Below are 57,671 nucleotides of genomic sequence, written 5' to 3'. Positions count from 1 at the left end.
CGACATGGCGATCACGTCGCGGCTCATCAGCGACAGCTCCATGCCGTCCTGCCCCTGCGTCACGCCGTCGCACATCGCCGGCACGCCGCCGGCCACCTGGCCCACGGCGCCGACCGCTTTCAGCGCCTGCTTCAGCCGCTGCGGGTAGTGTTCGTACGGCTGGTGGGCCGACAGCATGTCGTTATAGGCGGTGATGATGGCGATATCGCTGCGCACCATGTTTTTCAGCGACGCCTTGTCATCAGGCTGACAGGCGGCGAAGCCGTGGGCCAGGTTGCCGCAGGCGAGCTGCGCGCGGTGGACGGTTTGGGCGCGGGCCGCCTCGATACGCGCCAGATAGGCGGCGCGGCTGGCCTGGGAACGGTCGATGATGCGCTGTGTGACACGGGACAAGGTTGGATTAATCATGCCTTCCTCACATTGCTGTTGTTATAGTCGCCGCCTGTGGCGGTGCCCCCGGGGGTGATTTGCAGCCCTGGTGTGCAAGGCCGGGGGCGATTCAGGATTTAAAACATCGTGAATGCAATCATGCCGATGGCGCCGCCGACGCTGCCCAGAATGGTTTCCATCACCGTCCAGGTTTTCAGCGTTTGCAGTTCGTTGGCGCCGGTGAATTTGCCGAACAGCCAGAAACCGGCATCGTTGACGTGGCTCAGCACGATGGAGCCGCCGGCGATGCAGATGGCCAGCGCGGCCAACTGCCCGCCGTTCAGCCCGAGCTGGCTGGTGACCGGCAGCACCAGACCGACGGTGGTCAGGCAGGCGACGGTGGCCGAGCCCTGGATCACCCGCACCATGGCGGACAGCGCAAAAGCGGCCACGGCGATCGGCAGGCCGGCGCCGATCATGGCGTCACCCAGCGCCGGCCCTACACCGGAATCCACCAGGATCTGCTTGAACACCCCGCCGGCGCCGGTCATCAGTAGGATGATCCCGGCCGGCTGCACCGCGGCGGAGCAGATGGCCAGGGTCTGTTCGTTGCTCATGCCGCGCGGTTTCGCCAGACCGTAAATCACGATCAGGCAGGCCAGCAGAATGGCGGTGAACGGGTGGCCGATAAACTCCAGCCACTGCTGCAGCTGCGAGCCGGGAGTGACCAGCCGCGCGCCGATAGTCTTCATGCCGACCAGTACCAGCGGGCACAGCACCAGCGCCAGGCTGAAGCCGAACGACGGCAGATTGCCCTTGGTCAGCGTCGGCTCATTCTCTTCCGGCGGCATCGGCCAGTTGACGAAGCGGCTGATAAAGCTGCCGTACAGCGGGCCGGCGATCAGCATGCCGATCACTGCCGCCACCAGGCCGATGGCGATCATCCAGCCGAAATCGGCCTTCATCTGCGATGCCAGCAGCATCGGCACCGGCCCCGGCAGCAGGAAGGAGGCGGCAGCGGCCACACCGGCGAACAGCGGGATGGCCAGCTTGACGATATTGCCGTCGGTGCGGCGCGCCACGGCGAACACGATGCCGATCAGCAGCACCACCGCCACGTCGAAGAACAGCGGCAGCGCGCAGATCAGGCCGGCGATGCCGAGCGCGTAGTGCGCCTTGCTTTGTCCGAATCGTTTCAGCAATTGCGCCGCAATTTGATCGAGCGCGCCGACCTCATGCAGGATCTTGCCGAACATCGCCCCGAGCGCTACCACGATCGCCAGGAAGCCCAGCGTGTCGCCCATGCCTTTTTGCATGGTGTCGGCGATGTGTTCCAGCGGCATGCCGGAGAAAATGCCGGCGGCGATGGACACCAGCATCAGCGCGACGAAGGCGTGCATGCGCGCCTTCATCACCAGGAATAACAGCAGTAAAACCGAGCCGACTGCGGTACCGACCAGCGTTACGGTACTCACGCGCACACGTCCTGCGGCAGGAAGCTCTGGATATGGCGTACGGTATCGGCGATCACCGCGTCCAGCGGCTGATTGATGTCGATCGCCATCACGTCGTTCTCGTCGGCGCCCGGTTGCTCCAGCGCGGCGAACTGGGTGACCAGCATCTGCGGCTTGAAGAAGTGGCCGTTGCGCGCCGCCAGGCGGGATTCGATCACCGGGAACTCACCGTGCAGATAGATGAATGACAGGTTGCCGTTGCCGGCGCGCAGGCGGTCGCGATACTGCTTTTTCAACGCCGAACAGACGATGATCGACACGTTGTTGGTGCGCTGCATGGCGAAGGCGGCGTCGTTGAGCGCGGCCAGCCACGGCGCGCGATCGTCGTCGTTCAACGCCTCGCCGGCGGCCATCTTCAGGATGTTGCTGCGCGGGTGCAGGAAGTCGCCGTCGAGGAAGCCGGCGGAGAGTTGGCGGGCCGCGGCGGCGGCGACGGCGGACTTGCCGCTGCCGGAAACGCCCATAACGACGTAAATGCGATTTTGATTGTTGGTCATGGTTTGGCTCCAAAACACCGGGTGACGTTACCTTCGTTCAGTCTGATTGTTACCGGTAACATGTTATCGGTAACATTGTCGAAGGAAGTTTGAGCGGTTGCAATGGGCTTTCGCCGTGAGGATCGTTAACTGTGATCGGCTTCAAGCTTTTTGCCTGTGCGCTAAACAGGATGCCGACAGCCTGTTACATGCTGACAACAGAGCATAGCAGGGGAGCAGGGGCGCGCTGGGGCGCCCCTCGGATGGGCTGGATCAGCGCACGCCGCCGTAGGCCAGGCTGATCTCTTTCGCCGCGTGGATCACCAGCGCGCCCAGCTCGATCACGCGATCGTCGGTGATGCGCGACACCGGGCCGGAGATGGAAATGGCGGCGAAGGCTTCGCGGTGCTCGTCGAAGATGCAGGCCGCCACGCAGCGCAGGCCGAGCGCGTGCTCTTCGTCGTCAAAGGAGAAGCCCTGTTTGCGGATCTGCGCCAGCCCCTCTTTCAGGTTGTGTGGCGTCAGGGTATGCGGCGTGTAGGTGTGCATGCCTTTCTTGTGCAGCAGTTTGGTCACCTGATCGTCCGGCAGGGTGGCGAGGAACGCTTTGCCGGCGCCGGAGGCGTGCATCGGCAGTTTGCCGCCGATCGGCGCCGACATGCGCATCAGCGCCGTGCACTGCACCTGATCGATGATGATCGCCTGGTACTCGCTGGTATCCAGCACCGCCAGGTTGACGGTTTCGCCGGACTCCTCCATCAGGCGGCGCAGAGTCGGATGCACCATCGCCAGCAGGTTGCGGCTTTGCAGGAAGCTGCTGCCGACCACAAAGGCGTGCGAGCCGATGGTCCACAGGCCGAGATCGCCGACCTGGCGCACGAATCCCTGCTGCTGCATGGTGGTGAGCAGGCGATGAGTGGTGGAATTCGGCAGGCCGGCCTGCTGGGCCAGATCGGTCAGCGCCACGTTGCCCTGGGCTTCCGAAATGTATTCCAACAGTTTCAGGCCACGGGTCAACGATTGTACCTGACCGGTCGCCGCACTGGCGGCGGGGGCTGCTGCGCGGGGCTTCTTGCCGCGCTTGGCGGGAGCAGGGGTGGCCATGGGTGAGATTCCTTTTTCCGTATGATGGAATTCATTTTCGTTTTTTGTCGATGAATTGCAAGCCGCCGTCAGCTCATCGGAGGTGTTGACGCACAACCTGAAAAACTCTCAATTGTCGCCTGGCCCTTTGTCCTTACAAGCTGTGCTAGGATGACTCGTTGGTTTTTGCGGCAGTTGAGCAATGGGCTGGATGGCAATGGAAGGGGTTACAGTGACGAATCGAGTAGAACAACTGCGCCGCCAGTTAGCGCAGCGCATTTTAGTGTTGGACGGCGGCATGGGCACCATGATCCAGAGCTATCGCCTGGACGAGCGCGATTTTCGCGGTGAGCGTTTCGCCGACTGGCGCAGCGATCTGAAAGGCAATAACGATCTGCTGGTGCTGACCAAGCCGGAAGTGATCACCGCCATTCATTACGCCTATCTTGAGGCGGGCGCCGATATCCTTGAGACCAATACCTTCAACTCCACCTCCATCGCCATGGCCGACTACCACATGGAGTCGCTGTCCGCCGAGATTAACTATCAGGCCGCCTGTCTGGCGCGCGCCTGCGCCGACGAATGGACGGCGCGCACGCCGGAAAAACCGCGCTACGTCGCCGGGGTGTTGGGGCCGACCAACCGCACTGCGTCCATCTCGCCGAACGTCAACGATCCGGCGTTCCGCAACATCTCGTTCGATGAACTGGTGGCGGCTTACCGCGAATCGACTCGCGCGCTGGTGGAAGGCGGCGTCGATCTGATCATGATCGAAACCATCTTCGACACCCTGAACGCCAAGGCCGCCGCTTTTGCGGTGGAAACCGAATTCGAAGCGCTGGGGGTGGAACTGCCGATCATGATTTCCGGCACCATCACCGACGCCTCCGGCCGCACCCTGTCCGGCCAGACCACCGAAGCGTTTTACAATTCGCTGCGCCACGTCAAGCCGCTGACCTTCGGCCTGAACTGCGCCCTGGGCCCGGACGAGCTGCGCCAGTACGTCGCCGAGCTGGCGCGCATCTCGGAGACCTACGTCACCGCGCACCCGAACGCCGGTTTGCCGAATGCCTTCGGCGAATACGATCTGGATGCGGCCGAGATGGCGCGCCAGGTCGGGGAGTGGGCGCAGGCCGGCTTTCTCAATATCATCGGCGGATGCTGCGGCACCACGCCGGAACATATCGCCGCGATGGCCAAGGCGGTCGAGGGCGTGCCGCCGCGCCGGCTGCCGGAGCTCCCGGTCGCCTGCCGCCTGGCCGGTCTGGAGCCGCTGACCATCGACGCCAACACCCTGTTCGTCAACGTCGGCGAGCGCACCAACGTCACCGGTTCGGCGCGCTTCAAGCGCCTGATCAAAGAAGAGAAATACAACGAGGCGCTCGACGTGGCGCGTCAGCAGGTCGAGAGCGGCGCGCAGATCATCGACATCAACATGGACGAGGGGATGCTCGACGCCGAAGCGGCGATGGTGCGCTTCCTCAACCTGATCGCCGGCGAGCCGGATATCGCTCGGGTGCCGATCATGATCGACTCCTCCAAGTGGTCCGTTATCGAGAAAGGCCTGAAGTGCATTCAGGGCAAGGGCATCGTCAACTCGATCTCGATGAAGGAGGGCGAAGAAGCCTTTATCCATCACGCCAAACTGGTGCGCCGCTACGGCGCCGCGGTGGTGGTGATGGCGTTCGACGAAGTGGGCCAGGCGGACACCCGCGAGCGCAAGTTCGAGATCTGCCGCCGCGCCTATAAAATTTTGACCGAACGCGTTGGCTTCCCGCCGGAAGACATCATTTTCGACCCGAACATCTTCGCCGTCGCCACCGGCATCGAAGAGCACAACAACTACGCCGTCGACTTTATCGAAGCCTGCGCCGACATCAAAACCCACCTGCCGCACGCGATGATCTCCGGCGGGGTGTCCAACGTGTCGTTCTCGTTCCGCGGCAACGATCCGGTGCGTGAAGCGATCCATGCGGTGTTCCTGTATCACGCCATTCGCAACGGCATGGACATGGGCATCGTCAACGCCGGGCAGTTGGCGATTTACGACGATCTGCCTACTGAGCTGCGCGAGGCGGTAGAAGACGTGATCCTCAACCGCCGCGAGGACGGCACCGAACGCCTGCTGGAGCTGGCGGAAAAGTACCGCGGCAGCAAAGACGGCGAAGCGGCGGTGCAGCAGGCGGAGTGGCGCGGCTGGCCGGTGGAGAAGCGGCTGGAATACTCGCTGGTGAAGGGTATCACCGAGTTTATCGAGCTGGACACCGAAGAAGCGCGGCAGCAGGCCGAACGCCCAATCGAAGTGATCGAAGGGCCGCTGATGGCCGGGATGAACGTGGTCGGCGATCTGTTTGGCGAGGGCAAGATGTTCCTGCCGCAGGTGGTGAAATCCGCCCGCGTGATGAAGCAGGCGGTGGCCTACCTGGAACCGTACATCGAGGCCAGCAAGCAGCAAGGCACCTCCGCGGGGAAAATCCTGTTGGCGACGGTGAAGGGCGACGTGCACGACATCGGCAAGAATATCGTCGGCGTGGTGCTGCAGTGCAACAATTATGAAATCGTCGATCTTGGCGTGATGGTACCGACGGAGAAAATCCTGCGCACCGCGCGCGAGGAGAACGTCGACATCATCGGCCTGTCGGGGCTGATCACGCCGTCGCTCGACGAGATGGTCAACGTGGCCAAAGAGATGGAGCGCCAGGGCTTTACGCTGCCGCTGCTGATCGGCGGCGCCACCACCTCCAAGGCGCACACCGCGGTGAAAATCGAGCAGAACTACAGCGGCCCGACCACCTACGTGCAGAACGCCTCGCGCACCGTGGGCGTGGTGTCGGCACTGCTGTCCGCCACCCAGCGCGACGAGTTTGTGGCGCGCACCCGCAAAGAATATGAAACGGTGCGCATTCAGCACGCGCGCAAAAAACCGCGCACGCCGCCGGTCGATTTGCAGAAGGCGCGCGCCAACGCCATGGCGCTGGACTGGGCCGATTATCAGCCGCCGGCGCCGCGGCAGCTCGGCGTGTTTCCGGTGGCGGCCGGCATCGAGACGCTGCGCCACTACATCGACTGGACGCCGTTCTTCATGACCTGGTCGCTGGCGGGCAAATACCCGCGCATCCTGGAGGATGAGGTGGTGGGGGAAGAGGCCAAGCGCCTGTTCCACGACGCCAATCAGATGCTGGATCGGCTGGCCGCCGAGCGCAGCCTCAACCCGCGTGGCGTTTACGGCCTGTTCCCGGCCAACCGCGTCGGCGACGACGTGGAAGTGTACCGCGACGAACGGCGCGGCGAGGTGCTGGCGGTGAGCCGCCATCTGCGTCAGCAGACGGAAAAAACCGACTTCCCGAACTACTGCCTGGCGGACTTCGTGGCGCCGAAAAGCAGCGGCAAGGCCGACTACTTCGGCGCCTTCGCGGTGACCGGCGGGCTGGAGGAAGACGCGCTGGCGGCGGCGTACGACGCGCAGCACGACGATTACAACAAAATCATGGTCAAGGCGTTGGCGGATCGTTTGGCGGAGGCCTTCGCCGAATACCTGCATGAGCAGGTGCGCAAGTTGCACTGGGGCTATGCCGCCGACGAGAGCCTGAGCAACGAGGAACTGATCCGCGAGAACTATCAGGGCATCCGGCCGGCGCCGGGCTACCCGGCCTGCCCGGAGCACACCGAAAAAGCGACCATCTGGCAGCTGCTGGACGTCAACCGCCACACCGGCATGGAACTGACGGAGTCCTTCGCTATGTGGCCGGGAGCGGCGGTATCCGGCTGGTACTTCAGCCATCCTGAGAGCAAGTACTTCGCGGTGGCGCAGATCCAGCGCGATCAGGTGGAAGACTACGCGGCGCGTAAAGGGATGAGCGTGAGCGAGGTCGAGCGCTGGCTGGCGCCAAACCTCGGCTACGACGCCGACTGACTTTCCTCTTCAAGGGCGCAGCGATGCGCCCTTGTCATTTACAGCGCTTCCACGTCGATGTGCAGCGCGTCGTACCGCCAATATTCCAGGTCGCAATCGATCACTCTGTCGTGCTGATCGCGATTCACCCGCGTAATGAACAGCGCCGGGCTGCCGTAGGTCACCTTCAGCATGGCGGCGGCCTGCTGCGGCAGCAGGGTGGGCAGCATGTCGAAACGCACCCGCCCGTAGTGAATGCCGTAGCGCGCGGCGTACAGCGCGGTCAGCGACTGGGTCAGATCTTCGTCCAGAATGCCGGGGAAATAGGCCGGATTGAGGTAGTGCTCGCAGTACAGCACCGCACGTCCGTCGATGTAGCGCAGCCGGCGAATGCGATAGGCCTCGGCGCCGGGGGGCAGCGCCAGGCGGCCGGCCAGCTGCGCGTCGAGCGTGACGACCGCGCTGTCGATCGCTTCGGTATGGGCGGCGCGCCCCTGCTGCTGCGCCATGGCGTGAAAATGGCTGCGCTGCAGCGGGTTGTAGATCAAACGTGGAGGCGAGATGAACCAGCCGCGCCGCACCTGGCGGTAGATGACGCCCTGCGCCTCCAACTGGCCGAGCGCCTCCTGCAAGGTAATGCGGGTGGTGGCGAACTGTTCGCTCAGGGCGCGTTCGGAGGGCAGCTTGCCGCCCACGGCGAACTCGCCGGCGGTAATGCGGGCGCTCAGCGTTTGGCAGATGGTGGCGACGGTCGTCGGTGCTTCACTCATACAGCGGGTGTCCCGTTTCAGTGCGTTTGGCCTTCCTTAAGGTAGACCAGCGTCGCGTTTTCGCCGTTGCAACGGGTGATAAAACTGTCGCTTTTTTAAGCTGACATATAATTATCACATTCGTCCGTTAGATTGGTTTGGTCCTTGCTGGACTAGTCCAGCCATCCCCACACTACCACCTGGAGCATCAGTTATGAAACGTTTGTGCGCTTCTGTGTTAACCAGTACCATCGTGTTATCCAGCCAGATGAGCTGGGCCGCGGATACCGATCTGGCGGCGCTGGAGCAGGCCGCGAAGAAAGAAGGCGAAGTCAACAGCGTCGGCATGCCGGACAGCTGGGCCAACTGGAAAGGCACCTGGCAAGATCTGTTGAGCAAGTACGGCCTGAAGCATGTCGATACCGACATGAGCTCCGCGCAGGAGATCGCCAAATTCGATGCGGAAAAGAACAACGCTACGGCGGACATCGGTGACGTCGGCGCGGCCTTTGGCCCGGTGGCGGTGCAGAAGGGCGTAACGCAGCCCTACAAACCCTCTACCTGGGATCAGGTGCCGGACTGGGCGAAAGACAAAGACGGGCACTGGGCGCTGGCTTACACCGGCACCATCGCCTTTATCATCAATAAACAGCAGGTGAAAGACATCCCGCACAGCTGGGCCGATCTGCTCAAGGGCAGCTATCAGGTCACCATCGGCGACGTCGGCACCGCGTCGCAGGCGGCCAGCGGCGTGCTGGCCGCCACCTACGCCATGGGCGGCAACGAGAAAAACCTCAAGCCGGGCCTGGAATTCTTCGGCAAGCTGGCCAAGGCCGGCCGCCTGAGCCTGAGTAACCCGGTGATCGCATCGCTGGAGAAAGGGGAAGTGCAGGTTGGCGTGGTGTGGGACTTCAACGGCCTGAACTACCGCGATCAGATCGACAAAACCCGTTTTGAAGTGCTGATCCCGTCGGACGGCTCGATCACCTCCGGCTACACCACCATCATCAATAAATACGCCAAGCACCCGAACGCCGCCAAGCTGGCGCGCGAATACATCTTCTCCGACGCCGGCCAGATCAACCTGGCGCGCGGCTATGCCCGCCCGATCCGCGCCGAACATCTGACGCTGCCGGACGACGTCAAGGCCAAGCTGCTGCCGGCCGAGCAGTACAAGAATGCGCACCCGATCGCCGATCCGGCGGCCTGGGAACAGAGCGCCAAAGCGCTGCCGCGCCTGTGGCAGGAAAACGTCATTATGTTTATGCAGCAGTGAGTTAACGCACCATGAAAACGATCCTCGTGCTGCTGGACGGCCTCAACTACCGGGTGGCGCATGACGCCATGGGGTATCTGCAGGCCGAATGTGCGGCGGGACGCGGGCGGTTGTACCTGCTGGAGAGCGAGTTGCCCTCGCTCTCCCGGCCGCTGTATGAATGCATCCTCACCGGCGTCACGCCGGTGGAGAGCGGCGTGGTGCACAACCACGTCTCGCGCCTTTCTCATCAACAAAGCGTGTTTCATTACGCGCGCGCCGCCGGGCTGACCACCGCCGCCGCCGCGTATCATTGGTTCAGCGAATTGTATAACCGCACGCCGTTCGACGCCGCGCGCGACCGCCACACCGACGCTCCCGAGCTGCCGATTCAGCACGGCCATTTCTATTACGACGACGGCTATCCCGACAGCCACCTGTTCGACGACGCCGAAAGCCTGCGCCAGCGTCATCAGCCGGATTTCCTGCTGATCCACCCGATGAACATCGACGACGCCGGGCACCGCTTCGGCCTCTCTTCGCCGCAGTACCGCAACGCGGCGCGGCGCGCCGACGGCTCGCTGTCGCGCTACCTGCCCGAGTGGCTGGCGGCCGGTTATCAGGTGCTGGTCACCGCCGACCACGGCATGAACGACGATCGCAGCCACGGCGGGGTGTTGCCGGAAGAGCGCCAGGTGCCGCTGTTCGTGTTCGGCGCGGGCTTCAGCCTGGACGACGCCGATCCGCAGCAAACCGAGCTGTGCGGCACGATCTGCGATCTGCTGCAGGCGGCGCATGACAAGCCGCGCTGCCGGGCGCTGCTGGCGCAGGATGCGCGATGAACAGCAAAACCAAATGGATCGCCGCACTGTGCCTGCTGCCGTTTATCGTGCTGTTCGGCGCGTTTCAGATCGCCCCGCTGGTGTGGATCGCGGTTCACAGCTTTTTCAGCGAGAGCAGCGGCTGGGGATGGGGCAACTATGTCGATATCCTCACGTCGCCGTTCTACCTGCAGGCCTTTCAGTTCTCGCTGGAGATCTCGCTGTGGTCGAGCGTCTACGGCTTGCTGATTGCATTAGTGGGCAGTTACTCACTTCGCCAGCTCGGCCAGACCCGCTTTCATGACTTCGTGATGTCGTTCACCAACATGACCAGCAACTTCGCCGGGGTGCCGCTGGCGTTCGCCTTCGTCATTCTGTTGGGGTTGAACGGCTGCCTGACGCTGCTGCTGCGCAAATACGGTTTGATGGAGAGCTTCAACCTCTATTCGAAGAGCGGCCTGATCGTGCTGTATACCTACTTCCAGATCCCGTTGGGCGTGCTGTTGCTGTATCCGGCGTTCGATGCGCTGCGCGCCGATTGGCGTGAGTCGGCGGCGCTGCTCGGCGCCGGCCCCTGGCGCTACTGGCGGCATATCGGCCTGCCGGTGCTGGCGCCGGCGCTGATGGGCACCTTCGTCATCCTGCTGGCCAACGCGCTGGGCGCCTACGCCACGGTGTACGCGCTGACCACCGGCAACTTCAACGTGATCCCGATCCGCATCTCGGCGTTGGTGGCGGGGGACATCTCCCTCGATCCGAACCTGGCCAGCGCGCTGGCGATGCTGCTGGTGGTGATGATGGCGTTTATCACGGTAATCCACCAATGGATGCTGCGCAGGAGCTACCTCAATGCGCGCTCATAATCGGATGGAGAATGCGCATGTCGCGTGCTGAACGCCTCTATCACCGCACGGTGACCGGCCTGCTGCTGCTGATCCTGCTGCTGCCGCTGGCGGCGACGCTGATTTATGCGCTGGCCACCCAGTGGGGCGCCACCATTTTACCGGACGGTTTTACCCTGAAGTGGCTGACGGCGCTGTGGAGCGACCCGCGCTTTTTGCAGGCGCTGTGGCACTCGCTGCTGATCTGCTTCGGCACGCTGCTGCTGTCGGTGGTGGTGATCCTGCCGGCGATGTTTGTGATCGCTTACTACTTTCCCAAACTGGACGCGGTGATGAACGTGCTGATCCTGCTGCCGTTCGCCGTGCCGCCGGTGGTGTCGGCGGTGGGGCTGATGCAGCTGTTCGCCGCCGATCCGCTGCCGCTGCTCGGCACCCCCTGGATTTTGGTGGGCTGCTATTTCACCATCGCGCTGCCGTTTATCTACCGCGCCATCAGCAACAACATGCAGGCGATCAACCTGCGCGATCTGATGGACGCCGCGCACCTGCTCGGCGCCAGTACCTGGCAGGCGGCGCTGTGGGTGGTGCTGCCGAACCTGCGCAAGGGCGGAACGATCGCCGTGCTGCTGTCGTTCTCGTTCCTGATCGGCGAGTTCGTGTTCGCCAACCTGCTGGTGGGCAGCCAGTATGAAACGCTGCAGGTCTACCTGTTTAATATGCGCAACGGCAGCGGGCATTTCACCAGCGCGCTGGTCATCTCCTATTTCGCCGTGGTGCTGCTCGTCACCTGGCTGGCGAACTTGCTGAATAAAAACAAGGGCTAACCCGATGGCTTATCTCAACGTCACCCGCCTGAACAAACACTATGGCCAGACCCAGGTGTTTCAGGATATCGATTTCACCGCCGAAGAGGGGGAGTTCGTCACCCTGCTGGGGCCGAGCGGCTGCGGCAAATCGACGCTGCTGCGCTGCCTGGCCGGCCTGACACCGGTCGACAGCGGGCAAATTTTATTGCAGGGCCAGGATCTGGTACCGCTGGCGCCGCAAAAGCGCGGCATCGGCATGGTGTTCCAAAGTTATGCGCTGTTCCCCAATATGACGGTGGAAGGCAACGTGGCCTTCGGCCTGAAAATGCAGAAGCTGGCGGCCGGGCAGATCGGCCAGCGGGTGCAGGAGGTACTGGCGCTGGTGGAGCTGAGCGATCTGGCAAAGCGCTATCCGCATCAGCTGTCGGGCGGCCAGTGTCAGCGCGTGGCGCTGGCACGATCGCTGGTCACTCGCCCGCGTCTGCTGCTGCTCGACGAACCGCTGTCGGCGCTGGACGCGCGTATCCGCAAACACCTGCGCGAGCAGATCCGGCGCATTCAACGCGAGCTGAACCTGACGGCGATCTTCGTCACCCACGATCAGGAAGAGGCGTTGACCCTATCGGATCGCATCGTGCTGATGAACAAGGGGCAGATCGTGCAGAGCGGCGACGCGGAAACCTTGTATACCCAGCCGGCGGACGCCTTCGCCGCCGGATTTATCGGCAACTATAACCTGTTGACCGCCGAACAGGCCGCCCAACTGACCGGGCGCAGCTATGTCGGCAAGGTGGCGATCCGCCCCGAGTCTATCGGCCTGTTGCCGGCCGGACAGGGGATCGGTGGGGTGATCCTGGGTCACAGTTTGCTCGGGAATGTGGTACGGTATCGGATTCAGGTTTGCGAGATAGAATTGCTGGTTGACGTGCTCAACCGTTCGGTGGCCGACCTGCGGCCCGACGGCGCGGAAATTGGGCTACACTTGGAACCTGTTGTATTGCGGGAAGTTGCATGACTTCGCAGCGCGGCGCCGGGGCCTTCCCGCCGCCGCATTAACCCTTCTCTTCTGCGGTCTGCCGCCCGCCCGCTGTCCTGCCAGACCCACGCCCGGCAGGCGGGACCGCGCGCTGTACCCGTCATCCTTTGGCTCGCCTCTCTGCGTCGCGTGACAAGCATCGGGTATCAGCCTCCTTTGGCCGGGCGTTAATGGAGCGTATCTTCCGTGCTGACCCTTCTTCACCTGCTTTCGTCCGTGGCGCTGTTGGTGTGGGGTACCCACATCGTGCGCACCGGGATCATGCGGGTTTACGGCGCCAATCTGCGGCGCGTGTTGAGCGACAGCGTTGAGAAAAAACCGCTGGCGTTCGTTTCCGGCATCGGCGTGACCGCGCTGGTGCAAAGCAGCAACGCCACCGCGCTGCTGGTGACCTCTTTCGTCGCGCAGGGGCTGGTGGGGCTGGCGCCTGCGCTGGTGATCATGCTGGGCGCCGACGTCGGCACCGCGCTGATGGCGCGCGTGCTGACCTTCGATCTTTCCTGGCTGTCGCCGCTGCTGATCCTGGTCGGCGTCTTCCTGTTCCTCAGCCGCAAGCAAATGCGGATCGGCCAGATCGGACGCGTCCTGATCGGCCTTGGGCTGATCGTGCTGGCGCTGGAGCTGATCGTCGCCGCCGCCACGCCGATCACCCAGGCGGCCGGGGTGAAAGTGCTGTTCTCGTCGCTGACCGGCGACGTGATGCTGGACGCCCTGACCGGCGCGCTGTTCGCCATCGTCAGCTACTCCAGCCTGGCGGCGGTGCTGCTGACCGCCACCCTGACCGCCACCGGCGTGATTTCTCTGAAGGTGGCGCTCTGTCTGGTGATCGGCGCCAACCTCGGCAGCGGCCTGCTGGCGATGATCAACGCCAGCGGGCAGAACGCCGCCGGGCGGCGCGTAGCGCTCGGCAGCCTGCTGTTCAAGCTGGTGGGCTGCATACTGGTGCTGCCGTTCGTCTCCTATCTGGCGGATTTGATGGCTCAGCTGCCGGGCGGCAGCGAAGAGCTGGTGATCTATTTCCACGTGTTCTACAACCTGATCCGCTGCCTGGTGATGATCCCACTGGCCGGGCCGATGGCGACGCTGTGCGAGCGGCTGATCGTCGACGAAGCGGCCGACGATCCGCGCATGCGGCCGCGCCATCTGGACGCCAGCGCGCTGGACACGCCGACGCTGGCGCTGGCCAATGCGGCGCGCGAAACGCTGCGCATGGGCGACGTGGTGGAACACATGATGATCCTGCAACGTGAAGTGCTGCACGGTAAGCAGGGGGTCGATAAAGAGGTGCGGCGCCTCGACGATGACGTCGACGTGCTGTACACCGCCATCAAGCTGTATCTGGCGCAGATCCAGAAGGAAGATCTGGGCGAGGAAGACTCGCGCCGCTGGGCGGAGATCATCGAAATGGCGCTCAACCTGGAACAGGCGGGCGACATCATCGAGCGCATGGCCGGCGACGTGGGCGCCAAGTCGCACGCCGCGCGCCGCGCCTTCTCGGCGGAAGGGTTGGCGGAGCTGGACGGGCTGCACGAACGGCTGATCGGCAACCTGCGCCTGGGGCTGTCGGTGTTCCTGTCCGGCGACGTCACCAGCGCCAAACGCCTGCGCCGTTCCAAGCACCGCTTCCGCATTCTGGATCGCCGCTACGCGCACGCGCACGTCGATCGTTTGCACCAGCAAAACGTGCAGAGCATCGAGACCAGTTCGTTGCATTTGGGATTGTTGGGGGACATGAAGCGCCTGAACTCGCTGTTCTGCGCGGTGGCTTACAACGTGTTGGATCAGGATGCCAAGGACGACGATCGCGACTGGGAAGACACCCCGAGCACGCTGTAAAAAAACGCCCCCGGTTTTAACCGGGGGCGTTGTGCAGGAAAGGCGCGTTATTTGCCGCTGAACACGCCGGCTTTGGCATCCGCCTGTTTTGTTGAGGCATGGCCGCTGACGAACGGCACGTTGCCGTCAACGCCCTGTTTCGCCGCACCGGCGGCCAGGCCGCCAACCGTGGCCGCCGCATCGACGCGGCCGCCGCCCTGATAGCGTTGGCCGTTGACGTCCTGCTGGCTGACCTGGCTACCGCCCAGTTCCACCTTGCCTTGCTGGCTGCGGATCTCGCCGCCGGTCAGTTGGGTTTGGCCGCCGACCTGCAGCGCCACGCCGTTCTTACCGGTGATCGCCGATTGCTCGCCGACCGCGTTGTTGTTCACCACGTCGGCATTGACCTTGAGGTGCCCCTGGCGACCGGCCGGCCCGGTGATGCTGTCTTTCACCGCGCCGCCGACGGTGCGTGCGCCGCGATCCCACAGCGGGCCTTGCGGTTTTTCGCCGGTCGGCGTTGCCGGCAGCGTGACTTTGCCGTCGGCCTTGCTGAAGCTGACCGCGCCGGTGGTGTCCTGCTGCGGATCGAGGCGACGCGCCACGCTGTTGTACTTGTCGGTGGTGGCGTCGGCCACTTTGTTCACTCCGGCCTCCAGTTTCTCTTTCACCTTACCGGCGTAACGCGGTGTGCCGACCTTCGACAGCTTGGAGGTGATGCTGCTGCCCGGATCGTTGCTGTGGCTCAGGCCGGCATCCACATCGACCTTCACACCGTTCTCAACGTCTTTGCGGCTTTCAACGTGCAGATTGCCGCCCACCTTGCCTTGTACGCTGTCGGCATCGACACGCGCGCCGGCGAGACGGGTGTCTTTGCCGCTGTTGATCGCCACGTCGCCCGCGGTGATGCCGGTGTTGGCGTGGGTGGTTTTATCCTGCTGTTCCACGCCGACCTTCAGACCGGCACCCAGCGTGTGGGTATCTTTGCCAGTGTTCGGGTCGACCTTGCCGCCGGCGTCCTTGTTGAAGGTTTGGCCGCCTTTGGCGTTGGCTTTGATGCCCAGGCTCCAGTTGTCCTTATGCTGCTCGTTTTTGGCGGACTCCAGCAGGATGCCGCCGTTTTTCGCCTCGAGCGCGGCGCTGCCGCCGCTGACTTTGGCCCCCTGCAGATGCAGTGCGTTATCGCCTTTGCCGTTGGCGGACAGGGTGACCTTGCCGTCTGAGGCGATAGTGGCGCCCTGACGCTCGGTCGTGGACTCATTCACCTTGGCGATGTCGAAGGCGCCGCCGGCGGAGAGGTTGCCGCCGGTTTTTTCCTTGCTGTCGCTGCTGCCGGCGCCCAGATCGATATTGCCGGACAGCTTGCTTTCCTTACGCGTTTGGGTCGATTCCGCCGCCTGCAGTGCGACCTTGTTACCCGCGCTCAGGCTGACGTCGCCCTGGCTCTTGACGTTGGTGCCCTGCAGCGTCAGATCGCGGCCCGCCTTCAGCTCAACGCCCTGTTGGCCACTGACGTTGCCGACCTGCGCGGTGCTGCTGCTGCTTTCGCCGTTGTGGGTGCCGCCGCCGAACCCGGCGCCGAAGTTTTTACTGTCGGCGGTGAAACCGCCCTTGGCGGAGGCTTTGACATTAAAGCCGCTGTGGCTTTCGCTCTGCTTGTCGCTGGCCTGATCAAGGCGGATATCGCCGCCGGCGTTGACGGCGGTTTTACCGCTGCCGCCGTTCAGCGCGGTGCCCTGATAGACCGCGTCTTTTTTCACGTTGACGTTGATGCCGTTGGCCGCGTCGATCGAGCCGGTCACCGCCTGGCTGGCGCTGCTGTTGCTGCGCTGGGTGCCGCCTTCGCCCTTGGCGTCCACGGTCAGATCGCTGCCGGTGGAGGTGTAGACGCGCACGCCGGCGCTGCCGCGGGTATCGCGGCTCTGCTCTTCCTGACGATTTGTCGCAGCTTCGCTGCGGTGGCTGTCCGCCGTCAGCGTGACCGCGCCTTTGTTGGCTTGATATTGCGTGCCCTGATCGCGCACTTTGCCTTTGGCGTTGATGTCGATGCTGCCGGCTTTCACCGAGCTGACGACCGCCTGCGAGCTGCTGCTGCGTTTTTCGCTGCTGCCGCCCTGTGCGCCGATATCCAGGCCGACGTTAGGCGCGCCGATGCCGCCGATGTCGTTGATGACGCCGGTGGCGTCCAGCTTGGCCGCCTTGCCGACCGCACGCTCGACCGGACGGGTCACGGCGCTGTAATCGACGTTGGCACCGATGTTCACGCCGACGTCGGTTTTGGTGGTGTTGCTGCTGGTGGTGTCGGCAGCGGCCAGGTGATCGACGTCCGCGGCGTTTTCTTGATAGGTGCCGCCGACGCTGTGCTGCGCACCTTGCTGGGTCAGCTTGTCACGGGCGTTGACAGTCAGGTTGCCTTTGACGTCGCTGCCGGAGGTGACGGCCTTGCTGCTCTGCGCCTGTGTTTTGCTGTTCTCGTAGCCGGCCTCCACACCGCTGCCGAGCTTGTCGATGCCGCCGGTGTAGTAGAAACCACCGCCGACCTTGGTCTGCTCGGTATTCGAGGTGGTTTTGTCGTCCGCCGCCAGGAACGAAACCTTATTGCCGCTGACGCTGGCGTCGCCTTTGTCGGCGACCAATTTGGATCCGCTGAAGGTCACGTCCTTATCCGCGTCGAGTTTCACGCTGCCGCCGCTGAGGGTGGCGCCGCGGTTCTCGGTGCGGGTGGTTTTCTCGCTGTCGCGGGTGTGTTCGATGCGTAAACCGGCGCGGTATTGCTTGTCGCCGGCTTCTTTGGCGTAGCCGTTGACGGTGAGCGCGGTTTTCTGCTCGTCGATGTTCTGCTGCTGCTCGGCGGCCTTGACGTTGATATTGCCGGTCTGCGACGTGACGCTCAGCTCGCCGCCGCTGGCGACCTGGCTGCCGATCACGTCGGTGTCCTTACGGCTGACCAGCTTCAGGTTGGTGTCGGACTTCAGCTCGCTGGCGGTGCTGCTCTGATAACTGTTATCGGCCTTGTGCGAACTGCTGGTGATGTTGAAGGCGGTGCCGGTACGCGCGTCGATTTTGTCCACGGTGGTGCTCAGCGCGTTGTCGATGCGCAGGCCGCCGTGGGTGGCGGTGACTTCGCCGCCTTTCTGGCCGCGCGCCTTGCTGCCGGTAATGGTGACGCCTTGCTGACCGTTCAGGCGCAGGGTGCCGCCGCTGGTCAATTCGGAAGCGTGGCTGACTTCGCGGCGATTGCTGTTGTTCTTGTTGTCGCCGCCGCCGATGCCGCCCCAGGAGGTTTTGTCATCGCGCACCGCTTTGGCGTTGGCGGTTTTCTGCACCCCGACCTGGATTTGGTTATCTGCGTCGATCGTCAGATCGCGCTGGGCGTGGACCTTGGCACCCTGAGTCGAGACATTGCGGCCAGCTTTCACCGTCAGTTCGCCCTGGCTGCGCAGTTCACTGGCCTTCAGGCTTTCGCTTTCGTCGCTGCTGCTCCAACTGCCGGTGCGCAGGCTGGAGGTGTGGTTGCGCTGATAGCCGCGTTCGCTGGACTTATCTTTCTCCACCAGCCCGGCGAGGTGCACATCGCGAGCCGCTTTGACGCTCAACGCCCGGTCGGCGCTGACGCTGGCGCCCAACAGGTTCACGTCTTCCCGAGTACTGACGAGTTTGGCGTTGCCGCTGGCGGCGACGGTGCTGCCCGCCTGCTGCAGTTGCTCGCGTTCGCGGGTGACGTCGTATTGCCAGGAATAGAACCAGCGGTCGTCGGTGTGACCTTGAGTTTGCTTCAACTGCTGGCCGTCGAGCGTCAGCTTGCCGCCCTGCAGGGTGATGTCTTCGCCGCGAATATCGGTGGCGGTGAGGTGCGCGTGGTTATCCGCCACCAGGCTGATGTTCTTGCCTTTCAGCTCGGTGCGGGTCAGCTTCTGGCTGCTGCTGCGATCGTTGACGTAGATGCCGCCACGGTAATTTTGATAGTTATCGCCGCCGTTTTTGTTGCTGCTGGCATCTTCAATGCGGCTTTCGCTGTGAATATCGTAGGCTTTCACCTTGAGTTCGTCGCCGGCAGCCAGCGTGCCGGCCAGCTTCACGCCGCTGCCTTGCGCGGTGTTGATGATGTTGATGCGCCCGGCCTGCATGCTGCCGAGGTAGTAGCTGTCCAGCGCGGTCGTCGGCTGTTCGCTGGCCAGCACCTTGCCGTCGCGCGCCACGCGGTTAAGGCCGCTGATGGCGTTGATCGCCGCCGGCGTCACTTTGCCGTTGCGGTGGGTGAAGTCTTGTACGATGACGTTGCCGCGGCTGTCTATCTTCGGTGCGATCAGATCCAGCACGCCGCTGGCGTTCAGGGTGCCGTTGAGGCTCAGGGTATTGCGGTTGCCCAGGGTGCTGTAGCCCTGCAACAGGCCGTTTTCCACCAGCGGGTTGCCGACCACCAGCGAGGAGCGGCTGGTGTTGATGAACCCGCAGCCCTGGCAGCTGATGCCGTTCGGGTTGGCCAGCACGTAGTCGGCCGCCATGCCGAAGATCTCTTGCTGGCCGTGCAGCAGCGACGGGTTGCGGCCGATCACTTCATTAAGGATCACACTGGCTTCGCGTCCGCCCAGATTCGGGTTGGCACCCAGTTGCCCGGCCAGCTGCGACAGCCCCGCCTCGCGGGAGTTGTTCAGCACCGCGCCGGGTTGGTTGACGTTGAAGTCCTGGTATTGGTTATGCGACAGTCCGCTGCCGTTCGGCGCGACGATGTCGACCACCTGGGCGCCGGTGGCGGCGGTGGAAACGCCGGGGCCGTTGGCGCCGTTGGCCGCGACGATCTCTCCGGCGTAGGCGCCGGTGGAAGCGGCGAGAATTATCGCCAGCGCGGCGGCCAGTTTGCCTGCCGCCGAAAGTCTGAAGTTATTATTTTTCATCCATGTATCTCCGTATATTGCCGTGGGGTCCTGCAAAACTGCTGATTAAAAGGTGTAAGAAAAGCGCGCCAGCACCTGAACGGGATCCTCGGGCGTGGCGTGGTTCGACAAGATCCAGCCGCGGCTGACCTCCAGATCGACCAGCGCCTGGCGGTAGCGTAACGTGGCGCCGCTGCTCAGCCCGGCGCTGCTGCGCCAGCCCGAGTTATCCTGACGCGGCAAAATGCGGCCGACGTCGGCGCCAAGGCGCGGCGTCAGCGTGGCGGCGCCTAAATTGAAGCTGCGCGACAGCGTATTCTGCAGATACCAGCCGTTGTCGCCGGACTGGGTACTGCGGCTGAAGCCGCGTACGGCGCTGCGATCGGTGAGGCTCAGCCACTCCACGCCGGGCAGCGGGTCGCGGCTGTACTGGCCATAGAACAGGTTGTTGAGCTGATAGGTGGCGTCACCCAGCTTGAGACGCTGGCTGAGGTTGGCGAACAGCTTGCCTTTGGTGAACTGGCTGTCGAGGTGCACCGAGCTCGGGTGGCGATCGGCGCCCAGCCATGGCAGGCCCTGTTCGACGCTGAGGTTGGCGCTGAACACCCCGTTGGGCAGAATCTGCAGGTGGCTGGCGCTCAGCTCGGCCAGGGTCAGCGTGGGGCTGCTGACCTCGAGGCGCACGCTTTCGAAGTAGTTATCGATGCGCTTGTAGGTCAGCTGTCCGCTCAGGCTGTCTATCTGATCGTGATCGCGGTAAAACACGTAGTCGCTGCGCAGACCGTACTGTTGGGTCTGGCCGTGCAGTTTGACCACGTTGTGCGGCAGCTGCTGGTGGTTCTCATAGGACGAGAAGCTGGCGAACCCGCTGAAGGTGAACGCGCCGTACGGCAGCGAATAGAGCAGGGTATAGGCGCGATTATAGCGGTGAGCCGGGTTTTCCAGCGTGCTGTTGGCGTTCAGGCTGACGAAGTCCGACAGGCCGAACGGGCTGTCCAGCGTGGCGGTGGCACGTGCCAGCCACTGGCCGGTGCTTTTTTGGCCGTAATTATCCGTGCCGGCGGTAATCAGCCAGGGCTTGGCATGCTGGTTGCGCAAACGAATAACCGAACCGCCAACCTGATGGCCGGGCAATATATCCAGCTTGGTGGTATTCGATTGCAAACGGTTGGCCTGATCCAATCCCTGGTCGAGTTCGGTTAATTTCAACGGCTTGCCTTCCAGCCCCGGAAATAATAAACGACTGTTGACCCAGCGATCGCCGCCTTCTATTTTCTCGATAAATCCTTCGGTGACGCTTAACCCCAATTCTCCTTGTGAATTAGGGCGAACAATTTGCACGCGCGCGGTGATATAGCCCTTTTGCACATAAAGACGCGTTAATTCACGGGTCAGGCGATTGATATCGTTGCTGCTGATGCACTGTTCCGGCAACGCGCTCAGGGCGGATAAATCGCTCGGCGAGAGCAGGGTGACGCCCTGCAGATAAACGCCGGCGATCGGCAGGCACTGCGCGGACTGCGGCAGGGCGGGCGCGGCCGGCTCCGGCTCCGCCAGCAGGCGTTGCTGCTTCAGCTGCTGGTAACGGCGTTGCTCAATCAACTGGTTGACTTCACGCGTGCTGTCTTGCAGCGCGCGGCGCGACTCGCCCATCGACATATCCCGCATCATGTGGGCATCCGGCAGGGTTTCGGCGGAAAGGGCCGTGCTGACCAACAGCGTCAAGGCGGTGATTTTTTTTATCATTGTAATCCATTATGAGAGGCCGCCGGGGCAGCCAGCCCAATCCATGAGGTTAACCACGGGCGGCCGAGGGCCGGCCCGAAATAATGAGCGACATGCACATTGCGAGGTATCTTGATTTGCCGCAGCAAATAAGACGGTGGGTATATATCTAAATAATAATTAGGCTGCTTCTTTTATGGCGGGCAACCCTGGTGACTTAATTAATTAAAAAAAGTAGAACGTCTCTTCCTCTTGCCAACATTATCGGCATGGATAGGAAGAATCTGAATTTTTATTTTTCACGGATGATAGGGGATGAGGGAAATTATGACAATCCGACCAGTGGGAAATACGAAATTTCGCAGGGAAGAAACGGGACGCAATTGTTTGCGTCCCGACAGGCGGTTTATTTTTTCTTGATAGGGCGGCCGGACCAATACCCTGCCAGCAGCGAACCGGAGAGGTTGTGCCAGACCGAGAACAGCGCGCCCGGCAGCGCGGCCAGCGGCGAGAAATAGATTTTGCCCAACGTGGCTGCCAGCCCGGAGTTCTGCATCCCGACTTCGATCGCCAGCGTGCGGCAGGTGGACTCGTCGAAGCCGAACAGTTTGCCGCCCCAGTAGCCGCTCAGCAGGCCGATGCCGTTGTGCAGGATCACCGCGACGATCACCACCAGACCGACCGAGGCGATATGGCTTTGGCTGCCCGCCACCACCGCGCTGATGATGGCCAGAATGCACACCATCGACAGCGCCGGCAGCAGCGGCTCGATGCGCTTTACCGTTTTGGTCAGGGTATGGTGGACGATCAGGCCCAGGCCGATCGGGATCACCACGATCTGCAGAATGCTCAACAGCATGCCCATGATATCGACGCTGATCTCGGCGTCGACGTACAGGCGGGTCAGCAGCGGCGTGGCGAACACCCCCACCAGCGTTGAGACCGCCGAGATGGTCACCGACAGCGCCACGTCGCCCTTGGCCAGATAGATCATCACGTTGGAGGCGGTGCCGCTGGCCACGCTGCCCACCAGCACCATGCCGGCGGACAGATCCGGCGGCATGCGAAACAGCATCGCCAGGATCCAGGCCGCCAGCGGCATGATCAGATAGTGCAGGAAGATGCCGGCCGCCACCGGGCCGGGGCGCGCCAGCACGCGTTTGAAGTCGTCCAGTCGCAGCGTGACGCCCATGGCGAACATGATCAGCATCAGCAGCGGGCTGACGTAGGGGCCGATGCCGGTAAAGGTGGTCGGCGTGTAATAGGCGGCGACGGACAGCAGTATCGCCCACAGGGGGAATAAACGCGTGAGTAGAGCCAACATGCAGGTTTTCCTTAGCCAGATTGAGAACGATGGGTGTGGTTGTGTTTTTTGCGGGTTCAACAGGCTGAACCCCTGCAGGTTTTGAACGGATTTTTTAGACGCAGGGGCGCAGCATGCTGCGCCCGCAATCAGGGATAATGACTTATTCGAACAGGTTGTGATGCAGGGTACGCACCACCTGTTCGGCTTCTTCGCCCGGCACCAGGAAGCACAGGTTATAGCTGCTGGCACCGTAGCAGATCAGGCGGATATTGAACGGATCGAGCACGCCGAACACCTCTTTGCCCACGCCGCAGGCGCGCGACAGCTGGTTACCGATGATCGCCACCAGCGCCAGGTTTTCTTCCACTTCCACCCGGCACAGCGACGACAGTTCGGTCAGCAGTGAGGTGGTCAGCAGGCTGCCGCCGACGGAGGTGGCGCCGGTGGTATCCATGGTCAGCGCGATGCTGACTTCCGAAGTGGTGATAAGATCGACGGAGACATTATGGCGCGCCAGGATGTTGAACACCTCGGCCAGGAAACCGCGCGCGTGCAACATGTTCAGGCTGTGCAGCGTCAGCAGCGTTTGCTTGCGGCGCAGCGCCAGTGCGCGGAACAGCGGCGGATTCTCGGTGGTGTTGCACACCAGCGTGCCGCCGGCCGCCGGATCCTTGCTGGAGCCGACGAACACCGGAATGTCGCTGCGCACCGCCGGCAGCAGGGTGGCCGGATGCAGCACTTTGGCGCCGAAGGTGGCCATTTCCGCCGCCTCTTCGAAACCGATTTTGTCGATGCGCTTGGCCGCCGGCACCACCCGCGGATCGGTGGTGTAGATGCCCGGCACGTCGGTCCAGATATCTACCCGGCCAGCGCCGAGCGCCTCGCCGAGCAGCGCGGCGGTATAGTCGCTGCCGCCGCGGCCGAGCGTGGTAGTGCGGCCTTTCGGCTCGCTGCCGATAAAGCCCTGGGTGACCACCAGCGCTTCCTGCAGGCGCGGCTGCAACTGCGTCCGGGCCAGTTCGCTGAGCGCGGCGCTGTCCGGCACGGCGCGGCCAAAGTGATCGTCGGTGCGCATCACTTTACGCACGTCGAACCATTCGGCCTGCACGTTGCGGGCGCGCAGGATTTCCACGAACAGCAGGGTGGACATCAGCTCCCCATGGCTGACCAGCTCGTCGGTCAACGCCGTCGAGGTGGCCAGCGACGCGGCCTCCGACAGCATGGCGATGTTTTCCAGCAGGCGGTCTATCTCGTCGCGGATCACCGCAGGCGCCGCGAGGCGATCGAGGATGGCGTACTGGATGCGACGAATTTCATCAAGCTGGTAGTTGCGCTTGTCGGCCTCGCAGCCTTCGGCCAGGGCGACCAACAGGTTGGTGACGCCCGCCGAGGCGGACAACACCACCAGGCGGACCTGCGGGTTGGCCAGCACGACGTCGGCGCTGCGGTTCATGGCTTCAAAGTCGGCGACGCTGGTGCCGCCGAACTTGGCTACCACGGTGGAATTCTGGGGTACTGCTTGGTTCATGTAGAAACCTCGTGTCAGGGATGCCCGTTTGGGGCACTGTAATTCCATAGCCTTGGCACAAGGGGAGAGCGGTAAACAGGGGGCAGGCGTAGAGGTCAGGCTACGATACACCCAGAAGCGCCCCACCTTGTCGATCGCCCTGTGGCGATCCCCTGGTGACAACCCAGGGGATTCAGCCCCTGTAGTCGATACGATAATGGCCGGCCATTATCGTACCTCGGCGTCGCTCCCCCTCGGGTGCCGTCAACGGAGAAACGGCTCCTCTGACACTCTACCTGGGCGACGCGCCTCTTCTGGCTTGCGCACCGGGTGCGCAAGTAGGCTGTTAGGAATAGCCGGTTATCGCCATTCTGTCAACGTACAGACGGTGAGGGATTTTCATCTTGTACCAGCGCGATAAGCGTACAGGGCATCGTGGGCGTGGAACCGGCGCCAATCGGTTGCAGAGAACCGTCTTCCTTTTGGCTGAATAGCGGGATAACGCCCTGATGTTTCTCCAAATACTCCAGCCAACCGAAATTTTCGTTCAATTTGGTCGCTTTGATGGTGGCCCCCCTGGCAAGCAGGCTGCTCAGGCGGCCGTAGGTGGCTTCCTGATTAAATAAAATTTCATGCCGGCGGAAACGCGAACTTTCCGCGCTGGCGCCGCGCCCTTTCAGCGGCGCCCCCGAACGGATGGCAAACACGTGATCCTCGCCGAAGAGATGGCCGAAGTGGTAGACCGCCAGCGCGTTCTGGTGGCGATTGGGCGACAGCGCCAACACCTGGGCGATATTGCTCAGATCGAGGTAGTTCTCGGCGTGTTCGGAGTAGGCGTGGCCATAATAGGCCGGAATGCCGTCCATACGCGCCTGACGGTAGTATTCCCAACTGCTGTCGGTGACGATCACCGGCACGTTCAGCTTGATCAGCGCCTGCGCCAGCATGCGCGCCACGCTGTTGGCGCCGACGATCAGTACGCCGCGCGGCTTTTGCTGCTGCACCCGCAGCCAGCGCGCCATCATGCCGCTGGTCAGGCTTTGCAACACCACGGTACCGATGATGATGGCGAACACCACGGTCACCAGCCGGTCGGCGCCCTGATAGCCGCTGCGCTGCAGCGTCAGCGCGAACAGCGAGCTGACCGCCGCGGCCACGATGCCGCGCGGGGCGATCCAGCACAGCAGCAGCCGATCGCGCCAATGCAGGGAAGAGCGCCAGGTCGAGACCGCGATGCACAGCGGCCGGGCGATGAACTGCACCGCCAGCAGCAGCAGCAGCAGCGGCCAGCCCATGTTCCACAGCGCCTGGATGTCGAGCCGCGCCGCCAGAATGATGAACAGCGCCGAGATCAGGATCGCCGACAGTTCTTCTTTGAACGCCAGAATATCGCTGGTATCGACGTCGCGCATGTTGGCCAGCCAGATGCCCATCACCGTGACGGTCAACAGGCCGGATTCGTCGGCGATGGCGTTGGAAACGCCGAAGGCGGTCAGCATGATCGCCAGCACCGCCAGGTTCTGCAGGTAGCGTGGCAGCCAGACGCGGCGCAGCGCCAGGCCGAGCAGGTAGCCGAACAGCGCGCCGGCGATAAGGCCGACGGCGGCAGTCACGCCCAGCGTCCAAAACAGGTGGGTATAGGACTCCGCATTCTGCTTCAGTACGATGAACTCGAACACCAGCAGGGTGAAGATGGCGCCAACCGGATCGATGACGATCCCTTCCCAACGCAACACCTGGTTAATGTTGGCGTTCGGTCGCACCACGCGCATCAGCGGAGCGATCACCGTCGGCCCGGTCACCACCGTCACCGCGCCGATCAGCGCCGCCAGCTCCGGCGGGAAATCCAGCAACCACCAGCTGGCGAGGCTGATGACCAGAAAGGTGACCAGCATGCCGACGGTGACCAGATTACGCACCACGCCGCCGAGGCCGCGTATCTCCTCGAAGCGCAGCGTCAGCGCCCCCTCGAACAGGATGATCGCCACCGACAGCGACACCAGTGGAAACAGCAGATCGCCGAACAGCAGATCCGGCTGCACCAGATGCACCGTCGGGCCGAGCACGATGCCGAACAGCAGCAACGGCAAAATGGCCGGCAGACGCAGCAGCCAGGCCAGCCACTGCGCCAGCAGCGACGCCAGGCCGATAAGCACCAACATAAGCGGGGCGGATAATTCCATAAGCGAGATCCCTTTCAAATGACGAAATAAGTAACGATGACACAGCCTGATGACAATTCGGCAACCCCGATAACAGGCCGTTAGCCAAAAGTATAGAGTGAAAGCTGAAACGAGGCGGCAATGCGTTGACAGTTAGCGCCTATCGCAAGAAAAGCGATCATAATCACAGTCGAACAGGCTACAATCGGACAAACGCGTCATTTTTATTCTCAAGCCTAAGAGTGTTGCTATGAAAAATATCAATCCTAGTCAAACCGCTGCTTGGCAAGCCCTGCAGCAACATTATGCACAGATGAAAGACGTACGGATCGCCGACCTGTTCGCCGAGGACAGCGATCGTTTCTCCAGGTTCTCCGCGACCTTCAACGATCAAATGTTGGTGGACTATTCCAAGAATCGCATCACGCAGGAAACCCTGGAGAAGCTGCAGGCGCTGGCGAAAGAAACCGATCTGCAAGGCGCCATCAAATCGATGTTCGCCGGTGAGAAGATCAACCGCACCGAAGATCGCGCGGTGCTGCATATTGCCCTGCGCAATCGCAGCAACAGCCCGATCCTGGTCGACGGCAAAGACGTGATGCCGGAAGTGAACGCGGTGCTGGCCAAGATCAAACAGTTCTGCGCGCGCGTCATCGGCGGCGAGTGGAAAGGCTACACCGGCAAGCCGATTACCGACGTGGTGAACATCGGCATCGGCGGTTCGGATCTCGGCCCTTACATGGTGACCGAAGCGCTGCGCCCGTATAAAAACCACCTGAACATGCACTTCGTCTCCAACGTTGACGGTACCCACATCGCCGAAACGCTGCAGCCGCTGAATCCGGAAACTACGCTGTTCCTGGTGGCTTCCAAAACCTTCACTACTCAGGAAACCATGACCAACGCCCACAGCGCGCGCGACTGGTTCCTGAGCAGCGCCGCCGATCAACAGCACGTGGCCAAGCACTTCGCTGCGTTGTCCACCAACGGCAAAGCGGTGGCCGAGTTCGGCATCGATACCGACAACATGTTCGAGTTCTGGGACTGGGTAGGGGGCCGTTACTCCCTGTGGTCGGCGATCGGTCTGTCGATTGCGCTGTCCATCGGTTACGACAACTTCGAGCAGCTGCTGAGCGGCGCGCACGCCATGGACAAGCACTTCGCCGAAACGCCGGCGGAGAAAAACCTGCCGGTGCTGTTGGCGCTGATCGGTATCTGGTACAACAACTTCTTCGGCGCCGAAACCGAAGCCATTCTGCCGTACGATCAGTACATGCACCGTTTTGCCGCTTACTTCCAGCAGGGCAACATGGAATCCAACGGCAAGTACGTCGACCGCAACGGCAATCCGGTGGATTACCAGACCGGCCCTATCATCTGGGGCGAGCCGGGCACCAACGGCCAGCATGCGTTCTACCAGTTGATCCACCAGGGCACCAAGCTGGTGCCGTGCGATTTCATCGCGCCGGCCATCAGCCATAACCCGCTGGGCGATCACCACGCCAAACTGCTGTCCAACTTCTTCGCGCAGACCGAAGCCCTGGCGTTCGGCAAGTCGCTGGAAGTGGTGGAGGCGGAGTTCGCGGCGCAGGGTAAAACCCCTGAGCAGGTTAAACACGTGGCGCCGTTCAAAGTGTTTGAAGGCAACCGTCCGACCAACTCGATCCTGCTGCGTGAAATCACCCCGTTCAGCCTGGGTAGCCTGATCGCGCTGTACGAGCACAAGATCTTTACTCAGGGCGCGATCCTGAACATCTTCACCTTCGATCAGTGGGGCGTGGAGCTGGGCAAACAGCTGGCTAACCGCATCCTGCCGGAGCTGGCGGGCAGCGAGAAAATCAGCAGTCACGACAGCTCGACCAATGCGCTGATCAACCGCTTCAAGGAATGGCGCTAAGCGCCTGAGCTGAAGCCAATAAAAAACCCGCCGCGGCGGGTTTTTTTACGTCTGCGAAAGTTACAGATTGATTGGCACTTCGAAGCTGACGCCCGCGCCCACGTCATCGGCGGTGCTGTGATCGTTGTCGGTGTACCACAGGCTGGTATCGAATTTAACCTGAGAATCGAAGCTGTAACCCCAGCCGAGCTGAATGCCTTTCAGCGTATCGGAACGCGGGAACGCCCGGTTGATAGTTTGGTTGTTCGGGTTCACTTTGGCGTACACCAGTCGGGTACTCCAACGTTGGCCATCGTCCAGCACCATTTCCACGCGACCGGACAGCATTTGGCCGTCTCCGCCCATCGCATGACCCAGCGGATAACCTTGCTGGTAGTAACCGCCCTTGTAGACGTAGTGGTAATACATCACATTATTGTCGTGGCCATCGGAGCGTGTATCCGACCCTTCGATATACCAGTTGATGGTCGTTGGACCCCACTCTGGGTGCCCTTCCAGGCCCAACAGATAGGCATTATGCGAAGGCAGCATACCGGCTTCATCTTCGCCGGTGATTTGGCCATACAGGCTGACCGGCAGACCGATGAGCGGCTGCAGCTTGAGTTTGAAGTCAAATCCGCCCAGTTGGTTGCCCGGATCGTTTTTCGGATCGCCGGTGTTATCGTTGCCAGTTACGCCATCCCAGAAGGAACTCCAGGAGTGAGGGCGGCCTTCACCACCCCACATCATGACGCGTGAAGCGCCCAACTCCAGAAAGTCGGTAGGCATCATAGTGAAACGGCCGCCAAACAATTTGGTATGTGGGACAGAACTGTACTGCGACAGCTGGCCGGCGGACAATTGATATTGCCAGCGGCCGATCCACGACAGCCACGGGGTTTCAAACGGTGATTGGTCGGCGCGCTGCAGCATAAAGCCGGCCACCGGGCGCGCGGCGTCGGAGCGGATCAGGCTGCCGTCGTAGCCCGGTCCCCACCACTGGGAAACCTCGCCGAAGGAGAGCCACTGATTCCAGATTTTCACCGCGCCGTAGGAGCCGTTCATATTGAATTTGGAACCGTCGCTGACGCGCTGATCGCCTTCCACCGAGCCCTGCAGACGCACGTCCCAGAACTCGCCGTTGGCGCCGGCGCCGATGGTCAGGCGATCGTCGGCGTACTCGTTTTGGCCGAAGCCCTGCGGGGTGCCGGGTTTATCGGTCGACGCGTAACCGCTGACGCGGATGTTGGCTTTCAGGGCATCGACACGACGTTGTACGCGGTCAATGACGTTTTTCTCGGTGTTGGTCACCGGCTTGGCCTGCGCGATAACGGAACTGATCTCTTCTTGACTCAGCGGCCAGGTGGACAGGCTGACGTTGATAACGCCGCGGTCAGACAACCAGGCGAGATCGTTACGCAGATCGTTGTCAGGGGCTACCAGGCCGGCGGCGTGGCCGGACAATGCACAGGTAAACAGGCCCGCAGCGACCAGTCCGTTAAGTTTAGCGCGCATAAAGAATTCCCTTGTTAATTCGAGGTTATTGGTTTTATGTAAAGATCTCTGTGACCCATGATAGTTGACATTTCGATTTGCTACAAATCTATAAGCCAGAAACATCTTATTATAACTTTATGAATTAAATGGGGTTTAAAGTGCTTTCGCGCGGGGCATAATTTTTAAGACAATGCCTATATTGGCACGGTTGAATCATATAAGCGGTATTCAGAGAGAGGTTTTATGGCAAAAACGTCGCGTTCGATAATGATAGCGAAAGGACTGCAGCGAGTGCTGAACGTGGGCTTGTTGCTGCTGGCGGCAATTCTGGTGGTGTTTCTGGTCAAGGAAACCATCCATCTGGCGAAGGTGTTATTTATCAACAGCGAAGAGTCGTCTTCTTACCTGTTGATTGAAGGTATCGTGATTTATTTCCTGTACTTTGAATTTATCGCCTTGATCGTCAAGTATTTTGAGTCGGGTTATCATTTCCCGTTGCGCTATTTTATTTACATTGGCATTACCGCGATTATTCGTTTGATTATCGTGGACCACAAAAACCCCATCGATACCTTGATCTACGCCGCGGCGATATTGGTGCTGGTGGTGACGCTCTATCTGGCCAATACCGACCGGCTGAAACGGGAGTAGCGATAAAAATGGCGGCCAAAGGCCGCCAAAGACACAGGATTACCGCTATCGCGGAAAGACATCAAACGCACTGCAGTGGCACAAATTACCCCTTCACGCCGCCGGCCGTCAGGCCGCCCACCAGCCAACGCTGCGCCAGCAGGAACACGGCGGTAATCGGTATCGCCGACAGCACCGCGGCGGCGGCGAAGTCGCCCCACAGATAGTTCTGCGGGTTGAGATATTGCTGCATCCCCACCGCCAGCGTGTAGCTGTTCACATCGCGCAGCAGCAGCGACGCGACCGGCACTTCGGTGATGGCGGCGATAAACGACAGAATGAACACCACCGCCAGAATCGGTACCGACAGCGGCAGCAGCACCAGACGGAATGCCTGCCACGGCGTGGCGCCGTCCAGCGCTGCCGCTTCTTCCAGCGAGTTGTCGATGGTTTCGAAATAGCCCTTGATGGTCCAGACGTGCAGCGCGATGCCGCCCATGTAGGCGAAGATCACGCCGCCGTGGGTGTTCAGGCCGATAAACGGAATGTACTGGCCCAGGCGATCGAACAGGGCGTACAGCGCCACCAGCGACAACACTGCCGGGAACATCTGGAAGATCAGCATGCTTTTCAGCAACGTGCTCTTGCCGCGAAAGCGCATACGGGCGAAGGCGTAGGCGCAGGTGGTGGACAGCGTCACGATGCCGATGGCGGTGATCGCCGCGATCTTGATGGAGTTCCACAGCCACAGCAGCACCGGGAACGGCGGCGGCGTCACGCTGCCGTCGGCGTGGGTGACGCTGAAGCCGAGCGCCAGCCGCCAGTGATCCCAGGAGAGGGTTTCCGGTATCAGGCTGCCGGTGGCGAAGTTGCCGGCGCGCAGCGAGATGGCGACCACCATCAGCAGCGGGAACATGATCAGGGCGATAAAGCACAGCATCAAAATATGGGTGATCCACAGGCGCAGGCGCTGGGACTTGGGTTGAACCATGGCCATCGTTATTCTCCCTAATCGAAGTTCATCTTGCTGGCTTTTAAATTCAGGATCGCCAGCGCGCCCACCAACAGGAAGATCAGCGTGGCGATGGCGGCCGCCAGCCCGAAGTCTTGCCCGCCGCCGCCTTCGAAGGCGATGCGGTAGGTGTAGCTGACCAGCAGATCGGTATAGCCGGCCGGCGTGGTGGTGCCGATCATGTCCGGGCCGCCGTTGGTCAGCAGCTGGATCAGCACGAAGTTGTTAAAGTTGAAGGCGAAGCTGGCGATCATCAGCGGCGTCAGCGGCTTGATCAGCAGCGGGAAGGTGATGCGGAAGAAGTTTTGCCACGGGTTAGCGCCGTCCATCGCCGAGGCTTCGTACAGATCGTCCGGGATCGCCTTCAGCAGCCCCATGCACAGGATCATCATGTAGGGGTAGCCGAGCCAGGTGTTGACGATCAGGATCATGCTCTTGGCGGTGAGCGGATCGCTGAACCAGGCCGGTTTGATGCCGAATAGATGGCTGAGCATCATGTTGATCTCGCCGAAGCTTTGGTTGAACAAGCCTTTGAAGATCAGGATCGAGATGAATGACGGCACCGCATAGGGCAGGATCAGCAGCACGCGGTAGATCGCCTTGCCTTTCAGCGCCTCCCACTGCACCACGCAGGCCAGCACCATGCCGACCGCCACGGTGAGGATCACCGTCATCACCGAGAACACGATGGTCCAGATGAAGATCGACACGAACGGTTTCTTAATGCCCTCGTCCTGCAGCACCCGCAGGAAGTTTTTCCAGCCGGTGGTGACGGTATAACCCGGGCTCAGGGTTTCCTGCGCCCAGCCGCCGTCGGCGTTGATCGCCTGATAGAAGCCGGTGTCGCCGTTTGGCCGGTAGCGTACCTGGGTCTGGTTGTTGGTCAGCGTGCTGCCGTCTTTGTCCAGCGCATACAGCGGGCGGGTGCCGGAGAACTGGCGCAGGGAGCTCATGCGCAATTCCCCGCCGTCGGGCAGTTGCGCCACCAGCTGGCTCAGCGCCTGCCGGTTCTGGGTAATCACCCGCAGCGTGGCGCGTTCGCCCTGCGGCGCGGCGTTCTGCGCCGTCAGTTTCAGGGTTTGCGGCGCGGCGGCGTCGAGGCGGAAAGGCTCGGAGATCAGCGGCTGTTCACTGTCCGGTGGCGTCAGCTGCAGGCGCCACTGCTGGTTTTCCGCCGGGTAGAGGCCAAAGGTAAAGGTTTGGCCGCTCTGGAACTGGCGCTGCATCAGCACCGATTGCGCGCGTTCAAAAGTCAGCTGGTTGGTGCTGCTGTAGTTGGTGAAAGCGATGGCGATGGTGCAAATCAGCGGGAACAGGACGAACAGCCCCATGCCGGCGACGCCGGGATACACATAGCGCCAGGCGTAGGCGCGGCGGTTGGCGAAGACGTAAAGCCCGGCGCTGACCAGGATCAGCGTCAGGATGGCGAACAGGTATTCACCCTGTGCATACATCAACACAATCAGGTAGCAGGTCACCAGGCTGAACAGGCCGACCACCAGCCATTTCAGCGCGTCGCTTTGCCACCACTTCGATTTTTTACGCGCGGGCGTCCCGGCGTGAGCGAATTGCATAGGGCGTTCCTTTCTGTGAAGCAACGGCGGGGCACCGTGGCACCCCGCACGACGTCGTTACTTGGTGATACGGGTCTGCACGTCGTCCAGCGCGGCTTTCACCGTCTGACGGCCGCTGACGGCGTTGATCACCGCGCTGCGTTCGGCGTACCAGAAGGCGCTCATCTGCGGGATGTTCGGCATGATTTCCCCGTTTTGCGAGTTCTGCATGGTGGCGGCGATCTTCGGATCTTTGGCCAGCGCTTCCTGGTAGGACTTCAGCGCCACCGCGCCCAGCGGCTTGTCTTTGTTGACGTCCGCCAGCCCTTCGTTGGTCAACAGGTAGTTCTCGAGGAACTCGGTCGCCAGCTCTTTATTCGGGCTGGCGGCGTTGATGCCGGCAGTCAGCACGCCGACGAACGGCTTGGACGGCTTGCCTTTGAAGGTCGGCAACAGCGTCACGCCGTAGTTGATTTTGCTCTGCTCGATGTTGTTCCAGGCCCACGGCCCGTTGATGGTCATCGCGGTCTGGCCTTTGTTGAACGCGGCTTCGGCGATCGAGTAGTCGGTATCGGCGTTGATGTGTTTGTTTTTCACCAGATCGACGATGAACTGCAGACCGGCCTGCGAACCGGCGTTGGCGACGCCGACATCCTTGATGTTGTATTTGCCGTTTTCATACTTGAAGGCATAACCGCCGTCGGCGGCGATGATAGGCCAGGTGAAGTAGGGTTCCTGCAGGTTCCACATGATGGCGCTCTTGCCGTTGGCGCGCAGCTGTTTGTCCAGCGCCGGGATTTCTTCCCAGGTCTTCGGCGGCTGTTTGACCAGGTCTTTGTTATAAATCAGCGACAGCGCTTCGACGGCGATCGGGTAGCCGATCAGCTTGCCGTCATAGCGCACGGCGTCCCAGGTGAACGGGAACAGCTTGTCCTGGAAGGCTTTGGACGGGTGGATTTCGGCCAGCAGGCCGGACTGCGCATAGCCGCCGAAGCGGTCGTGGGCCCAGAAGATGATGTCAGGGCCGTCGCCGGTGGCGGCCACCTGCGGGTATTTCTCTTCCAGCTTGTCCGGGTGCTCGACGGTGACTTTGATGCCGGTGTCTTTTTCGAATTTCTTGCCGACTTCGGCCAGGCCGTTATAGCCCTTGTCGCCGTTGATCCAGATAACCAGTTTGCCTTCCTCGATCTTGGCGAAGGCGGAAGAAGAGAGCACCAGGGTGGCCAGTGCCGAGAGTGCCAGCGTGCGGGCGAGGGTAATGCTGCGAGTCATAATCCAGTCCTTCTTTTTGTGGGCACATAAATCAAGGAGAGACGTTTCGCGGTAATAGTGGGTCACAACGCGACATATTCTCATCCTCCCCCCCTCTACGCCCCTGAGATGAGGAGTGTGATCCAGTTAACGTTGCGCTCTATTCTGTGGCGTCAGGCACAAAATGGGGGGGCGATTTTTGCCAGCCGGATCACAGAATTGCCTTAAGCGCGGAACTTCTCATCGCCGCGGTCGTTCTCTCATCCTCCCGCCTCCTCCCCCATGAAAAATCCTGTTACGGATGATTACCCTTTCCGGCGACTCCCGCACTATCGGCCCATTGATTTTCAACGCCACGCGCAGCAGGGATACCGGATTTATGTCGTCAATGCCTATCGCTACTCAGCCCACCCTGTACCGGATCCATCCGGCCAGTTTCCGTGACGGAAACGGGGACGGCGTGGGCGACGCGCACGGCATGCTGGCGGCGCTGCCGTATCTGAAAGCGCTGTCGATCGACGGCCTGTTGCTGCCGCAGACGCTGGCGCCGGGGGCCGAGGCGACGGTGACGGGCGAAGGGCTGACGCTGTGGTACGGCGATGAAGCCAACCGCGTTCGCAATGCCGTCGCGCCGCGGCGGTTCGCCCACGGTGCGCTGGCGCTGGACGTGATGCCGTTCAGCGCGGAGAAGCTGGTGGCGGTGCTGCACGCCCGTCGTACCACATTGGCGGACAGCCTGTGGAGCACCGGGGACGCCGATCAGCCCCGGGTGGTCAGCCGCTGGGGGCAGGGCGACCTGCGTTCCGCCGCCGCCTTTCTGACGCTGCTGGCGATGCTACCGGCGCCAATCTGCCTGTATCAGGGCGAGGAGCTGGGGCTGCCGCATGCCGCCGGCCTGCAAGATCCGCGCGGCGCGCAAACGCCGATGCCGTGGCACGAAGCCCCCGAACAGGTCACCGCCGGCGAAATCAGCTGGTATCAACAGGTGGCGATCGAACACCGCGCATTGGCCATCAGCCGCCAACAGCACGACAGCCACTCCACCTTACGTTACTGCCAGGCGCTGTTGGCCCTGCGTCGTTCGCCGCTCATCCAGCGCGGCGAACTGAACGGAGTCAGCCAGCGGGACGGCGTGGTGCGCTTACTTATTACCCATCAGGATCAATGCCTTGAAGCGCTGATAAACCTGCAGCCTTATACTCAGGCGGCCGCGCCGTCTGAGGCGACCTTGCCGTTGGCATGGCAGCACGGCGCGCAGCAAGAGGGTCATCAATGGGTTTTGGCGGGCTTTGCCTCCGCCATTTTCACACGACATGTTAACTGCGAAAGCAGGGGAGTAACGCATGGCTAGCGTGACACTGCGCAGCGTTTATAAGGCCTTCGGTGAGGCCGTGATTTCCAAAGACGTCAATCTGACCATCGAAGACGGCGAGTTTGTGGTGTTTGTCGGGCCTTCGGGCTGCGGTAAATCGACGCTGCTGCGCATGATCGCCGGGCTGGAGGACATCACCTCCGGCGAGCTGCTGATCGGCGAGAAACGTATGAATGAGGTGCCGCCTTCCGAGCGCGGCATCGGCATGGTGTTCCAATCCTATGCGCTGTATCCGCACCTGTCGGTGGCGGACAACATGTCGTTCGGCCTGAAGCTGGCCGGCGCCAAGAAAGCGGAAATCAACCAACGGGTGAACCAGGTCTCCGAGGTGCTGCAGCTGGCGCACCTGCTCGACCGGCGGCCGAAGGCGCTGTCCGGCGGGCAGCGTCAGCGCGTGGCGATCGGCCGCACGCTGGTGGCCGAACCGGACGTATTCCTGCTCGACGAACCGCTGTCCAACCTCGACGCCGCGCTGCGGGTACAGATGCGCATCGAGATCTCCCGTCTGCACAAGCGCCTGCAGCGCACCATGATTTACGTCACCCACGATCAGGTCGAAGCGATGACGCTGGCCGACAAGATCGTGGTGCTCGACGCCGGTCGCGTGGCGCAGGTCGGCAAGCCGCTGGAACTGTATCACTACCCGGCCAACCGCTTCGTCGCCGGGTTTATCGGCTCGCCGAAGATGAACTTCCTGCCGGTCAAGGTGACCGCGGCGGAGCCGCAACAGGTGCAGGTCGAACTGCCCAACCGCCAGCTGGTCTGGCTGCCGGTGGAAGGCGCGGGCGTTCAACCCGGCGCCAACCTGTCACTGGGCATTCGCCCTGAACATCTGCTGCCCGGCGAAGCCTCAGAAGTGCGGCTTACCGGCGACGTACAGGTGGTGGAGCAGCTCGGCAACGAGACGCAAATCCACATCCAAATCCCGGCCATCCGTCAAAACCTGGTGTACCGCCAGAATGACGTGGTGCTGGTAGAAGAAGGTGCCACATTCGCCATCGGCCTGCCGCCTCACCGCTGCCACCTGTTCCGTGAAGACGGTACGGCATGTAAACGGCTGCACCAGGAGCCGGGCGTTTAAAGCATCAAAGTCGGTATAACAGGAGAATAATGATGACTACTCTGCGCAAACTTCCTCTGGCACTGGCTGTCGCCGCCGGTGTTCTCTCTACTCAGGCGCTGGCCGTGGATTTCCACGGTTATGCCCGTTCCGGCATCGGCTGGACCGGCAGCGGCGGTGAGCAACAGTGCTTCAAGGCCACCGGCGCCGCGAGTAAATACCGTCTCGGCAACGAATGCGAAACCTACGCCGAACTGAAACTGGGGCAGGAAGTGTGGAAAGAAGGCGACAAGAGCTTCTATTTCGACACTAACCTGGCCTATTCGGTCTCGCAGCGTTCTGACTGGGAAGATGTGACCCCGGGCTTCCGCGAAGTCAACGTGCAGGGTAAAAACCTGATCGAGTGGCTGCCGGGCTCCACGCTGTGGGCCGGTAAGCGCTTCTATCAGCGTCATGACGTTCACATGATCGACTTCTACTACTGGGATATCTCCGGCCCGGGCGCCGGTCTGGAAAACATCGATCTGGGCTTCGGCAAGCTGTCCGCTGCCGTGACCCGCAACTCGGAGTCCGGCGGCTCTTACGGCTACCTGGATAACGAATGGAAACAGCGTCCAACCGTCAACGACACCTTCGACGTGCGCTTGGCCGGGCTGGAGCTGAACCCGGGCGGCACCCTGGAGCTGGGCGTGGACTACGGCCGCGCCAATGCGCAGGATAACTACCGCCTGGCCGACGGCGCCAGCAAAGACGGCTGGATGTTCACCGCCGAACACACGCAGAGTATCCTGAACGGTTACAACAAGTTCGTGCTGCAGTACGCCACCGACTCGATGACCTCGCAGAACAACGGCCGCAACGAAGGCGCCACCATTGATAACAACGGCAAGATGATCCGCGTGTTGGATCACGGCGCCATCGACTTCAACGATCAGTGGGCACTGATGTACGTCGCCATGTTCCAGGACATCGACCGCGACAACAACAACGGCACCACCTGGTACACCGTGGGCGTGCGCCCGATGTACAAATGGACGCCGATCATGAGCACCTTGCTGGAGGCGGGCTATGACAACGTCAAATCCCAGCGCACCGGCGATCGCAACGGCCAGTATAAAGTGACCCTGGCGCAGCAATGGCAGGCGGGCAACAGCATTTGGTCGCGTCCGGCCATCCGCCTGTTCGCCACCTACGCCAAGTGGGACGAGAAGTGGGGCTACGCCACCGGCGATGACACCGGGTATAACGCCGGCACCGCTTACAACGACACCAGCATGCATACCTTCAGCCGCGGCAAGGATGACGAAGTCACCTTCGGCGCCCAGATGGAAATTTGGTGGTAACGACGACAGGACGGGGAGGGCCGCCGGCTCTCTCCCAACCGCATTCGCCGCGGCCGGATCTCTTGCCTGATCCGCCGCGGCGCTGAAAGAGGATATAACGATGAAAAAGAATCTGCTGTCACTCTGCCTGTCGCTGGCGCTGACCGTCGGCGCGCCTTTGGCGGCCAACGCCGATACGCCGGCCAACGTTTCCGTCGCCCCGGCCATCAGCGCCGCCACGCTGCAAAGCCTGCCGTGGCAGCCGCTGCAACCGCCGGTGTCGCAAGAGGTGAAGCTCGACGCCGTCAGCCCGCAGCTCAATCAGGGCGACATTCAGGGGGCGATCGCCGCCTATACGCTGCCGGCCGATCGCGGCTCGCTGGAGGTGACGCTGAGCAGCCTCGCTAAAAACAATTCGCTGTACGCGCCGAGCGTGCTGGTGCTGGACGAGCATCTGCGCCCGGCGGCGTATTACCCGAGCAGCTATTTCCCTTACCAGCCGCCGGGAGCAATGTCCTCCGATCGCCTCGAAGGCACGTTGAAACTGACGCCGGCGCTTGGTCAAAAACAGATTTACCTGCTGGTGTACACCACTCGGCAGGACTTGGCGAAAACCACGCAGTTGACCAATCCGGCCAAGGCCTATGCGCAGGGCGTGGGCAACGCGGTGCCGGATATCCCGGATCCAATCGCCGGCCACGCGACGAGCGGCACGCTGAAGCTCAAGGTGACCGCGGAACAGGGCACCGGCAACGTGATGATCGGTATGCTGCAGCCTGCGCCGACCGTGGCGCCGGTGGTGGTAGGATCAAACGCACCGGCCGCTGTGGCGGCGCCGGCACCGACCCCAGAGAAACCGGCGGAGCCGATGCTCAACGATACCGAAAGCTACTTCAATAATGGCATCAAGCAGGCGGTGAAGGCGGGCGATATCGACAAGGCGCTGAAACTGATGAATGAGGCCGAGAAGTTGGGCTCGACCACTGCGCGTAAAACGTTTATCAGCAGCGTTAAAGGCAAGGGGTAACACCCAGCGCTGCCGATGCTGGCTCGATGATTGGTGCGCCTTGGCGCACCTTTTTTCATCCGCGCGCCAGCGTTGCGCCGATCAACGCCAGTAGACGGGCGTTGTCCACCTGCTGCATGATGCGCACCGGCTTGCCCTGCGGCGGCGGCATGCCGACCGTCAGGCGTAGGCTGTCCGGCCGCCAACGGCGTGAGCTGCCGCGCGTCAACGCCCCTTCCAGCGCCACATCCACATGGAACATTTCGGTCGTGACCAGCTGCGGTTCCAGCAGCCAGGCGATCACCAGCGCATCATGGATCCAGCAGCCCGGCAGGCGCCGCGTATGGCGCGAATAGTCGATCCACGGCTGCGTGGTGGCGCGCAAATAGCGGCACAGCGGCGTATCCGGCTGCGTCAGTGCGGCCAGATCCGCCTGGGTCAGCATGGTCTGGGTGGTGACATCCAGCGGCGCCAGCGTGATAGCGGCGCCGCTGTTCAGCACCAGCCGTGCCGCTTCCGGATCCAGGCCGAAATTGGTGTCCTTGATGTACCCGTCGACGTTGAATACGCCACCCATGATTACGATCTCTTTCACCGCCTGCGCCATCTGCGGGTAAAGCTGCATGGCGTGCGCAACGTTGGTCAGCGGGCCGATCGCCGCCAGCGTGATCTCGCCGGGATGGCGGCAGATCAGCTCGCCGATGGCGATGGCGGCGTCCGGTGCGGGCGCGTTGGCGAGTGAGGGCGCGGGCAAGTCGCGCCACAGCGCTGCCAGCTTGGGATCGGCGATCGGGCGGTCCAGATGCGCGCGCCACGGCTCCGGCGGCTCACTCAGGGCGCGCGCCGCGCCGAGGGCGACAGGAACCTGATAGCCGCTCTGCGCCAGCAGATCGGTGGCGACGGCGAAGCCCACTTCGCGCGGGGTGTTGCCGGCCACGATGCTGATCAGCTCCAGCTGCAGCTGCGGTTTGGCCGCCAGCGCCAGGGCCAGCGCCAGCCCGTCGTCGACGTTGGCGCCGGGGACGCCATTGCCGGGATCGCAATCAATGATTAAACGCATATAAGGTGTCCTGAAAACCCGCTAACAGCCGCATGAATGGCGGATGCGCAGTTGAAAAGCGAATTCATGCAGCTCGGCGGGCGCGGCACCGGCGGCCAGCATGGCGATGGCCCGCTTGGCCATGGCGTCGATCGGTTGCTCGACCGCGCTGAGCGGCGGCACGCTGAATTCGGATTGCTGCGTGCCGTTAAAACAAATCAGCGCCAGATCGTCCGGTGCGCGCAACCCATGCTCTGCCAGCGCCGACAGGCAGCCGAGCGCCTGCTGTTCGTTAGAGGTGAAAACGGCGCGTGGGCGTGGGCCTTGCACCAGGCACTGGGTGGCCTGGTAGCCGCCTTGGCGGGTGTAGGGCACCTCGAAAATCCACTCGTCGCGCGGCACAATGCCCGCCTCCAGCAGCGCATCGCGCCAGCCGTTCAGGCGATCCTGCGCGTTGAGCATGGTCAGCGGGCCGATAAAAATGCCGATGTCGCGATAGCCGTGCTGCAGCAGATGGCGGGTCGCCTGGCAGGCGGCGTCGCGCTCGTCGACGCGGATGGCGCAGACGCCGGCCTGGCTGTCGATGGTGTCTATCATCACGCAGGGCGTGCCGGAGGCGCGGATCAGCTCGAACCACGGATGGCGATCGACGCTGGTGTACAGCAGGCCGTCGACCTGGCGGCGCAGCAGGTTGTTGATCAGCTCATACTCACGCTGCCGGTCATCGCCGGCGTCACCCAGCAGCAGCACGCGGCCGCGGCTGAAGGCCTCTTGCTGCAGTGCCCGCGCCAGCGTGGCGAAGAAAGGGTTGGAAATATCCGGCACCACCAGCCCGTAGGTTTGCGTGCTGCCGGAGGCCAATGCCCGCGCGATGTCGTTAGGCCGGTAGCCGGTCTGCTCGATCGCCGCCAGCACGCGCAGCCGGGTGGCTTCCGCCACCGGGCGTGGGCCGTTGTTGATCACATAGCTGACCACGGCGACGGAGGTGCCCGCTACGCGGGCCACGTCGGCGCGGGTAACGCGTCGCGCGGAGTGATTATCCAAATTGGGTTCCTGTTCGCCTTCTCGCTACGCGGCATCCTGCGGCAGGTTGAGATCGCGGCCGCGGGTTTCGGGAGCAAAGAAGGTGGTGATTAAGCCGATGGCCGCCATTACAACAAAATAGCAGGCGACAGGCCACCAGTGACCGAAACCGGACAGCAGCGCGGTGGCGATCAGCGGCGCGGTGCCGCCGGAGAGGATCGAACCGAGCTCTTTGGCGAACGCCATCTTGGAGTAGCGATTCTTCACGCCGAACAGTTCGACGCCGTAGGCCGCCTGCACGCCGAAGATCCCCAGCGACGCGATGCACATGCCGACCACGATCACCGAGATGACGATCGCCGGTTCACGGCTGTCGAGCAGCCAGAACGCCGGGAAAGCGTACAGCACCAGCAGCAGGCAGAACCAGCGGTAGGTGATGCGGCGGCCGAAGCGATCGGACAGCCAGCCGGCCAGCGGGATCACCAGAAAACCGCACAGCGAGGCGATCAACACCGCCAGCGCCGGCACCGATTTATCGACCATCAGCACCTTGGCGACATAGCCGACGATAAAGCCCTGGCACAGGTAGGAAGGGCCGTTTTCGCCGATGCGCAGGCCGAGCATCACCCAGAACGCTTTGGTGCGCTGCAGGTAGCTGCGCGTATCCGGCGCGGCCTGGGCGGCGTCCAGCATGCGCTGGTGGTTTTGTTGCAGCTCGCGTTCGAAGACCGGCGTTTCCCGCACGTGGCGACGCAGGTACAGCGCCGCACCGGCGATCAGAATGCTGGCGAGGAACGGAATGCGCCAGCCCCAGCTCATCAGGTCTTCCTTGTCCAGCTGTAGTACCAGCAGCCATACCAGCGACGCCAGCAGGGTGCCGCTGTTGGAGCCGATGGCGATGATCGACGCTACCAGCCCGCGCCGCTTGGCCGGCGCGTATTCCGCCAGCATCACCGCGCCGCCGGACAGTTCCGCACCGGCGCCGAACCCCTGCGCGAAGCGCAGGATCACCAGGCAGGCGGGCGCCCAGACGCCGATTTGCGCATAGGACGGGATCAGGCCGATCAGCGTGGTGGAGAGGCCCATCAGCGCCACGGTGGTGATCAGCACCACGCGGCGGCCTTTGCGGTCGCCGATCCAGCCGAACACCAGCGCGCCGATCGGCCGCGCGACGAAGCCGACGGAGTAGGTGGCGAAACTGGCCAGCAGCGCCACCAGCGGCGTGGCTTCCGGGAAGAACACGTCGCCGAACACCATGCCGGCCGCCAGGCCGTACAGCGCGAAGTCGACGTATTCCATGGCGGTACCGAGCCAGCAAGAGAAGGTGGCGCGCCAAAATTGGCTACGCCCCTCTTTGGTTGCCAGGCGTTCATCGGCCGCCAGCGCGGCGTCGGCGGTCTGTGAAGGGGCAAGCGTTGTTTCGCTCATGGCAGTGCTATCCTCTTTTGTTCTGCGCCTGGAGGGGCGCGGCTAAAGATGGTTTCCCTGGTGCCGGCAACAAAGGTGTGCCGACAAATCATGTCGGACGCATGGCGATTCAACGCTGCTGTATCAGGGTATCTACGCGCGTAGATAACACAACGCGAGGAAGCTGAAACTTTGCGGGCGATCACAGAATCGTCAGCGCGCCGGGAAATGAAGATAGAGAAGGCGGATGGCAAAAAGATGACAGAACCCCGGTTTTTCCGGCCGATAGGCCTGCCGTTTTCGCCACGAATCAGCCTGCCGCTTTCGCATTTCTGCGCTACAATGGGGGCCTGTTAACAGTTTGTATCGCCTGGCGCGCCACACCGGCCGCGGTTCAGGCGAGGAGTAAAGCAATGTCTGGCATCAGGGATTCCATCCTGCCGCCGCTGGAGTGGTTGTCCGAACAGGATCCTCCGGCGCCCGCCGCCGTCAGCGACTGGCTGATGGAGTTAGGCTCCATGACCCGCCGATTTGAACGCCATTGCGCCCAGGTGCGCGTCGAACCGCAGCGCGAATGCTTCGTCACGCGCGAGGCGCTGGGCGACGAGGCGAACCACCTGCCCGACAGCCCGCGCTACTGGCTGCGCGAAGTGGTGCTGCTGGGCGACGACCAGCCCTGGCTGCTTGGGCGCACGGTGATCCCGGAACATACGCTGACCGGCCCCGATCAGGCGTTGGTGGATCTGGGCACGCTGCCGCTCGGGCGCTATCTGTTCAGCAGCGGCGATCTGACCCGCGACTATATCCATATCGGCCGGCAGGACGCGCTGTGGGCGCGTCGTTCACGGCTGCGGCTGGCGGGCAAGCCGCTGTTGCTGACCGAACTATTTTTACCGGCTTCGCCGCTGTATTCAGCGGTCCCCGCATAAAGAGAGGAGAGCAAGACGTTGGAGGGAAGCGTGACTCAAAGTAAATGGCGGGCTTACAGCCATTTGATGCGCATTGATAAACCGATCGGCACGCTGTTGTTGTTGTGGCCGACGCTGTGGGCGCTGTGGCTGGCCGGGAAAGGCGTGCCGCCGCTCTCGATTCTGGTGGTGTTCGTGCTCGGCGTGTTCCTGATGCGCGCCGCCGGCTGCGTGGTGAATGACTACGCCGATCGCGCGGTGGACGGCTACGTAAAGCGCACCGCCGGGCGGCCGATGCCGAGCGGTCGGGTGAGCGCGAAAGAGGCCAAGGTGCTGTTCGTGGTGCTGGTGCTGATCTCCTTCTGCCTGGTATTGACGCTGAACGCTATGACCATCTGGCTGTCGCTGGCGGCACTGGCGCTAGCCTGGGTGTATCCGTTTATGAAGCGGGTGACCAACCTGCCGCAGTTCGTGCTGGGTGCCGCGTTCGGCTGGGGCATTCCGATGGGCTATGCGGCGGTCAGCGAATCGCTGCCGCTCAGCTGCTGGCTGCTGCTGCTGGCCAACATCTGCTGGACGGTGGCCTACGACACGCTGTATGCGATGGTCGACCGCGACGATGACCTGAAGATCGGTATCAAATCTACCGCTATCCTGTTCGGGCGCTATGACAAGCTGATCGTCGGGTTGCTGCAGTTCGCGACGCTGCTGCTGCTGGTGTGGGTCGGTTATCTGGCGCAGCTCGGCGGCGCGTTTTACTGGTCGCTGTTGCTGGCGGGCGCGCTGTTCATTCACCAGCAAAAGCAGATCGCCGGGCGTGAGCGCGAAGCCTGCTTCAAGGCCTTCCTGCAGAACAACTATGTCGGGCTGGTGGTGTTTATCGGCATCGCGCTGAGTTATCTGCCTGCGTAACGGTTTCCTGCAGCAAGAAAAAAGGCACCTCTCGGGGTGCCTTTTGTGTTTCCGCGCCGGACGAAATCACTCGTCTTGCTCTTCTTGCGCATCGGTTTGCGGCAGAGCGTTGGTCTCTTCCGGCATGTTGACGCTTTCGATGGTCAGCTTGATTTCCGGTGTGATCAGATCGCTCAGCATGTTGTACACCTCGAGGGTGTGCTCGCGGATCGCATCGCCGCTGTCGTTGATATAGCCTTCTTCGCGCAGCGTCGCCACCAGGGTGGAGAATACCGCTTTATCGAAGAACTCCGGCGCGTTGATGCCGTGCAGCACCGACAGACGCTGCGCCATGATGCGGCTTTCTTTCTCCAGCGCGCCGCGGTTGATGCTCGGGTTAGCGCTGAGGATCGACATAGTGATGGCGTAGCGTTGCAGGGTTTCGCGCACCCCGGCGGCCAGCAGCTGCAGCGGGCGAATGCGCGCCGGGTTCAGCACCAGCTCGTCGCCTTTGTCGCAGATAAGCTGTTGGCGGATCAGCTCGTCGATCATCGGCCGCAGCACGTCCGGCAGCTGTTCCTTGTCGTTATGCAGGAACAGCTCGGCTTTCAGCATCGGGTAGATCATGCCGATCTGGCGCAGCAGTTCGGCGCGCGATACCCGGCGATGATGCATGACGATGCTGGCGATCAGCGACGGCAACACCAGCAGGTGGTGGATGTTGTTGCGGTAATAGGTCATCAGCACCGCCTGCTCGCGCGGCAGAATGATGATGTCGCCGATGTTGTCCTTTTCCACCTCGAACTTGTTCATGTTCAGCGCGTGATCCAGCAGCTCGTCCGGCGTCTGCGTCGGTACGGTGACATCATGGGCGTAAGGCGCGTTGCGCATCAGCTGCAGGTAACACTCGAGCTGCTCGAGCAGCTGTTCGCGGGTCAGCGAACGCTGGCGCGAGGCCAGCAGCGCGGTGGAACACAGGTTCATGGCGTTGGCCGCGGCGGCGTTGTTGATGCGCACCATGATCTGGCCGGCGAGATCGTTGACCGTCGGCGTCAGCCAGCTTGGGCGTTGAGCTTCGATCGGATCGATCGACTCGCGCCACTGCGGCACGTGCTGGTTGAGGTAAGCGGTCAACGGCAGCGGTTCGCCGAAGTTGACGTAACCCTGGCCCAGATTGCGCAGCTTGCGCAGGCCGCGCAGCATCTGCAGCAGGCTCTCTTTTTCCTTGGTGGCGCCGCGCAGCTCTTTGGCGTAGGTGCCCACTTCCATCACATGCTCGTAGCCGATGTAGATCGGCACCAGCGTGATCGGACGGGCGCCGCCGCGCAGCATCGCCTGGATGGTCATCGACAGGGTGCCGGTTTTCGGTTCCAGCAGACGCCCGGTGCGGGAACGGCCGCCTTCCACGAAATATTCCACCGAGTAACCGCGAGTGAACAGCTCGCCGAGGTATTCGCGGAACACCGTCGAGTACAGCTTGTTGCCTTTAAAGGTGCGGCGGATGAAGAACGCGCCCAGGCGACGGAAGATCGGGCCGGCCGGCCAGAAGTTGAGGTTGATGCCCGCAGCGATGTGCGGCGGCACCAGGCCCTGGTGATACAGCACGTAGGACAGCAGCAGATAGTCCATGTGGCTGCGGTGGCAGGGCACGTAGACGATCTCGTGGCCGTCCTGCGCCAGCTGGCGCACGCGCTCGGCGTTGGTGACGTTGATGCCCTGATACAGCCGGTTCCAGGTCCAGCTCAGCACGCGGTCGGACAGACGCACGGTTTCGTAGGAGAAATCGGCGGCGATCTCTTCCATCAGCGCGATGGCGTTCTGCTGGGCCTTCTCGTGCGAGATCTTCTTGCTGCGCGCTTCGTCCTCGACCGCTTTTTCGATCGCTTTGGACGCCAACAGCTTGTTGAACAGGTCCTGACGGGCCGGCAGGCTCGGGCCTACCGCGGCCAGGCGCTGACGCGAGAAGTGCATGCGCGCCACGCGCGCCAGTTTCTGCGCGATGGTTTTATCCGTGCCGTGCTCGGTGGCCATGCGGCGCAGCGAAACGGTGTTGGAGAAACGCACGAAGCTGTCGCGGCCGAGCCACAGTACGGCGAAGAATTTCTGCACGCCGTTCAACAGACGCAGGTGTGGCGTGCCGTGACCTTCGCGGCCCGGCGAACGGCCGAACATGACCGAAACCGGCAGCATCTGAATGTCGAGATCCGGATTGCTGCGATGCAGATCCAGATAGTCGTGGAACAGCTTTACCGACTCTTCTTTCGGGGTGTAGTAGCGGAACACGCGCGGGCCGTCGTGAATGAACACGTAGCTCGGCAGCACGGTGCCGTCGATCTCCAGCGCGTTGAGCGGATCGGGCAGATCCTGCGCCAGACACTGGGTGCGCAGCGTCAGCAAATCCGCCTTGGAATTGTAAGGTAAAACATACAAAATCGGCCGTGAGGGATCCAACCCTAGCTCGGTAACCGGATCTGAAGGGATGACCTTACTTCTTACCAACAATTTAAGTGGTAAATTCAATATTTTATAATAAATTTTACGCCAACCTGACATAACAACGTGAAGCCTCTTGTTAGCAATGCGCCGCAAGCATACCAGAAACCGGGTAGCAGATCTGTGGTGTTCGAAAACCGAGAGCCGTCAGCGCGGACTGTTCTAGACTCTTTTTATTATGACCGACCTCTGAGAAAGGCACGAAAACATGGCAAACCAAGCAACCGGATTGACCCGCATCATCAAGGCCGCCGGCTATTCTTATAAAGGGCTTTCCGCCGCCTGGCAACACGAGGCGGCGTTCCGCCAGGAACTGGTGGTGACCCTCCTGGCTATCATACTGGCTGTCTGGCTGGACGTGGGTGCGATAGCGCGCATTTTATTGATCGGATCGGTGGCGCTGGTGATGATCGTCGAGATCCTGAACAGCGCGATCGAGGCGGTGGTGGATCGCATCGGCAGCGAACACCATGAGCTGTCCGGGCGGGCCAAGGACATGGGATCGGCGGCGGTGTCGCTGGCGATCGTGCTGGCGCTGTTCGTTTGGGGTACGGTCTTGTGGCAGCATTTTGGCTGACGAAAGTCGCCTACTGACTGATTTTTATTTATTCTTCGGTTCCCAATCCGCGCTTACCTGTATATACTCACAGCAAGACTGTATAAACAAACAGGGGGCGGAATGAAAGCACTAACTACCAGACAGCAAGAGGTCTACGATCTGATTCGCGATCATATTTCGCAAACGGGCATGCCGCCAACGCGTGCCGAGATCGCGATGCGTCTGGGGTTCCGTTCGCCTAACGCCGCCGAAGAGCACCTGAAGGCGCTGGCACGCAAAGGCGTGATCGAAATCGTCTCCGGTGCGTCGCGCGGTATCCGCCTGTTGATGGAAGAAGAAGAAGGGTTGCCGCTGATCGGTCGCGTCGCCGCCGGCGAACCGCTGCTGGCGCAGCAGCACATCGAAGGGCACTACCAGGTGGATCCTTCCCTGTTTAAACCGAGCGCCGATTTCCTGTTGCGGGTGAACGGCATGTCGATGCGCGACATCGGCATTCTGGACGGCGATCTGCTGGCGGTGCACAAAACGCAAGACGTGCGCAACGGCCAGGTCGTGGTCGCGCGCATCGAAGACGAAGTGACGGTCAAGCGCTTGAAAAAGCACGGTAACGTGGTTGAGCTGCTGCCGGAGAACAATGAATTCCAACCGATCGTGGTCGATCTGCGCCAGCAGAATTTCACGATCGAAGGGCTGGCGGTCGGCGTGATCCGCAACGGCGACTGGATTTAATCGCCGCGCCATCACCGCCGCTCCCTGTATCAATCGCCCCTGTTTTGGGGCGTTTTTGTTTCTGACTTCGCCCTTTGTCACTCTGTCACAGGAACATCCCATCATGCGCCTGATTTCCGCCTTCACCAGCGACACCGATAAAGCCCTGTGGCGCCTCGCCCTGCCGATGATTTTCTCCAATATCACCGTGCCGCTGCTCGGGCTGGTGGACACCGCGGTGATCGGCCACCTCGACAGCCCGATCTATTTGGGAGGCGTGGCGATCGGCGCGGTGGCGACCAGCTTCCTGTTCATGCTGCTGCTGTTCCTGCGCATGAGCACCACCGGCCTCGCGGCGCAGGCGCTGGGAGCGAAAAACCCGCAGGCGCTGGCGCGCGCCTTTATGCAACCGCTGCTGCTGGCGCTGTTGGCCGGGGGGGCGATCGTCCTGTTGCGCTACCCGCTGATCGAACTGGCGCTGCGGATCGTCGGCGGCGATGGCGAGGTGCTGGAGCAGGCGCGGCGTTTTCTTGAGATCCGCTGGTTGAGCGCGCCGGCGGCGCTGGCCAACCTGGTGCTGCTGGGCTGGCTGCTCGGCGTGCAGTACGTGCGTGCGCCGGTGATCCTGCTGATCGTCGGCAACCTGCTGAACATCGTGCTGGATATCTGGCTGGTGATGGGCCTGGGCTGGAACGTACGAGGGGCGGCGGCGGCCACCGCCATCGCCGAATATGCCACGCTATTGCTCGGCCTGTGGCTGGCGTGGCGAGTGATGCGTCTGCGCGGTATTACCCTGGCGATGCTGCGTCAGGCCTGGCGTGGCGATCTGCGCCGCCTGCTGGCGCTCAATCGCGACATCATGTTGCGCTCATTGCTGCTGCAGCTGTGTTTTGCGTCGCTGACCATTTTCGGCGCTCGCCTGGGGAGCGATGTGGTGGCGGTTAACGCGGTGTTGATGAACCTGCTGACGTTTACCGCCTATGCGCTCGACGGCTTCGCTTATGCGGTGGAGGCCCATTCCGGCCACGCCTACGGTGCCCGGGACGGCAGCCAACTGCGTAAGGTGTGGCACGCGGCCTGCAGGCAGGCTGGGCTGGTCGCGTTGGCTTTCGGCCTGGCGTATGCCGTTACCGGCCAGCAGATCGTGGCGGCGTTGACCTCCTTGCCGGAGCTGCGTGCGTTGGCCGCCCACTATTTACCGTGGCAGGTCATTCTGCCGCTGGTCGGGGTGTGGTGCTATTTGCTGGACGGCATGTTTATCGGTGCCACGCGCGGCGCCGAGATGCGTAACAGTATGGCGGTGGCCGCGGCAGGATATGGTCTGACGCTGTTCAGCGTGCCGCTGCTAGGCAACCACGGGCTCTGGCTGGCGCTGGCGGTGTTTCTGACGTTGCGTGGCGTAGCGCTGGGTTGGATTTGGCACCGTCATCAGGTGCGCGGCAGCTGGTTTGCTGCACGTTAGACCGGACGCTTTGTTGGGTTAATTATTAATTTATCTTATGTTTTTATTCATGTTTGCTTACATGTTTTCAGCCTGAATATTTCCGGTTTAGTTCGTTGTTTGTTAGCGTTTTTTGTGTTTATTTTTCTTTTTAATGGTTTTTTATTCTGATGTTTGGCTTTTTTATTTCCATGTTTAACTAGAATGAATCATGTGGCTGGTGAATGAAGGGGAGCGGTGCTTCTTAAGGTGAAGGGAGTATCAACCAGAAAAACTTCTGTTTAACCCCGGCCGGCGACAGGGATCACTGATTCACCACAGGTTAACGGAGAGACTATGAATAAAGATCAAGCCGACGGTAACTGGAAGCAGCTGAAAGGCAAAGTGAAGGAAAAATGGGGCAAGCTGACCGATGACGATCTGACGGTCATCGAAGGGAAACGCGAACAGCTAGTCGGTAAAATCCAGGAGCGCTACGGTTACCAGAAAGAGGCGGCCGAGAAAGAGGTGAAAGCCTGGGAAGATCACACCAAACACCGCTGGTAACACGCAGGGCCGCCACTGACGGCGGCCGGCAACAGCGCAGGCCGGCGTCGCTCCATCCTCTGGCGCCCCGGCTGCAGGTACAGGGAAGTACCTGACTTCGTATTATTTCTTCTTGATGGCGATGCTGTGATCGTGTTCGGCGCAATCATGCTTGCTGTCACAAGCCTCAACTTCAACGCAACCGGCGCACAGACCGTGCGCTTCCACCACGCTGTGCCGCAGCGCAAATCCGGCTTCCTGCGCCAGCTTCTGCAGCGTTTCTTCCACGCCTTCGGTGGTGCGTTCGGTCACCTGGCCGCAGCGGTCGCAGATAAACAGCGCGGACGTATGCATCGGCTGTTCGAAATGGTGGCACAGCACGTAGCTGTTGGCCGATTCCACTCTATGGATAAACCCTTGCTCCAGCAGAAAATCCAGCGCGCGGTAGACCGTCGGCGGCTTGGCCTGCGGTTCGGCGACGCGCAGCAGATCGAGCAGGTCATATGCGCTGATTGCACCGGGTTGCTGAGTCATCAGACGCAGCACTTCCAGCCGTTGCGGCGTCAATCGCACATTGCGTTGCTGGCAGAGGCGTTCAGCCTGCGCCAGCAGCTTTTCCTGGGTGGTTGAGTTCATCGCAAATATCCCGGTACGTAAAAAAGCCGATTTTACCATGATTACGGCGAATCGCCGAGAGTTGCCCCCTTTTCCCCTGAGGATAGCGCAAGGAAAAGCGCGCCGATCGCGCGAAAAGAGAGTTGCATCACAACTTTTCCCCGCCGTCGGGCGGCAAATCAACGTTGCCGGTTTTAGCGCTGGAGAGCGGGGGACGAGAGCGGTATAACGCCTTTCACCCGCGTGATGAGCAGGAGCCCTGTGTGATGACGGAAAGAGAGAAGCTGTTAAGCGGCCTGGAGTACAACAGCCGCGATGAAGAACTGATCGCCCTGTACCATCGGGCGAGGGCGTTGACCAAAAGCTTGGGGGCGCTGGACTCGCATCAGGCGGACGAGAAAAACCGCCTGCTCGGCGAGCTGTTTGGCGCCTGGGGGAAGGCGAGTTGGATTGAAACGCCATTCTGGTGCGACTACGGGCAGCATGTCCGCATCGGTAAAAACTGTTTTATCAACGTCAATGCGGTGTTCCTCGATTGTAATACCATCACCATCGGCGACAACACGCTGATCGGCCCCAACGTGCAAATCTATACGCCGAGCCACCCGCTGAAGGCCGCAGAGCGCTTCACCGGCGATCCGGATTTCCCTTTCCGCACCTCGGCGCAGCCGGTGTCCATTGGCAACAACGTCTGGATCGGCGGCAACGTAGTGATCCTGCCGGGAGTGACCATCGGCGACGGCACGACCATCGGCGCGGGCAGCATCGTCACCGGCGACATCCCGGCCAACGTGCTGGCGCTGGGGCAGCCATGCCGGGTTATCCGCTCGTTGGAATAGGGCGTTATCGACGAGCAGGAGGCAAGGGGGCGGGATGGCTCTCTTTGCGGTGCGGGCCGTCGTTTGCCAACGGGCGGTCATCGGCCAACGCCAAGCGTGCGGCCGCCAGGCGGCTCATGACGGTGCCGATTGGCACCGCCAGCACTTTCGCGGCCTCCCGATAGGATAGCCCTTCGATATACACCAGAAACAGCGCGTTGCGCTGAGCCGCCGGCAGCCGGCTGACGCGTCGCATCACTTCATGGAGCCAGACCGGCTGTTCACCGTTGTCCGCATCGCCCAGCTCTTCCGCCGCCATGCAGCCTTGCCCCTGGCGAAGATGTTGGGCGCGAACTTCATTGAGCCAGATGGAGTGCAGGATGGAAAACAACCAGCGATCCAGGTGCGAACCGGGAGTGAATTGCGCAGCGCGCTCCAGCGCACGCAGGCAGGTCGCCTGCACCAGATCGTCGGCGATATCCCGCCGGTGCGAAAGCACCAGCGCATAGCGCCACAGGCGGGAGAGATAGTGGCCGAGTTCATCGCGTATCGCATCGCCGCTGATAGTCACCTCCGCAGGCGCGTCGGATCAAGATTCCGGGTGGCGGTCGATGGCCGCCGCCAAATCGCGGTACTCCTCGCATTTGGTGCCGCACAGCGACTGGATCACCTGCAGCTGCTGGCGCGCCAGATCGGGTCGGCCTTTCAGCATGTAGGCTTCCCCCAGGTACTCGCGCACTTTAGGGTATTTCGGATCGAGAGCTACTGATTTTAAATAATAGCCGATACCCTCATCGGTGCGGCCAAGTTTGCGCGTGGCGTAGCCGCGATAGTTCAGCGCAACGGCGGTGTTGGGATCTTTCAGCGTGTTGAGCATATCGAGCGCTTCCTGATAGCGGCCGCTTTTCGCCAGCGCATAGGCGTAGTTAGTGCGGTCGACGTCGTCGACCTTGCCGCTTTTATCCACCATGCAGGTCTGAGTTTTGCTGTCGTAGACCTGGCCTTTCGGGCAGGTCGGCGGGGTTTGGCTGCTGCCGTCGCCGCCCATCGCCAGCGCCGTGCCGGAAAACAGCAGGCAGCCGGCAATGGCCGATGCCAGCAGGCGTTTAATGAAGCTGTTCATGGTTGTGTCCTCAAGGCAGAGGCGCCGTGCGCGCCCGTAATGAGATAACACCTGAACGAGTGGGTTTATTCGCCTTGTCTCCGCTTATTTTTGCCGGCGGCAAGCGGGTTTTCCCAACGGCGCCGATTGTCGTTATAATAGCCGTTTGCGGCCGCGCGCCGTTCGTTGAACCCAGACAGACTCAGGTAGCCAGTAACTCAGCATGACGAAAGACAACCACGCCCCAACCTACGCCGCCAATCGTTTCTCCATCGCGCCGATGCTCGACTGGACCGATCGTCATTGCCGTTACTTCCACCGCCTGCTGACCAAGGAAACGCTGCTGTACACCGAAATGGTGACCACCGGCGCGATCATCCACGGCAAGGGCGACTATCTGGCCTACAGCGAAGAAGAGCATCCGGTGGCGCTGCAGCTGGGCGGCAGCGATCCGGCCGCGCTGGCGCATTGCGCCAAGCTGGCGGAGCAGCGCGGTTACGATGAGATTAACCTCAACGTCGGCTGCCCGTCCGATCGCGTGCAAAACGGCATGTTCGGCGCCTGTCTGATGGGCCAGGCGGCGCTGGTCGCCGACTGCATCAAGGCAATGCGCGACGTCGTATCGATACCAGTGACGGTGAAGACCCGCATCGGCATCGACGATCAGGACAGCTACGCCTTCCTGTGCGACTTTATCCAGACCGTCGCCGGGCGCGGCGAGTGCGACATGTTCACTATCCACGCTCGCAAAGCCTGGCTCTCCGGCCTCAGCCCGAAAGAGAACCGCGAAGTGCCGCCGCTGGACTACCCGCGCGTTTATCAGCTGAAGCGGGATTTCCCGGCGCTGACCATCGCCATTAACGGCGGAGTGAAAACGCTGGAAGAGGCGCAGCAGCATCTGCAGCATCTGGACGGTGTGATGATGGGGCGCGAGGCGTATCAGAATCCGGGTATCCTGGCGCGGGTCGACAGCGAACTGTTCGGCGCGCAGACCGCGGTGCCGGACAGCGTGGCGATCGTCGAAGCGCTGTATCCGTATATCGAGCGCGAGCTGTCCAACGGCACCTATCTCGGCCACATCACCCGTCACATCCTCGGTTTGTTCCAGGGCGTGCCGGGCGCGCGCCAGTGGCGTCGCCACCTGAGCGAGAACGCCCACAAGCCGGGCGCCGATGCGCGGGTGGTGGAGCAGGCGCTGGCGCTGGTGCGTCAGCCGCGCGTCGAAATGGCGTAACCCGCAAAAAATTTGACCAATAGTTAGTGTTTTTCGCCAGGCATTCGGTACGTTACCGGATGCCTGTCCTATTTTTTCAATAGGTTAGCCCTTCCGCCATTCTGGCACGCTTCTTGTAATCCACTCTGCAGATACGTTGTATTGCAAAGGAGCAATCATGTTGGAAATCTTCTTTCTCATTGGCTTTGTGGTGATGCTGATGGTGACCGGCATCTCGCTGCTGGGGATCTTCGCCGCGTTGTTGGTGGCGGCGGCGTTCATGCTGTTGGGCGGGTTGTTCGCGGTGGTGATTAAGCTGCTGCCGTGGCTGATTTTGGCGGTGGTCGGGGTATGGATTTACCGTTCGATGCAGAAACCGCAGGCCAGGCGTTACTGATTTTTTGCTGAATAATCAGTCAGTCGCGATGAAACTTGCATAACTGCCCGCCACGCTAATGCGGCAGCGATCACAGCTTGGCAGTTTTACCCGGCGATGTGGCACATAAAGCGTGTTTTTTGCCGCACGGGGCTGTTAGGATGTGGGGCGATGCAGTGATGCGACCGATTTCATCACCGTGAGAGACAACCAAAATTCGTGTTGCTGAAGCAACCCCCTGTCTCTGGCGGACTCTGCTCTACCCCTACAAAACGCAGTAACAGAAAGGGCTCCGTAAGGAGCCCTTTTCTTTGGCCGCGATCAGGGGATCAGCAGGCTGGAGCCACTGGTGCTGCGGCTTTCCAGCACCTGGTGCGCACGCTGGGCGTCGGCCAGCGCGAATTTCTGCTCGTCTTTCACTTCTACCCGAATGGCGCCGCTGCCGATCAGGGAGAACAGCTCGTTGCTGGCGTACTGCAGCTCGGCGCGGTTGGTGATATAGCCGTTGAGGGAAGGGCGGGTGACGTACAGCGAGCCCTTCTGATTCAGCAGCGCCAGATCGACGCCGGTCACCGGGCCTGAGGCGTTGCCGAAGCTGACCATCAGGCCGCGACGCTTCAGGCTGTCGAGCGAGGCCAGCCAGGTGCTTTTACCCACCGAATCGTACACCACGCCGACCTTCTCGCCCTGCGTCAGCTCGGCCACCCGCTGGGCGATATCCTCTTTGTGGTAGTTGATGGTGGCCCAGGCGCCGGCCTGTTTCGCCAGCGCGGCCTTCTCGTCGGAACCGACGCTGCCGATCAGGCGCGCACCCAGCGCTTTCGCCCACTGGCAGGCGATCAGCCCGACGCCGCCGGACGCGGCATGGAACAGGAACACTTCACCCGGTTGCACGTCATAGGTCTGGCGCAGCAGGTAGTATACCGTCAGCCCTTTGAGGAAAGAGGCTGCACCCTGTTCAAAGCTAAGGTTGCCCGGCAGCAGCGCCACGCGTTCTGCCGAGACGTTGTGGATCTCGCTGTAGGCGCCGAGCGCCGATTGCGCATACACCACCCGGTCACCCGGTTTGAGGACGCTGACCCCGGCGCCGACCTTGGTCACCACGCCGGCCGCTTCGGTGCCGAGGCCGCTCGGCAGGCTGGCCGGCGCGTACAGTCCGCTGCGCACATAGGTGTCGATGTAGTTGATGCCGATCGCCTTGTTCTCGATCTGCACTTCGCCGGCAGCCGGATCGAGCGGTGTAAAATCAACGTATTGCAAGACTTCCGGCCCGCCGGTGGCGGAGAATTGAATGCGCTTGGCCATGTTCTACCCTCATTTGGTTATCTGAATTCACCCTATGCCTTTTGGCTGCGGAGATCTAGCCTGCCCGTGCGCCAGCCTGTGGCAATTATGCGGCGGAATCGTGCGGAAAAATCACGTATACTCTTGCGTCAGCAGCCTCACCCTCATTCGCAACCGGATAAAGACTACGTTTCATGGCAGGAAAAAAACCAACCAACAAAACAAACGCGGACGAAACCAGAGAGCGTTCCAGAGATCGTCAGATGGAAGGGCTGAAGATGCCGCCGCACTCGCTGGAGGCCGAGCAGTCGGTGTTGGGCGGTTTGATGCTGGATAACGAGCGCTGGGACAACGTGGCGGAGCGCGTGGTCGCCAACGACTTCTTCAGCCGCCCACATCGCCTGATCTTTACCGAGATGCAGCGTCTGCTGGAGATGAGCAAGCCTATCGACCTCATCACCCTGTCCGAATCGCTCGAGCAGAAGGGTGAACTGGACTCGGTCGGCGGCTTCGCCTACCTGGCCGAGCTGTCGAAAAACACCCCGAGCGCCGCCAACATCGGCGCCTACGCCGACATCGTGCGCGAGCGCGCGGTGGTGCGCGAAATGATCTCGGTGGCTAACGAAATCGCCGACGCCGGCTACGATCCGCAGGGGCGCAGCAGCGAAGACCTGCTCGATCTGGCGGAATCCCGCGTATTCCAAATCGCCGAGAACCGCGCCAGCAAAGACGAAGGCCCGAAGGGCATCGAACGCATCCTGGAAGACACCGTATCGCGCATCGAGCAGCTGTATCAGCAGCCGCACGACGGCGTGACCGGGGTCGATACCGGCTATCAGGACCTCAACAAGAAAACCGCGGGCATGCAAAAGTCCGATCTGATCATCGTCGCCGCCCGTCCATCGATGGGGAAAACCACCTTCGCCATGAACCTGTGCGAAAACGCCGCGATGACCCAGGAAAAACCGGTGCTGATCTTCAGCCTGGAGATGCCCGGCGAGCAGATCATGATGCGTATGCTGGCGTCGCTGTCGCGCGTGGATCAGACGCGCATCCGTACCGGCCAGCTCGACGACGAGGACTGGGCGCGCATTTCCAGCACCATGGGTATCCTGCTGGAGAAGCGCAACATGTACATCGACGATTCCTCCGGCCTGACGCCGACCGAAGTGCGCTCGCGCGCGCGGCGCATTTTCCGCGAGCACGACGGGCTTAGCCTCATCATGATTGACTACCTGCAGCTGATGCGCGTGCCGGCCCTGTCCGACAACCGTACGCTGGAGATCGCCGAGATTTCGCGCTCGCTGAAGGCGCTGGCGAAAGAGCTGCAGGTGCCGGTGGTGGCGCTGTCGCAGCTGAACCGTAGCCTGGAGCAGCGCGCCGACAAACGCCCGGTTAACTCCGACCTGCGTGAATCCGGCTCTATCGAGCAGGACGCCGACCTGATTATGTTCATCTATCGTGATGAGGTGTATCACGAGAACAGCGATCTGAAAGGGATCGCGGAAATTATTATCGGTAAGCAGCGTAACGGCCCGATCGGTACCGTGCGCCTTACCTTTAACGGCCAGTGGTCGCGTTTCGACAACTACGCGGGGCCACAATACGATGACGAATAATCAGCTAAGGAACTGAAATGAAAGCGGCAACCGCTGTAATCGACCGCCGCGCTCTGCGACATAATCTGCAACAGGTGCGCCGCCAGGCGCCGCAAAGCCGCCTGATTGCCGTTGTGAAAGCAAACGCTTATGGACATGGCCTGCTGGAAACAGCACACACCCTGCAAGACGCCGATTGCTACGGCGTGGCGCGCATCGGCGAGGCGCTGATGCTGCGCTCCGGCGGCATCGTCAAGCCGATCCTGCTGCTGGAAGGCTTCTTCAGTGCCGAAGATCTGCCGGTGCTGGTGGCGAACAACATCGAAACCGCGGTGCACAGCATCGAACAGCTCGAAGCGCTGGAGCAGGCCGAGCTGGCGCGCCCGGTGCCGGTGTGGATGAAGCTCGATACCGGCATGCATCGGCTGGGGGTGCGCCCCGAACAGGCGGAAGCGTTTTATCAGCGCCTGTGCGCCTGCCGCAACGTGGCGCAGCCGGTCAATATCATGAGTCACTTCAGCCGCGCCGACGAGCCGGAATCCGACACCACGTTGAAACAGATCGCCTGCTTCGAGCAGTTCGCGCGCGGCAAACCGGGCCAGCGTTCGGTCGCCGCCTCCGGCGGCACGCTGCTGTGGCCGGACGCCCACAACGAGTGGGTGCGCCCCGGCATCATTCTGTACGGCGTGTCGCCGCTGGATAACGGCAGCGGCGCCGAGCATGGGCTGCAGCCGGCGATGACCCTGAAGTCCAGCCTGATCGCGGTGCGCGAGCACAAAGCCGGCGAAGCGGTCGGCTACGGCGGCACCTGGGTCAGCCCGCGCGATACCCGGCTGGGCGTGGTGGCGATGGGATACGGC

Annotated in this window: 46 protein-coding genes and 1 riboswitch (2 of these 47 only partly in view); of the genes, 24 read left to right on the top strand and 22 right to left on the bottom strand. The window is 61.8% G+C overall.

Going from position 1 to position 57,671, the window contains the following annotated elements; translation table 11 throughout:
* From edd to iclR, 4 genes are all read right to left on the bottom strand, one after another.
* Positions 1-408 carry the start of a phosphogluconate dehydratase gene (edd, locus tag N6G83_RS20230; RefSeq protein ID WP_060448003.1) on the bottom strand. The gene continues 1,407 nt to the left of window position 1, outside the view, so 408 of the gene's 1,815 nt are visible here — the first part of the coding sequence; the start codon lies at positions 406-408; its stop codon lies off the left edge, out of view.
* Positions 409-506: 98 nt separating this feature from the next.
* Positions 507-1,844: a gluconate transporter gene (gntU, locus tag N6G83_RS20225; RefSeq protein WP_025304479.1), complete on the bottom strand. Its 1,338-nt coding sequence runs from the start codon at positions 1,842-1,844 to the stop codon at positions 507-509.
* Positions 1,841-2,380 carry a gluconokinase gene (gntK, locus tag N6G83_RS20220; RefSeq protein WP_004936645.1) on the bottom strand — a complete coding sequence of 180 codons (540 nt, stop codon included), beginning with the start codon at positions 2,378-2,380 and terminating at the stop codon, positions 1,841-1,843. Before gntK ends, gntU begins: the two co-directional genes overlap by 4 nt.
* A 252-nt stretch (positions 2,381-2,632) precedes the next feature.
* A complete protein-coding gene (gene iclR / locus N6G83_RS20215) occupies positions 2,633-3,463 on the bottom strand; it encodes a glyoxylate bypass operon transcriptional repressor IclR (protein ID WP_004936648.1) in 831 nt (276 codons plus the stop codon).
* Between the two features lie 196 nt (positions 3,464-3,659).
* Between iclR and metH the strand changes: the two genes are divergently transcribed.
* Positions 3,660-7,355 (top strand): methionine synthase, encoded by a 3,696-nt coding sequence (gene metH, locus N6G83_RS20210; RefSeq protein WP_197791245.1) that lies wholly within the window; start codon positions 3,660-3,662, stop codon positions 7,353-7,355.
* A gap of 38 nt (positions 7,356-7,393) precedes the next feature.
* Here the strand turns inward: metH and N6G83_RS20205 are convergent, their stop codons facing one another.
* Complete coding sequence (locus N6G83_RS20205; RefSeq protein ID WP_060448005.1) at positions 7,394-8,104, bottom strand: UTRA domain-containing protein; 711 nt, start codon at positions 8,102-8,104, stop codon at positions 7,394-7,396.
* A gap of 193 nt (positions 8,105-8,297) precedes the next feature.
* Between N6G83_RS20205 and N6G83_RS20200 the strand changes: the two genes are divergently transcribed.
* The 6 genes from N6G83_RS20200 to N6G83_RS20175 all read left to right on the top strand — a co-directional run bounded on the left by N6G83_RS20200 (position 8,298) and on the right by N6G83_RS20175 (position 14,679).
* Positions 8,298-9,359, top strand: coding sequence for an ABC transporter substrate-binding protein (locus N6G83_RS20200; protein ID WP_260515793.1), 1,062 nt, complete (start codon positions 8,298-8,300; stop codon positions 9,357-9,359).
* An 11-nt stretch (positions 9,360-9,370) separates the two neighbouring features.
* On the top strand, positions 9,371-10,180 hold the full coding sequence (locus tag N6G83_RS20195; RefSeq protein ID WP_043139627.1) for an alkaline phosphatase family protein: 810 nt from the start codon (positions 9,371-9,373) through the stop codon (positions 10,178-10,180).
* The gene (locus N6G83_RS20190) at positions 10,177-11,022 is read left to right on the top strand and encodes an ABC transporter permease (protein ID WP_016930298.1); all 846 of its coding nucleotides are present in this window, start codon (positions 10,177-10,179) and stop codon (positions 11,020-11,022) included. The genes N6G83_RS20195 and N6G83_RS20190 overlap by 4 nt, the downstream gene beginning before the upstream one ends.
* Before the next feature lie 17 nt (positions 11,023-11,039).
* Entirely contained in the window at positions 11,040-11,825 is a 786-nt protein-coding gene (locus N6G83_RS20185) for an ABC transporter permease (RefSeq protein WP_025304475.1), read from the top strand.
* A gap of 4 nt (positions 11,826-11,829) precedes the next feature.
* A complete protein-coding gene (locus N6G83_RS20180) occupies positions 11,830-12,822 on the top strand; it encodes an ABC transporter ATP-binding protein (protein ID WP_025304474.1) in 993 nt (330 codons plus the stop codon).
* Positions 12,823-13,029: 207 nt separating this feature from the next.
* Entirely contained in the window at positions 13,030-14,679 is a 1,650-nt protein-coding gene (locus N6G83_RS20175; protein ID WP_016930295.1) for a Na/Pi cotransporter family protein, read from the top strand.
* Between the two features lie 47 nt (positions 14,680-14,726).
* Here N6G83_RS20175 and N6G83_RS20170 read toward each other — a convergent pair whose 3' ends face one another.
* The 5 genes from N6G83_RS20170 to N6G83_RS20150 all read right to left on the bottom strand — a co-directional run bounded on the left by N6G83_RS20170 (position 14,727) and on the right by N6G83_RS20150 (position 26,253).
* Complete coding sequence (locus tag N6G83_RS20170) at positions 14,727-19,553, bottom strand: hemagglutinin repeat-containing protein (RefSeq protein WP_260515789.1); 4,827 nt, start codon at positions 19,551-19,553, stop codon at positions 14,727-14,729.
* 45 nt (positions 19,554-19,598) lie between these two features.
* The gene (locus tag N6G83_RS20165) at positions 19,599-21,278 is read right to left on the bottom strand and encodes a ShlB/FhaC/HecB family hemolysin secretion/activation protein (RefSeq protein WP_043139641.1); all 1,680 of its coding nucleotides are present in this window, start codon (positions 21,276-21,278) and stop codon (positions 19,599-19,601) included.
* A gap of 385 nt (positions 21,279-21,663) precedes the next feature.
* Positions 21,664-22,581 carry a ketopantoate/pantoate/pantothenate transporter PanS gene (panS, locus tag N6G83_RS20160; RefSeq protein WP_025304471.1) on the bottom strand — a complete coding sequence of 306 codons (918 nt, stop codon included), beginning with the start codon at positions 22,579-22,581 and terminating at the stop codon, positions 21,664-21,666.
* 142 nt (positions 22,582-22,723) lie between these two features.
* Positions 22,724-24,091 carry a lysine-sensitive aspartokinase 3 gene (lysC, locus tag N6G83_RS20155; RefSeq protein ID WP_025304470.1) on the bottom strand — a complete coding sequence of 456 codons (1,368 nt, stop codon included), beginning with the start codon at positions 24,089-24,091 and terminating at the stop codon, positions 22,724-22,726.
* Positions 24,092-24,198: 107 nt separating this feature from the next.
* Positions 24,199-24,392: riboswitch (Lysine riboswitch) on the bottom strand.
* Positions 24,393-24,444: 52 nt separating this feature from the next.
* On the bottom strand, positions 24,445-26,253 hold the full coding sequence (locus N6G83_RS20150; RefSeq protein WP_260515787.1) for a cation:proton antiporter: 1,809 nt from the start codon (positions 26,251-26,253) through the stop codon (positions 24,445-24,447).
* A gap of 229 nt (positions 26,254-26,482) precedes the next feature.
* On the opposite strand from N6G83_RS20150, the gene pgi reads away from it, so the two are divergent.
* Positions 26,483-28,129 (top strand): glucose-6-phosphate isomerase, encoded by a 1,647-nt coding sequence (pgi, locus tag N6G83_RS20145; protein WP_004936690.1) that lies wholly within the window; start codon positions 26,483-26,485, stop codon positions 28,127-28,129.
* Positions 28,130-28,189: 60 nt separating this feature from the next.
* Here the strand turns inward: pgi and N6G83_RS20140 are convergent, their stop codons facing one another.
* Positions 28,190-29,623, bottom strand: a complete 1,434-nt coding sequence (locus N6G83_RS20140; RefSeq protein ID WP_043139652.1) for a capsule assembly Wzi family protein — start codon at positions 29,621-29,623, stop codon at positions 28,190-28,192.
* Positions 29,624-29,848: 225 nt separating this feature from the next.
* Between N6G83_RS20140 and psiE the strand changes: the two genes are divergently transcribed.
* Entirely contained in the window at positions 29,849-30,256 is a 408-nt protein-coding gene (gene psiE, locus N6G83_RS20135) for a phosphate-starvation-inducible protein PsiE (RefSeq protein WP_015379238.1), read from the top strand.
* A gap of 85 nt (positions 30,257-30,341) precedes the next feature.
* On the opposite strand, the gene malG is transcribed toward psiE, so the two are convergent.
* The 3 genes from malG to malE are packed head-to-tail and all read right to left on the bottom strand — an operon-like array spanning position 30,342 to position 34,072.
* On the bottom strand, positions 30,342-31,232 hold the full coding sequence (gene malG, locus N6G83_RS20130) for a maltose ABC transporter permease MalG (protein ID WP_025304466.1): 891 nt from the start codon (positions 31,230-31,232) through the stop codon (positions 30,342-30,344).
* An 11-nt stretch (positions 31,233-31,243) separates the two neighbouring features.
* Positions 31,244-32,821 carry a maltose ABC transporter permease MalF gene (gene malF, locus N6G83_RS20125; protein WP_149570345.1) on the bottom strand — a complete coding sequence of 526 codons (1,578 nt, stop codon included), beginning with the start codon at positions 32,819-32,821 and terminating at the stop codon, positions 31,244-31,246.
* Between the two features lie 57 nt (positions 32,822-32,878).
* Positions 32,879-34,072, bottom strand: coding sequence for a maltose/maltodextrin ABC transporter substrate-binding protein MalE (malE, locus tag N6G83_RS20120; protein WP_025304464.1), 1,194 nt, complete (start codon positions 34,070-34,072; stop codon positions 32,879-32,881).
* A gap of 358 nt (positions 34,073-34,430) precedes the next feature.
* Between malE and N6G83_RS54820 the strand changes: the two genes are divergently transcribed.
* From N6G83_RS54820 to malM, 4 genes are all read left to right on the top strand, one after another.
* On the top strand, positions 34,431-35,402 hold the full coding sequence (locus N6G83_RS54820; protein ID WP_164099891.1) for an alpha-amylase family glycosyl hydrolase: 972 nt from the start codon (positions 34,431-34,433) through the stop codon (positions 35,400-35,402).
* On the top strand, positions 35,395-36,504 hold the full coding sequence (malK, locus tag N6G83_RS20105) for a maltose/maltodextrin ABC transporter ATP-binding protein MalK (protein ID WP_025304462.1): 1,110 nt from the start codon (positions 35,395-35,397) through the stop codon (positions 36,502-36,504). Before N6G83_RS54820 ends, malK begins: the two co-directional genes overlap by 8 nt.
* Positions 36,505-36,536: 32 nt before the next feature.
* Complete coding sequence (locus tag N6G83_RS20100; RefSeq protein WP_025304461.1) at positions 36,537-37,826, top strand: maltoporin; 1,290 nt, start codon at positions 36,537-36,539, stop codon at positions 37,824-37,826.
* A gap of 100 nt (positions 37,827-37,926) precedes the next feature.
* Positions 37,927-38,832, top strand: a complete 906-nt coding sequence (gene malM, locus N6G83_RS20095) for a maltose operon protein MalM (protein ID WP_260515783.1) — start codon at positions 37,927-37,929, stop codon at positions 38,830-38,832.
* Between the two features lie 55 nt (positions 38,833-38,887).
* Here malM and N6G83_RS20090 read toward each other — a convergent pair whose 3' ends face one another.
* From N6G83_RS20090 to N6G83_RS20080, 3 genes are read right to left on the bottom strand one after another with little or no spacing between them, the layout of a single operon-like run.
* On the bottom strand, positions 38,888-39,871 hold the full coding sequence (locus N6G83_RS20090; protein ID WP_043139664.1) for a nucleoside hydrolase: 984 nt from the start codon (positions 39,869-39,871) through the stop codon (positions 38,888-38,890).
* A 21-nt stretch (positions 39,872-39,892) separates the two neighbouring features.
* Positions 39,893-40,894 carry a LacI family DNA-binding transcriptional regulator gene (locus N6G83_RS20085; protein WP_049204318.1) on the bottom strand — a complete coding sequence of 334 codons (1,002 nt, stop codon included), beginning with the start codon at positions 40,892-40,894 and terminating at the stop codon, positions 39,893-39,895.
* Between the two features lie 24 nt (positions 40,895-40,918).
* Positions 40,919-42,301, bottom strand: coding sequence for an MFS transporter (locus N6G83_RS20080; RefSeq protein WP_043139666.1), 1,383 nt, complete (start codon positions 42,299-42,301; stop codon positions 40,919-40,921).
* A 392-nt stretch (positions 42,302-42,693) separates the two neighbouring features.
* Between N6G83_RS20080 and ubiC the strand changes: the two genes are divergently transcribed.
* A complete protein-coding gene (gene ubiC, locus N6G83_RS20075; protein WP_033651214.1) occupies positions 42,694-43,209 on the top strand; it encodes a chorismate lyase in 516 nt (171 codons plus the stop codon).
* 18 nt (positions 43,210-43,227) lie between these two features.
* Positions 43,228-44,100, top strand: coding sequence for a 4-hydroxybenzoate octaprenyltransferase (gene ubiA, locus N6G83_RS20070; RefSeq protein ID WP_025304455.1), 873 nt, complete (start codon positions 43,228-43,230; stop codon positions 44,098-44,100).
* A 66-nt stretch (positions 44,101-44,166) separates the two neighbouring features.
* Here ubiA and plsB read toward each other — a convergent pair whose 3' ends face one another.
* Entirely contained in the window at positions 44,167-46,632 is a 2,466-nt protein-coding gene (gene plsB, locus N6G83_RS20065) for a glycerol-3-phosphate 1-O-acyltransferase PlsB (protein ID WP_049208287.1), read from the bottom strand.
* Between the two features lie 148 nt (positions 46,633-46,780).
* Here plsB and N6G83_RS20060 point away from each other — a divergent pair, with 148 nt between their 5' ends.
* The 4 genes from N6G83_RS20060 to N6G83_RS20045 all read left to right on the top strand — a co-directional run bounded on the left by N6G83_RS20060 (position 46,781) and on the right by N6G83_RS20045 (position 49,826).
* On the top strand, positions 46,781-47,149 hold the full coding sequence (locus tag N6G83_RS20060) for a diacylglycerol kinase (RefSeq protein WP_015379225.1): 369 nt from the start codon (positions 46,781-46,783) through the stop codon (positions 47,147-47,149).
* A 102-nt stretch (positions 47,150-47,251) separates the two neighbouring features.
* Positions 47,252-47,860, top strand: coding sequence for a transcriptional repressor LexA (gene lexA, locus N6G83_RS20055; protein ID WP_025160136.1), 609 nt, complete (start codon positions 47,252-47,254; stop codon positions 47,858-47,860).
* A 103-nt stretch (positions 47,861-47,963) separates the two neighbouring features.
* Complete coding sequence (dinF, locus tag N6G83_RS20050) at positions 47,964-49,301, top strand: MATE family efflux transporter DinF (protein WP_025304452.1); 1,338 nt, start codon at positions 47,964-47,966, stop codon at positions 49,299-49,301.
* 315 nt (positions 49,302-49,616) lie between these two features.
* Positions 49,617-49,826, top strand: coding sequence for a CsbD family protein (locus tag N6G83_RS20045; RefSeq protein WP_004936743.1), 210 nt, complete (start codon positions 49,617-49,619; stop codon positions 49,824-49,826).
* 102 nt (positions 49,827-49,928) lie between these two features.
* Here the strand turns inward: N6G83_RS20045 and zur are convergent, their stop codons facing one another.
* Complete coding sequence (zur, locus tag N6G83_RS20040; protein WP_015379223.1) at positions 49,929-50,441, bottom strand: zinc uptake transcriptional repressor Zur; 513 nt, start codon at positions 50,439-50,441, stop codon at positions 49,929-49,931.
* A gap of 245 nt (positions 50,442-50,686) precedes the next feature.
* On the opposite strand from zur, the gene N6G83_RS20035 reads away from it, so the two are divergent.
* Entirely contained in the window at positions 50,687-51,259 is a 573-nt protein-coding gene (locus N6G83_RS20035) for a sugar O-acetyltransferase (RefSeq protein ID WP_025304451.1), read from the top strand.
* 4 nt (positions 51,260-51,263) lie between these two features.
* Here N6G83_RS20035 and N6G83_RS20030 read toward each other — a convergent pair whose 3' ends face one another.
* The gene (locus tag N6G83_RS20030; RefSeq protein ID WP_038629948.1) at positions 51,264-51,809 is read right to left on the bottom strand and encodes an RNA polymerase sigma factor; all 546 of its coding nucleotides are present in this window, start codon (positions 51,807-51,809) and stop codon (positions 51,264-51,266) included.
* Positions 51,810-51,827: 18 nt separating this feature from the next.
* Positions 51,828-52,361, bottom strand: coding sequence for a tetratricopeptide repeat protein (locus N6G83_RS20025; protein WP_043139672.1), 534 nt, complete (start codon positions 52,359-52,361; stop codon positions 51,828-51,830).
* Between the two features lie 202 nt (positions 52,362-52,563).
* Between N6G83_RS20025 and dusA the strand changes: the two genes are divergently transcribed.
* Together dusA and pspG are read left to right on the top strand one after the other, a co-directional pair.
* Positions 52,564-53,574 (top strand): tRNA dihydrouridine(20/20a) synthase DusA, encoded by a 1,011-nt coding sequence (gene dusA, locus N6G83_RS20020; RefSeq protein WP_127146301.1) that lies wholly within the window; start codon positions 52,564-52,566, stop codon positions 53,572-53,574.
* Positions 53,575-53,731: 157 nt separating this feature from the next.
* Entirely contained in the window at positions 53,732-53,950 is a 219-nt protein-coding gene (pspG, locus tag N6G83_RS20015) for an envelope stress response protein PspG (protein WP_025304448.1), read from the top strand.
* Between the two features lie 300 nt (positions 53,951-54,250).
* On the opposite strand, the gene N6G83_RS20010 is transcribed toward pspG, so the two are convergent.
* On the bottom strand, positions 54,251-55,234 hold the full coding sequence (locus N6G83_RS20010) for a quinone oxidoreductase (RefSeq protein WP_025304447.1): 984 nt from the start codon (positions 55,232-55,234) through the stop codon (positions 54,251-54,253).
* A gap of 173 nt (positions 55,235-55,407) precedes the next feature.
* On the opposite strand from N6G83_RS20010, the gene dnaB reads away from it, so the two are divergent.
* Complete coding sequence (dnaB, locus tag N6G83_RS20005; protein WP_025160134.1) at positions 55,408-56,832, top strand: replicative DNA helicase; 1,425 nt, start codon at positions 55,408-55,410, stop codon at positions 56,830-56,832.
* Between the two features lie 17 nt (positions 56,833-56,849).
* Positions 56,850-57,671, top strand: partial view of an alanine racemase gene (gene alr / locus N6G83_RS20000; RefSeq protein WP_167324653.1) — the 5' portion only. The gene runs 258 nt beyond the window's last position; 822 of the gene's 1,080 nt are visible here — the first part of the coding sequence; it begins with the start codon at positions 56,850-56,852; its stop codon lies beyond the right edge, outside the window.

This window comes from Serratia sp. PL7 (genome assembly GCF_945957435.1).
This window is presented reverse-complemented; position numbering and strand designations above follow the sequence as displayed.

Bases quoted from the DNA above. Each gene is read 5' to 3' on its own strand.
- panS (WP_025304471.1), bottom strand. From the start codon at position 22,581: ATGTTGGCTCTACTCACGCGTTTATTCCCCCTGTGGGCGATACTGCTG.
- N6G83_RS20100 (WP_025304461.1), top strand. From the start codon at position 36,537: ATGACTACTCTGCGCAAACTTCCTCTGGCACTGGCTGTCGCCGCCGGT.
- N6G83_RS20190 (WP_016930298.1), top strand. From the start codon at position 10,177: ATGAACAGCAAAACCAAATGGATCGCCGCACTGTGCCTGCTGCCGTTT.
- N6G83_RS20170 (WP_260515789.1), bottom strand. From the start codon at position 19,553: ATGAAAAATAATAACTTCAGACTTTCGGCGGCAGGCAAACTGGCCGCC.
- N6G83_RS20035 (WP_025304451.1), top strand. From the start codon at position 50,687: ATGACGGAAAGAGAGAAGCTGTTAAGCGGCCTGGAGTACAACAGCCGC.
- malF (WP_149570345.1), bottom strand. From the start codon at position 32,821: ATGCAATTCGCTCACGCCGGGACGCCCGCGCGTAAAAAATCGAAGTGG.
- ubiC (WP_033651214.1), top strand. From the start codon at position 42,694: ATGTCTGGCATCAGGGATTCCATCCTGCCGCCGCTGGAGTGGTTGTCC.
- N6G83_RS20180 (WP_025304474.1), top strand. From the start codon at position 11,830: ATGGCTTATCTCAACGTCACCCGCCTGAACAAACACTATGGCCAGACC.
- N6G83_RS20010 (WP_025304447.1), bottom strand. From the start codon at position 55,234: ATGGCCAAGCGCATTCAATTCTCCGCCACCGGCGGGCCGGAAGTCTTG.
- lexA (WP_025160136.1), top strand. From the start codon at position 47,252: ATGAAAGCACTAACTACCAGACAGCAAGAGGTCTACGATCTGATTCGC.
- N6G83_RS20185 (WP_025304475.1), top strand. From the start codon at position 11,040: ATGTCGCGTGCTGAACGCCTCTATCACCGCACGGTGACCGGCCTGCTG.
- malE (WP_025304464.1), bottom strand. From the start codon at position 34,072: ATGACTCGCAGCATTACCCTCGCCCGCACGCTGGCACTCTCGGCACTG.
- pspG (WP_025304448.1), top strand. From the start codon at position 53,732: ATGTTGGAAATCTTCTTTCTCATTGGCTTTGTGGTGATGCTGATGGTG.
- N6G83_RS54820 (WP_164099891.1), top strand. From the start codon at position 34,431: ATGTCGTCAATGCCTATCGCTACTCAGCCCACCCTGTACCGGATCCAT.
- N6G83_RS20060 (WP_015379225.1), top strand. From the start codon at position 46,781: ATGGCAAACCAAGCAACCGGATTGACCCGCATCATCAAGGCCGCCGGC.
- N6G83_RS20045 (WP_004936743.1), top strand. From the start codon at position 49,617: ATGAATAAAGATCAAGCCGACGGTAACTGGAAGCAGCTGAAAGGCAAA.
- pgi (WP_004936690.1), top strand. From the start codon at position 26,483: ATGAAAAATATCAATCCTAGTCAAACCGCTGCTTGGCAAGCCCTGCAG.
- N6G83_RS20165 (WP_043139641.1), bottom strand. From the start codon at position 21,278: ATGATAAAAAAAATCACCGCCTTGACGCTGTTGGTCAGCACGGCCCTT.
- dinF (WP_025304452.1), top strand. From the start codon at position 47,964: ATGCGCCTGATTTCCGCCTTCACCAGCGACACCGATAAAGCCCTGTGG.
- N6G83_RS20200 (WP_260515793.1), top strand. From the start codon at position 8,298: ATGAAACGTTTGTGCGCTTCTGTGTTAACCAGTACCATCGTGTTATCC.
- plsB (WP_049208287.1), bottom strand. From the start codon at position 46,632: ATGTCAGGTTGGCGTAAAATTTATTATAAAATATTGAATTTACCACTT.
- N6G83_RS20150 (WP_260515787.1), bottom strand. From the start codon at position 26,253: ATGGAATTATCCGCCCCGCTTATGTTGGTGCTTATCGGCCTGGCGTCG.
- N6G83_RS20080 (WP_043139666.1), bottom strand. From the start codon at position 42,301: ATGAGCGAAACAACGCTTGCCCCTTCACAGACCGCCGACGCCGCGCTG.
- N6G83_RS20025 (WP_043139672.1), bottom strand. From the start codon at position 52,361: ATGAACAGCTTCATTAAACGCCTGCTGGCATCGGCCATTGCCGGCTGC.
- psiE (WP_015379238.1), top strand. From the start codon at position 29,849: ATGGCAAAAACGTCGCGTTCGATAATGATAGCGAAAGGACTGCAGCGA.
- malK (WP_025304462.1), top strand. From the start codon at position 35,395: ATGGCTAGCGTGACACTGCGCAGCGTTTATAAGGCCTTCGGTGAGGCC.
- dnaB (WP_025160134.1), top strand. From the start codon at position 55,408: ATGGCAGGAAAAAAACCAACCAACAAAACAAACGCGGACGAAACCAGA.
- N6G83_RS20140 (WP_043139652.1), bottom strand. From the start codon at position 29,623: ATGCGCGCTAAACTTAACGGACTGGTCGCTGCGGGCCTGTTTACCTGT.
- N6G83_RS20090 (WP_043139664.1), bottom strand. From the start codon at position 39,871: ATGCGTTTAATCATTGATTGCGATCCCGGCAATGGCGTCCCCGGCGCC.
- N6G83_RS20205 (WP_060448005.1), bottom strand. From the start codon at position 8,104: ATGAGTGAAGCACCGACGACCGTCGCCACCATCTGCCAAACGCTGAGC.
- metH (WP_197791245.1), top strand. From the start codon at position 3,660: ATGGAAGGGGTTACAGTGACGAATCGAGTAGAACAACTGCGCCGCCAG.
- malM (WP_260515783.1), top strand. From the start codon at position 37,927: ATGAAAAAGAATCTGCTGTCACTCTGCCTGTCGCTGGCGCTGACCGTC.
- malG (WP_025304466.1), bottom strand. From the start codon at position 31,232: ATGGCCATGGTTCAACCCAAGTCCCAGCGCCTGCGCCTGTGGATCACC.
- lysC (WP_025304470.1), bottom strand. From the start codon at position 24,091: ATGAACCAAGCAGTACCCCAGAATTCCACCGTGGTAGCCAAGTTCGGC.
- zur (WP_015379223.1), bottom strand. From the start codon at position 50,441: ATGAACTCAACCACCCAGGAAAAGCTGCTGGCGCAGGCTGAACGCCTC.
- dusA (WP_127146301.1), top strand. From the start codon at position 52,564: ATGACGAAAGACAACCACGCCCCAACCTACGCCGCCAATCGTTTCTCC.
- N6G83_RS20195 (WP_043139627.1), top strand. From the start codon at position 9,371: ATGAAAACGATCCTCGTGCTGCTGGACGGCCTCAACTACCGGGTGGCG.
- gntK (WP_004936645.1), bottom strand. From the start codon at position 2,380: ATGACCAACAATCAAAATCGCATTTACGTCGTTATGGGCGTTTCCGGC.
- iclR (WP_004936648.1), bottom strand. From the start codon at position 3,463: ATGGCCACCCCTGCTCCCGCCAAGCGCGGCAAGAAGCCCCGCGCAGCA.